Annotated in this window: 40 protein-coding genes and 1 tRNA gene; 20 read left to right on the forward strand and 21 right to left on the reverse strand. The window is 61.3% G+C overall.

Annotated features, from left to right (window positions below; genetic code table 11):
* From MOV76_RS21115 to MOV76_RS21125, 3 genes are all read right to left on the reverse strand, one after another.
* The coding region (locus MOV76_RS21115) for a DUF993 family protein (protein WP_247265211.1) at positions 1-265 on the reverse strand (265 nt) is incomplete at its 3' end.
* Between the two features lie 3 nt (positions 266-268).
* Positions 269-1,417 (reverse strand): Gfo/Idh/MocA family protein, encoded by a 1,149-nt coding sequence (locus MOV76_RS21120; RefSeq protein ID WP_018244226.1) that lies wholly within the window; start codon positions 1,415-1,417, stop codon positions 269-271.
* Between the two features lie 142 nt (positions 1,418-1,559).
* Complete coding sequence (locus MOV76_RS21125) at positions 1,560-2,237, reverse strand: TetR/AcrR family transcriptional regulator (protein ID WP_247265212.1); 678 nt, start codon at positions 2,235-2,237, stop codon at positions 1,560-1,562.
* A 197-nt stretch (positions 2,238-2,434) separates the two neighbouring features.
* Between MOV76_RS21125 and MOV76_RS21130 the strand changes: the two genes are divergently transcribed.
* The 7 genes from MOV76_RS21130 to MOV76_RS21160 all read left to right on the forward strand — a co-directional run bounded on the left by MOV76_RS21130 (position 2,435) and on the right by MOV76_RS21160 (position 11,282).
* Positions 2,435-3,721 carry an ABC transporter substrate-binding protein gene (locus MOV76_RS21130; protein ID WP_247265213.1) on the forward strand — a complete coding sequence of 429 codons (1,287 nt, stop codon included), beginning with the start codon at positions 2,435-2,437 and terminating at the stop codon, positions 3,719-3,721.
* Between the two features lie 6 nt (positions 3,722-3,727).
* A complete protein-coding gene (locus MOV76_RS21135; protein WP_018244229.1) occupies positions 3,728-4,687 on the forward strand; it encodes a carbohydrate ABC transporter permease in 960 nt (319 codons plus the stop codon).
* A complete protein-coding gene (locus tag MOV76_RS21140; RefSeq protein ID WP_027682265.1) occupies positions 4,680-5,567 on the forward strand; it encodes a carbohydrate ABC transporter permease in 888 nt (295 codons plus the stop codon). Before MOV76_RS21135 ends, MOV76_RS21140 begins: the two co-directional genes overlap by 8 nt.
* The gene (locus MOV76_RS21145) at positions 5,567-6,664 is read left to right on the forward strand and encodes a Gfo/Idh/MocA family protein (RefSeq protein WP_247265214.1); all 1,098 of its coding nucleotides are present in this window, start codon (positions 5,567-5,569) and stop codon (positions 6,662-6,664) included. Before MOV76_RS21140 ends, MOV76_RS21145 begins: the two co-directional genes overlap by 1 nt.
* Positions 6,665-6,696: 32 nt before the next feature.
* Positions 6,697-7,773, forward strand: a complete 1,077-nt coding sequence (locus MOV76_RS21150; protein WP_018448050.1) for an ABC transporter ATP-binding protein — start codon at positions 6,697-6,699, stop codon at positions 7,771-7,773.
* A 182-nt stretch (positions 7,774-7,955) separates the two neighbouring features.
* Complete coding sequence (locus MOV76_RS21155; protein WP_026230928.1) at positions 7,956-8,831, forward strand: phosphotransferase; 876 nt, start codon at positions 7,956-7,958, stop codon at positions 8,829-8,831.
* The gene (locus MOV76_RS21160; RefSeq protein WP_247265215.1) at positions 8,832-11,282 is read left to right on the forward strand and encodes an FAD-dependent oxidoreductase; all 2,451 of its coding nucleotides are present in this window, start codon (positions 8,832-8,834) and stop codon (positions 11,280-11,282) included.
* A gap of 6 nt (positions 11,283-11,288) precedes the next feature.
* On the opposite strand, the gene MOV76_RS21165 is transcribed toward MOV76_RS21160, so the two are convergent.
* Positions 11,289-12,743: a mannitol dehydrogenase family protein gene (locus MOV76_RS21165; RefSeq protein ID WP_247265216.1), complete on the reverse strand. Its 1,455-nt coding sequence runs from the start codon at positions 12,741-12,743 to the stop codon at positions 11,289-11,291.
* A complete protein-coding gene (gene uxaC / locus MOV76_RS21170; protein WP_247265217.1) occupies positions 12,740-14,155 on the reverse strand; it encodes a glucuronate isomerase in 1,416 nt (471 codons plus the stop codon). The genes MOV76_RS21165 and uxaC overlap by 4 nt, the downstream gene beginning before the upstream one ends.
* A 532-nt stretch (positions 14,156-14,687) precedes the next feature.
* Here uxaC and MOV76_RS21175 point away from each other — a divergent pair.
* Complete coding sequence (locus MOV76_RS21175) at positions 14,688-14,897, forward strand: SlyX family protein (protein WP_012759624.1); 210 nt, start codon at positions 14,688-14,690, stop codon at positions 14,895-14,897.
* Positions 14,898-14,943: 46 nt separating this feature from the next.
* Here the strand turns inward: MOV76_RS21175 and MOV76_RS21180 are convergent, their stop codons facing one another.
* A complete protein-coding gene (locus MOV76_RS21180) occupies positions 14,944-16,425 on the reverse strand; it encodes an NAD-dependent succinate-semialdehyde dehydrogenase (protein WP_130718482.1) in 1,482 nt (493 codons plus the stop codon).
* Between the two features lie 67 nt (positions 16,426-16,492).
* A complete protein-coding gene (locus MOV76_RS21185; RefSeq protein ID WP_018448044.1) occupies positions 16,493-17,773 on the reverse strand; it encodes a 4-aminobutyrate--2-oxoglutarate transaminase in 1,281 nt (426 codons plus the stop codon).
* Positions 17,774-17,944: 171 nt separating this feature from the next.
* Between MOV76_RS21185 and MOV76_RS21190 the strand changes: the two genes are divergently transcribed.
* The 3 genes from MOV76_RS21190 (at position 17,945) to MOV76_RS21200 (ending at position 21,415) form a co-directional block, all read left to right on the forward strand.
* Positions 17,945-18,754, forward strand: a complete 810-nt coding sequence (locus MOV76_RS21190) for a MerR family transcriptional regulator (RefSeq protein ID WP_247265218.1) — start codon at positions 17,945-17,947, stop codon at positions 18,752-18,754.
* Positions 18,755-19,008: 254 nt separating this feature from the next.
* Positions 19,009-19,635 carry a ribonuclease D gene (locus tag MOV76_RS21195; protein WP_018448042.1) on the forward strand — a complete coding sequence of 209 codons (627 nt, stop codon included), beginning with the start codon at positions 19,009-19,011 and terminating at the stop codon, positions 19,633-19,635.
* Positions 19,636-19,873: 238 nt separating this feature from the next.
* Positions 19,874-21,415 carry a hypothetical protein gene (locus MOV76_RS21200; protein ID WP_247265219.1) on the forward strand — a complete coding sequence of 514 codons (1,542 nt, stop codon included), beginning with the start codon at positions 19,874-19,876 and terminating at the stop codon, positions 21,413-21,415.
* A 76-nt stretch (positions 21,416-21,491) separates the two neighbouring features.
* On the opposite strand, the gene rpsA is transcribed toward MOV76_RS21200, so the two are convergent.
* The 3 genes from rpsA to aroA form a co-directional block, all read right to left on the reverse strand.
* Complete coding sequence (rpsA, locus tag MOV76_RS21205) at positions 21,492-23,195, reverse strand: 30S ribosomal protein S1 (RefSeq protein ID WP_003544285.1); 1,704 nt, start codon at positions 23,193-23,195, stop codon at positions 21,492-21,494.
* A 174-nt stretch (positions 23,196-23,369) separates the two neighbouring features.
* The gene (cmk, locus tag MOV76_RS21210) at positions 23,370-24,017 is read right to left on the reverse strand and encodes a (d)CMP kinase (protein ID WP_247265220.1); all 648 of its coding nucleotides are present in this window, start codon (positions 24,015-24,017) and stop codon (positions 23,370-23,372) included.
* 72 nt (positions 24,018-24,089) lie between these two features.
* Positions 24,090-25,448 carry a 3-phosphoshikimate 1-carboxyvinyltransferase gene (aroA, locus tag MOV76_RS21215; protein ID WP_018448039.1) on the reverse strand — a complete coding sequence of 453 codons (1,359 nt, stop codon included), beginning with the start codon at positions 25,446-25,448 and terminating at the stop codon, positions 24,090-24,092.
* Between the two features lie 275 nt (positions 25,449-25,723).
* Here aroA and MOV76_RS21220 point away from each other — a divergent pair, with 275 nt between their 5' ends.
* From MOV76_RS21220 to MOV76_RS21230, 3 genes are all read left to right on the forward strand, one after another.
* Complete coding sequence (locus MOV76_RS21220; RefSeq protein WP_003544290.1) at positions 25,724-26,107, forward strand: TIGR02300 family protein; 384 nt, start codon at positions 25,724-25,726, stop codon at positions 26,105-26,107.
* 151 nt (positions 26,108-26,258) lie between these two features.
* Positions 26,259-26,334 (forward strand) — tRNA-Ala (locus MOV76_RS21225).
* Positions 26,335-26,454: 120 nt separating this feature from the next.
* The gene (locus MOV76_RS21230; protein WP_247265221.1) at positions 26,455-26,694 is read left to right on the forward strand and encodes a GIY-YIG nuclease family protein; all 240 of its coding nucleotides are present in this window, start codon (positions 26,455-26,457) and stop codon (positions 26,692-26,694) included.
* Positions 26,695-26,749: 55 nt separating this feature from the next.
* On the opposite strand, the gene MOV76_RS21235 is transcribed toward MOV76_RS21230, so the two are convergent.
* Positions 26,750-26,986: a DUF2798 domain-containing protein gene (locus MOV76_RS21235; RefSeq protein WP_018448038.1), complete on the reverse strand. Its 237-nt coding sequence runs from the start codon at positions 26,984-26,986 to the stop codon at positions 26,750-26,752.
* Positions 26,987-27,224: 238 nt separating this feature from the next.
* On the opposite strand from MOV76_RS21235, the gene MOV76_RS21240 reads away from it, so the two are divergent.
* Complete coding sequence (locus MOV76_RS21240) at positions 27,225-27,947, forward strand: YoaK family protein (RefSeq protein ID WP_026230927.1); 723 nt, start codon at positions 27,225-27,227, stop codon at positions 27,945-27,947.
* Between the two features lie 68 nt (positions 27,948-28,015).
* On the forward strand, positions 28,016-28,804 hold the full coding sequence (locus tag MOV76_RS21245; protein WP_247265222.1) for a YdcF family protein: 789 nt from the start codon (positions 28,016-28,018) through the stop codon (positions 28,802-28,804).
* 97 nt (positions 28,805-28,901) lie between these two features.
* Here MOV76_RS21245 and MOV76_RS21250 read toward each other — a convergent pair whose 3' ends face one another.
* Both MOV76_RS21250 and MOV76_RS21255 read right to left on the reverse strand, forming a co-directional pair.
* The gene (locus tag MOV76_RS21250; protein ID WP_018448035.1) at positions 28,902-29,375 is read right to left on the reverse strand and encodes a hypothetical protein; all 474 of its coding nucleotides are present in this window, start codon (positions 29,373-29,375) and stop codon (positions 28,902-28,904) included.
* Between the two features lie 83 nt (positions 29,376-29,458).
* Positions 29,459-29,614, reverse strand: a complete 156-nt coding sequence (locus MOV76_RS21255) for a hypothetical protein (protein ID WP_018448034.1) — start codon at positions 29,612-29,614, stop codon at positions 29,459-29,461.
* On the opposite strand from MOV76_RS21255, the gene MOV76_RS21260 reads away from it, so the two are divergent.
* Positions 29,613-30,248, forward strand: coding sequence for a trimeric intracellular cation channel family protein (locus tag MOV76_RS21260; protein WP_247265223.1), 636 nt, complete (start codon positions 29,613-29,615; stop codon positions 30,246-30,248). The genes MOV76_RS21255 and MOV76_RS21260 overlap by 2 nt on opposite strands.
* A gap of 115 nt (positions 30,249-30,363) precedes the next feature.
* Here MOV76_RS21260 and irrA read toward each other — a convergent pair whose 3' ends face one another.
* Complete coding sequence (irrA, locus tag MOV76_RS21265; RefSeq protein WP_003555773.1) at positions 30,364-30,783, reverse strand: iron response transcriptional regulator IrrA; 420 nt, start codon at positions 30,781-30,783, stop codon at positions 30,364-30,366.
* A 300-nt stretch (positions 30,784-31,083) separates the two neighbouring features.
* Between irrA and fabA the strand changes: the two genes are divergently transcribed.
* The 3 genes from fabA to fabI are packed head-to-tail and all read left to right on the forward strand — an operon-like array spanning position 31,084 to position 33,688.
* Positions 31,084-31,599: a 3-hydroxyacyl-[acyl-carrier-protein] dehydratase FabA gene (fabA, locus tag MOV76_RS21270; protein WP_018448031.1), complete on the forward strand. Its 516-nt coding sequence runs from the start codon at positions 31,084-31,086 to the stop codon at positions 31,597-31,599.
* A 45-nt stretch (positions 31,600-31,644) separates the two neighbouring features.
* The gene (fabB, locus tag MOV76_RS21275) at positions 31,645-32,877 is read left to right on the forward strand and encodes a beta-ketoacyl-ACP synthase I (RefSeq protein ID WP_028731865.1); all 1,233 of its coding nucleotides are present in this window, start codon (positions 31,645-31,647) and stop codon (positions 32,875-32,877) included.
* Positions 32,878-32,881: 4 nt separating this feature from the next.
* Entirely contained in the window at positions 32,882-33,688 is an 807-nt protein-coding gene (gene fabI / locus MOV76_RS21280; protein ID WP_018244255.1) for an enoyl-ACP reductase FabI, read from the forward strand.
* 93 nt (positions 33,689-33,781) lie between these two features.
* Here fabI and MOV76_RS21285 read toward each other — a convergent pair whose 3' ends face one another.
* The 7 genes from MOV76_RS21285 to infB all read right to left on the reverse strand — a co-directional run.
* Positions 33,782-34,798, reverse strand: a complete 1,017-nt coding sequence (locus MOV76_RS21285; RefSeq protein ID WP_128408457.1) for a class I SAM-dependent methyltransferase — start codon at positions 34,796-34,798, stop codon at positions 33,782-33,784.
* A gap of 180 nt (positions 34,799-34,978) precedes the next feature.
* On the reverse strand, positions 34,979-37,117 hold the full coding sequence (pnp, locus tag MOV76_RS21290; protein WP_026188572.1) for a polyribonucleotide nucleotidyltransferase: 2,139 nt from the start codon (positions 37,115-37,117) through the stop codon (positions 34,979-34,981).
* A gap of 347 nt (positions 37,118-37,464) precedes the next feature.
* Complete coding sequence (rpsO, locus tag MOV76_RS21295) at positions 37,465-37,734, reverse strand: 30S ribosomal protein S15 (protein ID WP_003544317.1); 270 nt, start codon at positions 37,732-37,734, stop codon at positions 37,465-37,467.
* Between the two features lie 151 nt (positions 37,735-37,885).
* A complete protein-coding gene (locus MOV76_RS21300; RefSeq protein ID WP_247265224.1) occupies positions 37,886-38,737 on the reverse strand; it encodes an alpha/beta fold hydrolase in 852 nt (283 codons plus the stop codon).
* Between the two features lie 103 nt (positions 38,738-38,840).
* Positions 38,841-39,773 (reverse strand): tRNA pseudouridine(55) synthase TruB, encoded by a 933-nt coding sequence (gene truB, locus MOV76_RS21305; RefSeq protein ID WP_018244259.1) that lies wholly within the window; start codon positions 39,771-39,773, stop codon positions 38,841-38,843.
* 13 nt (positions 39,774-39,786) lie between these two features.
* Positions 39,787-40,191 (reverse strand): 30S ribosome-binding factor RbfA, encoded by a 405-nt coding sequence (gene rbfA / locus MOV76_RS21310; RefSeq protein ID WP_017966457.1) that lies wholly within the window; start codon positions 40,189-40,191, stop codon positions 39,787-39,789.
* Positions 40,192-40,339: 148 nt separating this feature from the next.
* Positions 40,340-42,387, reverse strand: a 2,048-nt coding sequence (gene infB / locus MOV76_RS21315) for a translation initiation factor IF-2 (RefSeq protein ID WP_247265225.1), incomplete at its 5' end; no start/stop codon positions are given.

Raw genomic sequence — 42,387 nt, forward strand, 5'->3', positions numbered from 1 at the left:
CCATGCCGCGCTGCGCCGTATCCATCGCTTCGGCAACGCCGAGGCCGAGATCCCAGAGCCGATGGCGGAAGGCGAGCGTCCGCTCCCAATCGATCGCCGGTGTCAGCCACGGATCGTTGTCGGCGAGCGGATCGGCGACGACATGGGCCGCGGCAAAGGCGATGCGTGGAAAGGCCTTGGCGTCGCGCTTGGCGAGCGCGATCGGCGTGCCTGTCAGCGTGTAGGGAACGATCTTGCCGTCAAGAGGGAGATTGATCGTCGTCACGGCTCAGAACTCCAGTGCGGGAACATCGAGCCAGCGGCGCTCGGCCCATGATTTCAGGCCGAGTTCGGCAAGCTGTACGCCCTTGGCGCCGGCTTCCAGGCCATAGGGCCACGGCGCATCTTCGACGACATGGCGGATGAACATTTCCCACTGGGCCTTGAAGCCGTTGTCGAATGGCTGCGTGTCAGGAACCTCGTCCCAGGTCTTGTAGAAGTCGATCGTTTGCGGCTGGTCCGGGTTCCAGACTGGCTTCGGCGTGTTGACGCGGTGCTGGCTCCAGCATTTCGTCAGGCCGGCGACGGCCGAACCATGTGTGCCGTCGACCTGGAAGGTGACGAGGTCGTCGCGGCGGACGCGAACGGCCCAGGAGGAATTGATCTGCGCGATCGCGCCGCCTTCGAGCTCGAAGGTCGCATAGGCCGCATCGTCCGTGTCGCAATCATAGGGCTTGCCCTGCTCGTCGATGCGCTGGCCGATATGAGTGGCGCCGAGGCAGGAGACAGCCTTGACCTCCCCGAACAGATTGTCGAGCACGTAGCGCCAGTGGCAGAGCATGTCGAGAATGATGCCGCCGCCGTCGCCTTTACGGTAGTTCCAGGACGGGCGCTGAGCCGGCACGCCCCAATCGCCTTCGAAAACCCAGTAGCCGAATTCGCCGCGCACCGAGAGGATCTTGCCGAAGAAGCCGGAATCCCTGAGCAGCGCCAGCTTGCGCAGGCCGGGCAGGAAGAGCTTGTCCTGCACGACGCCGTGCTTGAGGCCGGAGCCGCGCGCCTTGCGCGCAAGGTCGAGTGCCACCTGCAGATCGTCGGAGATCGGCTTTTCGCAATAGACATGCTTGCCGGCATCGAGCGCCTTGGACAGCAGCTCGGCTCGCATCAGCGTCGTGCCTGCGTCGAAGAAGATCGTGTCGTCGGGATTGGCAAGAGCCGCATCGAGATCGGTCGACCAGCGCTTGATGCCGTGCTTCTTCGCCAGCTCGTCCATCTTGGCGCCGTTGCGGCCGACGATGATCGGGTCGATCTCGAGTTTCTCGCCCGATTTGAGCGTGATGCCGCCCTGGTCGCGGAAAGCGAGAATCGAACGCACCAGGTGCTGATTGTACCCCATGCGGCCGGTGACGCCGTGCAAGATGATCCCCAAGCGTGCCATTTTTTCCTCCCAGCAATCTTTTGCGGCGGGAGCGGGCATCCTGGCCCGGCCCTCCCAAGCCGGTAACTAAACAGTTACTTGATGGCAGAAGATCGGAGCGGCTGTCAAGAGTCAAATCCGATTTTCGAGATCAGGAAAGGCTCTAGCGCTTGATCGAGGCGAGCGTGACGTGGACGATATGCCTCTCCCAGGCATTGATATGGGTCGGCTCGATCAGGTCGCGGCCGAAGATCGTCGACAGCGTGTACTGGTTGGAAAGGTAGAAATAACCGAGCGAGGCGATCGTCAGGTAGACATGCAGGGGATCGGCGGTCTGGATGAAGACGCCCTGCTTCTTTCCCTGCTCGAGCACTTGAGAAAGCTCGCCGATCAAATGCGAATGCAGTTCCTTGAGCCGGACGGACTGACGCAGCCAGCGGGCGCGATGCAGATTTTCCGTGCCGAGCAGGCTGAGAAATTCCGGATGCTGGAGAAAATAACGCCAGGTGAAGAGTGCCAGTTCGCCGATGCCTTCCTCGGGGCTGCGGTCGCCGATATGAAGCGCGCGCTCGGCGGTGCGGATGCCGACATAGGCTTCTTCGAGCACCTTGAGGTAGAGCTGCTCCTTGTCGCCGAAATAATGATAGAGCATCCGCTTGTTGGTGCCGGCGCGCTCGGCGATCGCATCGACGCGAGCCCCACCCATGCCGTTTTCAGCGAATTCCCGGGTTGCCGCTTCGAGGATCGCAGCGCGTGTCCGCTCCGGATCGCGGTGGGCCGTCCGTTCCGCGACCGGGCGTCGAGACCGTTTCTTTGCCCCCTTCTCCCCGCTGTCGTTCATCTCTCCACCTCCGTCTTCACATGTTGCGCTCATAAGCCTTCGGTGCGAAATTGTAAAAACCGAATTTGAACGGCCCGCGAGCGACACCGCTTGACACGCTCGCCGCTTTGCCCGTAGCTTGTAACCAATTAGTTATTTATGCAAGGGTAACTAGGTTCGGAAGCGTGTGGAGGCGCTTCCCTTTGGAGGAGGAAAAAATGAGCCTACGTGTAAGCAGACGTAATTTCGTTGCGGGAGGAGCGACGCTTCTTTCGCTCTCGGCGCTGGGAACCAGCGCTTTGGCACAGGAAACGCGCCTGCGTCTCCTGTGGTGGGGCTCGCAGCCGCGCGCCGATCGCACCAACAAGGTATCGCAGCTCTATCAGACGAAGAAGCCGGGCACGTCGATCACCGGCGAATTCCTCGGCTGGGGCGACTACTGGCCGCGCCTTGCGACCCAGGTCGCCGGCCGCAACGCGCCCGATGTCGTCCAGATGGACTATCGCTATATCGTCCAGTATGCGCGGCGCGGCGCGCTCGCCCCGCTCGAATCCTATATGCCGGCCAAGCTCAACCTCGACGATTTCGACAAGGCGCAGATCGAAGGCGGCAGTGTCGACGGCCACCTCTACGGCGTCAGCCTCGGGGCGAATTCGGCGGCCACGGTCCTGAACACCACTGCCTTCAAGGAGGCCGGCGTCGATCTGCCGACCCAGGCAACCACCTGGGAAGAATTCGGCCGCATCGGTGCGGAGATCACCAAGGCGGGCAAACGCAAGGGCATGTTCGGCATGGCCGACGGCAGCGGCGGTGAGCCGCTGTTCGAAAATTGGCTGCGTCAGCGCGGCAAGGCGCTTTATACCGCCGACGGCAAGATCGCCTTCGGCGTGGACGATGCCTCGGAATGGTACGACATGTGGGCCAAGTTCCGGGCTGCCGGCGCCTGCGTTCCTGCCGATGTCCAGGCCCTCGATAAGAACGATATCGAAACCAACACGGTATCGCTCGGCAAGTCGGCCGCTGGTTTCGCCCATTCCAACCAGTTCGTCGCCTATCAGGCAATGAACAAGGACAAGCTGGCGCTGACCAACTACATGCGCGTCAAGGCGGATTCGAAGGGCGGCCACTATCGCAAGCCGTCGATGTTCTTCTCGGTCTCCGCCCAGTCGAAAGCTGTGGACCTGGCCGTGGACTACGTCAATTTCTTCGTCAAGGACCCCGAGGCAGCGCTGCTTCTGGATGTCGAACGCGGCATTCCCGAATCGAGCGCCATGCGTGAGGTCGTCGCGGCGAAGCTCGACGAGAACGGCAAGATTGCGCTGGCCTATGTCAGCGGCCTTGGCGAACTCGCCGGCAAATTGCCGCCGCCACCGCCCGCCGGCGCCGGTGAAGGCGAGCTGACCCTACGCAACATCGCCGAACAAGTGGCCTTCGGACAGGTATCTCCTTCCGATGGCGGCAAACAGCTTGTCGATGAAATCACGCAGATTCTCGCACGAGGCTGATCCCGTATGAGCAATGCGATGCGCACGCCCGCAGGGGCCATAAATGTGGAAAGATATCAGGGGGCCGTGGCCGAAGGACGCTTCAGGCGTCTCTGGAATGCCAATGCTCCCGGCTATCTCTTCCTTCTTCCGTGGCTCATCGGCTTTTTCGGGCTGACGCTCGGGCCGGCCCTGATTTCGCTCTACCTCTCCTTCACCGACTTCGACATGCTGCAGTCGCCGAGGTGGGTGGGAATGGCGAATTACGTGCGCATCGCCACGGCCGATCCGAAATTCTCGGCCGCCATGCACGTCACCCTGACTTATGTCGTCTTCTCGGTGCCGTTCAAACTGACCTTCGCCTTGCTGGTCGCCATGGCGCTGAACCGTGGCCTGCGTGGGCTGTCGATCTACCGGGCCATCTTCTATCTCCCCTCATTGCTGGGCGGCAGCGTGGCGATCGCCGTGCTCTGGCGTCAGCTTTTCGCCAGCGATGGCCTCGTCAATGCCGCACTCTCGCATTTCGGCATCGAAGGCCCAAGCTGGATCTCGCATCCGAACTATTCGATCTACACGCTGGTGGCTCTGTCCGTCTGGCAGTTCGGCTCGCCGATGATTATTTTCCTGGCCGGCCTGCGCCAGATCCCGCAGGATATGTATGAGGCCGCCAGCCTCGACGGCGCCTCGAAGTTCCGGCAATTCTACAAGATCACGCTGCCACTTCTGACCCCGGTGATCTTCTTCAACGCCGTCGTCCAGACGATTGAAGCCTTCAAGGCATTCACACCAGCCTTCATCATCTCCGGCGGCACGGGCGGTCCGATCAATTCGACGCTCTTCTACACGCTCTACCTCTATCAGGAAGCCTTCGGCAATTTCCGCATGGGCTACGCCTCGGCACTCGCCTGGATCCTGGTGGTGATCATCGCGATCTTCACCGCCTTCTCCTTCCTGACCTCACGTTATTGGGTGCACTACGATGACTGAGATGACCGCTTCCGTCACTGCGGCCAGGCCGCCATCCGACATCACCAAACGCAGCCTGCCGGCGTCGCTCATCATCCACGCCCTGCTGATCGCCGCTTCACTTCTCATGCTCTATCCGCTGTTGTGGATGGTTTCGGCATCGGTAAGGCCGGAAAACGAGATCTTCTCGTCGACCTCGCTCATCCCGTCGTCGATCGATCTCTCCTCCTATGCGCGCGGTTGGGTCGGTCTCGATGTCAGCTTCGGCCGGTTCTTCTGGAATTCGCTCGTCATCTCGCTGCTGGTGGTGACGGGTAATGTCATCGCCTGTTCGCTGACGGCCTTCGCCTTCGCGCGGCTGCGTTTTGCCGGCCGGAACTTCTGGTTCGCGATCATGCTCGGCACGTTGATGATCCCCTACCATGTGACGCTGATCCCGCAATATGTGCTCTTCCTCAACCTCGGCTGGGTGAACACCATCCTGCCGCTTGTTGTGCCGAAGTTCCTGGCAAGCGATGCCTTCTTCATCTTCCTCATGGTGCAGTTCTTCCGCGGCATCCCGCGCGAACTCGATGAGGCGGCGATGATGGATGGCTGCAGCGCTTGGCGCATCTATTGGAAGATCATGCTGCCGCTATCGCTGCCGGTTTTGGCAACGGCCGCCATCTTCTCCTTCATCTGGACCTGGGACGATTTCTTCGGTCCGCTGATCTACCTGAACGACATGAACACCTACACGATCCAGCTCGGCCTGCGCACTTTCGTGGATTCTACCAGTGCATCGGATTGGGGCGGTTTGTTCGCCATGTCGACACTGACGCTCGTGCCGGTCTTCTTCTTCTTCCTGTTCTTCCAGCGCCTGCTGATCGAGGGCATCGCCACAACGGGCATGAAGCGTTGATGGCGATAACGGGAAAGAGCGACATGAGCATCAGGACGGTCGCGATCGTTGGTTGCGGTATCGGCCGCTCCCACATCGTCGAAGGTTATCTGCCGCATTCCGATAAGTTCAAGGTCGTGGCGATCTGCGACCTGAACGAGCAGCGCATGGCGGCGGTCGGCGACGAGTTCGGCATCGAAGGGCGCACGACTTCCTTCGCGGAGCTGTTGGCCGACGACACGATCGACATCATCGATATCTGCACCCCTCCCGGCATCCATCTGGAACAGGTGGTCGCAGCCCTGGCTGCCGGTAAACATGTCGTATGCGAAAAGCCGCTGACGGGCTCGCTTGCTGCCGTCGATACCATCATGGAAGCGGAAAAGACCGCCAAGGGCGTGCTGATGCCGATCTTCCAATATCGCTACGGCGACGGCATCCAGAAGGCCAAGCGGATCATCGACGCCGGTATTGCTGGCAAGCCCTATACCGCTTCGGTCGAAACCTTCTGGCTGCGCAAGCCGGAATATTACGCCGTGCCTTGGCGCGGCAAATGGGCGACGGAGCTCGGCGGCGTTCTCGTCACCCATGCGCTGCATCTGCACGACATGCTGATGCATCTGATGGGGCCTGCGGCAAGGGTCTTCGGCCGCGTCGCCACCCGTGTCAATGATATCGAGGTCGAGGATTGTGCCTCCGCCAGCCTGCTGATGGAAAACGGCGCCTTTGTCTCGCTTTCCTGCACCCTTGGTTCGCAGGAGCAGATTAGCCGGCTCAGGCTGCATTTCGAGAATGTCACTTTCGAAAGCAGCCACGAGCCCTATACGCCAGGTAAGGATCCCTGGAAGATCATCGCCGCGAATGACGACGTCCGGGAACAGATCGACAAGGTGGTTGGCGACTGGCAGCCGGTTGCGCCGCGTTTCACCACCCAGATGGGCCAGTTCCACGCCTTCCTCAGCGGCCATGCGCCGCTGCCGGTGACGACGGTGGATGCCCGCCGTGCGCTGGAACTCGTCACCGCCATCTACCAGTCTTCCGACAGCGGCGCTGACGTGCCGCTGCCGGTCGGCCCCGACAGTCCGAAATACGCCGATTGGCGCGCAAGAACGAAGTAACCGACAAAATAAAAAGAGAGGGTTTTGAGAAGATGGCAACCAGTGTCGTTCTTCAGAAGGTCGAGAAGCGCTACGGCGCGATGGATGTGATCCATGGCATCGACCTGACGATCGATCCCGGCGAATTCGTCGTTTTTGTCGGCCCCTCCGGCTGCGGAAAATCGACCCTTCTGCGCATGATCGCCGGTCTCGAGGAGATATCGGGCGGCGCGCTTTTGCTCGACAGCGAGCGCATGAACGAGGTGGCGCCCGCCAAGCGCGGCATCGCCATGGTCTTCCAGTCCTATGCTCTCTATCCCCATATGTCGGTTTACAAGAACCTCGCCTTCGGCCTGGAGACGGCGGGTTACAAGAAGGCCGAGATCCAGCCGAAGGTGAAGCGCGCCGCCGAGATCCTGCAGATCGAGAAGCTGTTGGAGCGCAAGCCGAAGGCGCTCTCCGGCGGCCAGCGCCAGCGTGTCGCGATCGGCCGCGCCATCGTGCGCGAGCCGCGGATATTCCTGTTCGACGAGCCGCTGTCGAACCTCGATGCCGAGCTGCGCGTGCAGATGCGCGTCGAGATCTCCCGCCTGCACCGCAGCCTCGGCAATACGATGATCTATGTCACCCATGACCAGGTCGAAGCCATGACGATGGCGGACAAGATCGTGGTGTTGAATTCCGGCCGTATCGAGCAGGTCGGCGCGCCGCTCGATCTCTATAACAATCCGGCCAACCGCTTCGTCGCCGGTTTCATCGGCAGCCCGAAGATGAATTTCCTGAAGGCCCGCATCGAGCAGGTCGGCGAGGCCGAAACCAGCATCCATGTCTGCGGCAATTCCGTCCGCCTGCCGCGCCGCCTGAACGGCGGGGCGGGAGAGGACGTCACCTTCGGCATCCGTCCCGAGCATCTTTCGCTGGCCGAAGGTACAATCGCGCTCTCGACCGTCAACGTCGATCTCGTTGAAAATCTCGGCGGTGCCACGATGCTCTACACGACGACGCCGGATAACCAACTCCTGACCGTCGCGCTTGACGGCCAGCAGAAGGTGGAGCGCGGCGCCAATGTGAAGGCCTCCTTCGATCCGGCCCGCTGCCACGTCTTCGATGCCGCCGGCAAGACGATCTAAGCGTACCGCTGCTTGACATCAGATCCTCCTCTGCCCCATCATTTCGGAAGGGGTCGCTAGAACAGGATGATTTTAGGCCGGGTCGGCCTAAAATCTGAATCCTGTTCTAAGTTAAATAGTTAGAGCATGATGTCGTCCGAAAACCGCTCACACTTTTCGGCATCATGCTCTGGGGGATGAGCATGACGCCTGAAGATAGGATTCATGCGCTTGGCATCTGGCAGGGCCCGATTGAAATCTCGCCGATAGCAGGCGGCATCACCAACAGGAACTATCTGGTCAGCGATGCCGTCGCGCGCTGCGTGGTCAGGCTCGGTACCGATATTCCGATCCATCACATCAACAGGCAGAACGAGCTTGCCGCAAGCCGTGCCGCCCATGCAGCCGGCATTTCGCCGGCGGTCATCCACCATTCGCCGGGCGTCCTGGTGCTCGAATATATCGAGGCAAGAGCGCTTTCGCCGGAGGATATCAGGAGGCCGCAAATGCTCGCCCGGGTCGTCCCCTTGGTCCGCGCTTGCCATCGCGACATTGCCCGGCATTTCCGCGGCCAGGCGATGATCTTCTGGGTCTTCCACGTCATCCGCGATTATGCCGCCAATCTGAAGGCGTCGGAAAGCGCCTATCTTCCCCTGCTGCCGGGGCTCGTTGGCAATGCCGAGACGTTGGAAGAAGCGGCAGGGCCTTTCGAGATCGCCTTCGGCCACAACGATCTGCTGGCCGCCAACTTTCTCGATGACGGCAAGCGGCTCTGGCTGATCGACTGGGACTATGCCGGTTTCAACACGCCGCTTTTCGATCTTGGCGGATTGGCCTCCAACAACGAACTCCCGGAAGCGGCCGAGCGCGCGATGCTGGAGATCTATTTCGACCGGCCGCTGACCGATGATCTCAGCCGGCGCTATGCCGCGATGAAATGCGCTTCGCTCCTGCGCGAGACGCTCTGGAGCATGATTTCGGAAATTCATTCCACCATCGATTTCGATTACGCCGGCTACACGGCCGAAAATCTCGCGCGCTTCGAGCGCGCCTATCAAGCCTTTGAACGGGATCAATAAATGACGAAGGAATTACCGAAGACGGCGAAGGCCGTGGTCATCGGCGGCGGCATCATCGGCTGCTCGACGGCCTATCATCTCGGCAAGCTTGGCTGGACCGATACCGTGTTGCTGGAGCGCAAGAAGCTTACGTCGGGCACCACCTTCCACGCCGCCGGCCTCGTCGGCCAGCTGCGCACCAGCGCCAACATCACCCAGCTTCTTGGCTATTCGGTCGATCTCTACAAGCGGCTGGAGGCGGAAACGGGTCTCGGCACCGGCTGGAAGATGAATGGCGGCCTGCGCCTTGCCTGCAACGAGGAACGCTGGACCGAGGTCAGGCGCCAGGCGACTACCGCCCAGTCCTTCGGCCTCGAAATGCAGTTGCTGACCCCGCAGGAAGCCTTCGATCTCTGGCCGCTAATGACAACAGACGATCTCGTCGGCGCCGCCTTCCTCCCAACCGACGGCCAGGCCAATCCCTCCGACATTACCCAGGCGCTGGCAAAGGGCGCCCGCATGTCAGGCGTTTCGATCTTCGAGGATATTGAAGTCCTCGACCTTGAAATCGACAAGGGAAAGATCCGCGCCGTCGTCACGGCGCAAGGGCGCATCGAATGCGAGCGCGTCGTCGTCTGCGCCGGCCAATGGACGCGCGCCTTCGCCGCCCGCTTCGGCGTCAACGTGCCGCTGGTCTCCGTCGAGCATCAATACATCATCACCGAATCCTTCGGCGTGCCCTCCAACCTGCCGACGCTGCGCGATCCCGATCGCCTGACCTACTATAAGGAGGAGGTCGGGGGCATCGTCATGGGCGGCTACGAGCCGAACCCCATTCCCTGGGCAAAGAGCGGCATCCCCGAGGGTTTCCACTACACGCTGCTCGACAGCAGTTTCGACCATTTCGAACAGATCATGGAACAGGCACTCGGCCGCGTCCCGGCGCTGGAAAATGTCGGCGTCAAGCAGCTGCTGAACGGCCCGGAAAGCTTCACGCCGGATGGTAACTTCATTCTCGGCGAGGCCCCGGAGCTGAAGAATTTCTTCGTCGGCGCTGGTTTCAACGCCTTCGGCATCGCCTCGGCTGGCGGCGCCGGCATGGCGCTTGCCGAATGGGTGACAAAGGGCGAACCGCCTTATGATCTCTGGCCGGTCGATATCCGCCGTTTCGGCCGGCCGCATTTCGATACCGACTGGGTGCGGACACGCACGCTCGAAGCCTATGGCAAGCATTACACCATGGCCTGGCCGTTCGAGGAACATTCGAGCGGCCGCCCCTGCCGCAAGTCGCCGCTCTATGACCGGCTGAAGGCGCAGGGCGCCTGTTTCGGCGAAAAGCTTGGCTGGGAAAGGCCGAACTGGTTTGCCGATCTCTTCGCCAACGAGGAGCCGAAGGATATCTACAGCTACACCAGGCAGAACTGGTTCGACGCCGTCGGCCGCGAGCATAAGGCCGTGCGCGAAGCGGCCGTCATCTTCGACCAGACCTCCTTTGCCAAATTCGTGCTGAAGGGCAGGGATGCCGAGGCAGCGCTGTCCTGGATCGCCGCCAACGATGTCGCAAGGCCTGTGGGATCGCTTGTCTACACGCAGATGCTGAACGACAAGGGCGGCATCGAATGCGACGTGACGGTCGCCCGCATCGCCGAGAACGAATATTACATCGTCACCGGTACCGGCTTCGCCACCCATGACTTCGACTGGATCGCACGCAATATCCCGGCGGCGATGCATGCCGAGCTGGTCGACGTCACGTCTGCCTATTCCGTGCTGTCGCTGATGGGACCGAATTCCCGCGCCGTGCTGGAAAAGGTGACGGGCAGCGACGTCTCGAATGCAGCCTTCCCCTTCGGCAAGGTCAGGACCATCGGCATTGCAGGCTGCCCGGTGCGGGCGTTGCGCATCACCTATGTCGGGGAGCTCGGCTACGAACTGCATGTTCCCATCGAGTATGCGACCACGGTCTATGACGTGCTGATGGCATCAGGTGGTGAGCTCGGCCTCGTCAATGCCGGTTACCGCGCCATTGAGAGCTGCCGTCTGGAAAAGGGTTATCGCGCCTGGGGATCGGATATCGGTCCCGACCATACGCCTGTTGAAGCCGGTCTCGGCTGGGCGGTGAAGATACGGAAGAATATTCCGTTCCGCGGCCGTGAGGCGATCGAACGGCAGCTTGCGGGCGGGGTGAAGAAGCGCCTCGCCTGCTTCATTCCGGAGGATGCCAATGCCGTGCTGCTCGGCCGTGAAACGATCTATCGCGACGGCAAGCGCGTCGGCTGGCTGTCGAGCGGCGGCTTCGGCTATACGCTGGGCAAGCCGATCGGCTACGGCTATGTCCGCAGCCCCGACGGCGTGACCGAGGATTTTGTCCTCTCCGGCACTTATGAGCTTGATGTCGCGCGGGAACGCATCCCTTGCAAGGTGTCGCTGTCGCCGCTCTACGATCCGGATATGGCGCGCATCAAGGCGTAGCCGGGTCTAGAACAGCGGCAGCCGGTCGTCCTGAATTAGGATCTCCAGCTTGTCGGAGACGTCCTGCGTCCACGCGCGGTGTCCTGTCAAAGCTGCCGGGAAGAGTCCGGGAAGGGTGAAAAGAGCCGCCGAGATCGCCAGGCCGGTGCGCGGGACATCGGCGATGAGAGCGGCGATTTCGCCTGCACGGGGATCGCGCAGTTCATAGCGCTCGCCGTTGCCGTGCTCGCCGATCGCATAGCGCATCCATGCCGCAACGGCGATCGCATAGGTCTCCGCCTTGTCGCCATGCGCCAGTGCCTCGGTTGCCGGTTCCAGCAGCCGCTGCGGCAGTTTCTGCGTGCCGTCCATGGCGATCTGATAGGTGCGATGCGCGATCGCCTTGTTTGCAAAGCGCGCTATCAATTCGCTGGCATAGTCATCGAGGTCGATGCCGGGAACCGCATCGAGCGTTCTTGCGGCCGCATGCATGTGGCGGTAGGCAAGGGCCGCCAGGCCGGCATCATCCATCACGTCGCGGATGAATTCATAGCCGCCGATATAACCGAGATAGGCGAGCAGCGAATGCGCGCCGTTCAGCATCCGGAGCTTCATCTTCTCATAGGCCGAAACATCCGTGACCATCAGCGCGCCGGCCTTCTCCCAGGCCGGCCGGCCATTGGCGAAATGATCTTCGATCACCCATTGAGTGAAGGGTTCGGTCTCGATCGCCGCCAGATCCTGCCGTCCGGTCAGCCGTTCGGCATCCTGGTAGGTCGCCTCGGTGCTGGCCGGCGTGATGCGGTCGACCATGGTCGAGGGGAAGGGCACATTTGCCTCGATCCATTGACGAAGTGAGGGGTCGACGCGTTCGGCGAAATCGAGAACCAGTCGTTTCAGAACGGCGCCGTTGCTCGGAAGATTGTCGCAGCTGAGCGGTGTGAAGGGGGCGATGCCCTTCGCCCGGCGCCGGGAAAGTCCCTCGACCAGATAGCCGATGACGCCGCGCGGCGCATGGCGGTTGGCAAGGTCGGCCGCCACATCGGCATGGTTGAGGTCGAGCCCTCCCGTCGCGGTATCCATGCCATAGGCCTTTTCCGTCACCGTCAGGCTGACGATGCGGATCGCCGGATCTTCCAGCCGATCGAGCAGTCCTGCCGGATCACGTGTCGCCACATGCGCCCGCAGAATGGGGCCGATCACCTGCGCTACCGTGCCCGACGTATCGCGGATCAGCATCGTATAGAGGCCGTTCTGCTCGTTCAGGTGATCGGCGACATCGGCAGTGCGCAGGCTCGCCACCTCGATGCCCCAGTCTCCGCCGCTTGTCGCAAGTGCGGCATCTGTAAACGGCGCGAAATGCGCGCGGAAGAAAGCGCCCGGCCCGAGATGCAGGATGCCGCTTTTCAGCTGGTTACGGTCATAGGCGGGAAGCTTCGCCGTCGGGGCGAGGCCGGAAAGGGTCTGCAGTCGTTCGGTCACAGCTTGTAGGCCTTCTTCGCATTGCCATAGGAAAGCTCACCTGCAACGATCTCGGCTTCCCGCTTGGAAATCCGGTGCTCGGCGGCGAGCTGGGCGAGGAAACGGCAGACTTCGCGGCGCCAGACGTCATGCCGGGCCGGAATCGAAAGCAGCGCACGCGTATCGTCGTTGAAACCCGCCATATTGGCAAAGCCGGCCGTCTCGACGACCTGGTCGAGGTAGCGTCGGATGCCGTTCGGGCTGTCGTGGAACCACCAGGGCGGGCCGATCATCAGGCAGGGCCAATGGCCGACCATTGGCGCCATCTCGCGCGCATAGGTCGTCTCGTCGAGCGTGAAGAGCAGCACGCGCAGCCCCGGCGCATGGCCGTATCTTGAAAGCAGCGCATTCAGGCCGCCGACCCAGTCGGTGGGTGTCGGGATATCGGCGCCCATATTGGGGCCTCGGGTCGAGAAAAGTCCGCGGTCGGTGTTGCGTCTGGAGCCGGCATGGATCTGCATCACCATGCCGTCCTCAGCCGAAAGCCCGGCCATCTCGGTCATCATCTGGCCACGGAAGAGCTCGGCCTCCCCGGCCGAAAGCGGTCCCTTCAGCGCCTTCTCGAGCAACGCCTGCTTTTCCGCAAGCGGCAGATCTGATGTAAAGGCTGTGGGCACGCCGTGATCGGTCGCGGTGGCGCCGAACTGGCGGAAATAGGCGCGTCGGCGCCGATGCGCCTCGATCAGACCGTCCCAGCGCGTCACGTCGGTGCCGGTGATCTCTCCGAACTTGACAAGATTGTCGCGGAAGCCGACGGCGTCGGGATCGGTGACACTGTCCGGCCTGTAGGTGGTGCGCACCTTGCCGATCCATCCGTCGGCCGCCATCTTCTGGTGATGCGCCAGAGGATCGAGCGCCCCATCTGTCGTCGCGATCGTTTCGATGCCGAATCGCTGATGCAGCGCCCGCGGGCGGAATTCGGGAAGGGCAAGCTGGGCATTGATATGATCGTAGAGCGCATCGGCATTGTCAGCCGTCAGCGGCTCCGTGCAGCCGAGTACGGCCGACATGGCGTGGTCGACCCAGAGGCTCGAAGGCGTTCCGCGGAAGAGATGATAATGCGCGGCAAAGCTCCGCCAGATCGCCCGCCCCTCAGCCACCGGCTTGCCGTCGAGCCGCGGCACGCCGAGTTCGTCCAACGTGACGCCGACGCTGTGCAGCATGCGGAAGAGATAGTGATCGGGAATGACCAGCAGCGAAGCCGCGTCTTCAAAGGGCTTGTCGTCGGCGAACCAGGAAGGTTCAGTATGCCCGTGCGGACTGACGATCGGAAGATTGCGCACTGTCTCGTAGAGGTCTCGCGCGATGGTCCGTGTTGCCGGATCAGCCGGAAAAAGCCGGTCCGGATGAAGAAAGCCGTTTCCTGCATCCATCAGTATTCCTCCCTGATGGATAAGGGCCTACCCCACAACACCAGGCGCGGCAAGGTCTTTTAGTAACCAAACGGTACAGTTTTGCGCATGGCTGCACTGGGCATGGAAAGCATTGACGCGGCGACCTATTTCCGGTTTGCAGAACCATCTGTTCTGCCGGTTTCGGCAAAGGAGGGTCTAGAGCCTTTCCGGGTTAGATTGTAGCATTCTGTTGGCTCAAACGGAGTCGGATGGTCGACCCGCCGGCGCGCGTCGCAGCCAAGCTCTACGGCCAAGCCGGCCGGTCGATCAGCCGGCCCGTTTCAGCCAACCTTCCCGCAGATTTGCCTGGCAAATCTGCAAGACTTAGAAGCGCCGGACGCACCTATTGCTTCGCATAGCGAAGCAGTGCGGCCGGTGGGCCGGGCATCTTTCCGTCAGGGCAAAGGCGATCGGCTCGGACGTACCAAGGGGTATGCCCTTCGCCAATCGCCTTTGCCCTGACGAAAATCTGCTCCGGCGGAATCCTGCAATCTAACCCGGAAAGGCTCTAATGTCCGACGAGACGAACCGCATCACCCAGCTGGAAGAAATGCTGGCCCACCAGGCAAAGACGATCGAAGAGCTTTCCGATCAGCTCGCCGAGCAATGGAAAACGGTCGAACAGATGCGCACCAAGCTCGACCGGCTGACCGAACGCTTCCTGTCGCTCGAGGAGCAGTCACTGGAGGCGCCTGGCATCACCCGCCCGCCGCATTATTGACGGCACGCGGCGCAATGCCGCGTGCCTGTCTCATTAGGATGGTGAATCAGACGCCGCCGATGCAGAGATATTTCATTTCCAGATAGTCGTCGGCGCCGTGCCGCGAGCCTTCGCGGCCGAGGCCGGATTGCTTGATGCCGCCGAAGGGCGCCGTCTCGGAGGACATCAGGCCGGTATTGATGCCGATCATGCCGTATTCCAGCGCTTCCGCCACCCGCCAGACCTTTTTCAGATCGCCGGCGTAGAAATAGGCGGCGAGGCCGAACTCCGTGTCGTTGGCCTGTTGAATGACATCCTCGACCGTGTCGAAGCGAAAGAGCGGCGCCACCGGCCCGAAGGTCTCCTCGCGCGCCACCTTCATGCCGCGCGCAACGCCGGTCAGCACCGTCGGCGTGAAGAAAGTGCCGGCGCCGTCGATGCGCTTGCCGCCGATCAGCACCTTGGCGCCCTTGGCAAGCGCATCGCTGACATGATCTTCCACCTTGGCAAGGCCTTGCTCGTCGATCAGCGGCCCGATCACGACACCCGGCTTGAAGCCGTCGCCGACCGACATCTCGGCGACCTTGGCGGCAAGCTTGGCTGCGAAGGCGTCATAGACGTTCGACTGGACATAGAGACGGTTGGCACAGACGCAGGTCTGGCCGGCATTGCGGTATTTGGAGGCGATCGCGCCTTCGACGGCAGCGTCGAGATCGGCATCGTCAAAGACGATGAAGGGCGCGTTGCCGCCGAGCTCCAGGCTCACCTTTTTGATCTGGTCGGCGCACTGCCGCATCAGGATGCGGCCGACCTCCGTCGAACCGGTGAAGCTGATCTTGCGTACCTTTTCGTTGCCGCAGAGCTCGCGGCCGATTGCCGGGCCGTCGACCCCGACGATGACGTTGAAGACGCCTGCCGGAATGCCGGCCTGCTCGGCGAGTACGGCAAGCGCGATCGCCGTCAGCGGCGTCTGTTCTGCGGGCTTCGAGACCACGGTGCAGCCGACGGCAAGCGCCGGAGCGATCTTGCGGGTGATCATCGCCGCCGGGAAATTCCACGGCGTGATCGTGCCGACGACGCCGACCGGCTGCCGGATGACGATCATCCGTTTATCGTCGGAAGGCGCGGGGATCGTCTCGCCATAGATGCGTTTGGCTTCTTCCGCATACCATTCGATATAGGCCGCGGCATAGAGGATCTCGCCGCGCGCTTCCGGGAACGGCTTGCCCATTTCGGCGGTCAGGATTGCGGCGAGTTCGTCGGCATTGGCGACCATCAGGTCGAACCATTTGCGCAGGATCGCGCTGCGCTCCTTGGCCGGACGGGCTGCCCAGGCCGGCTGGGCGGCATGAGCCGCATCGATCGCCGCCCGCGTCTCGGCCGCACCCATATCGGGCAGCGAGGCGAGCAACTCACCGGTTGCCGGGTTCAGAACGTCGAATGTCCGAGTGGCATCGCCTGATGTCCAGACCCCGCCGATATAGCCGGCATCGCGCAGCAGGGGCGAGGAGAAGGGAACGTGCTTGGTCAGTGCGGTGGTGAAAGCCATGTCATATCCTCCTTGGGAGTGCGGCTGCCGGTTGCCGGCAGCCCGCTGAAATCCGGGTTCGGTGCGGTCACTTGCCCGCGCTCGCCTCCAGCATTGAGGCTTCGAGAATATCGAGCGCCTCGCCGAGGACCTCGTCCTGGATGGTGATCGGTGCGAGGAAGCGGATGACGTTTCCGTGGGTGCCGCAGGTGAGCAGGATCAGACCCTTGTCGAGCGCGATCAGCCGCACCCGGTTGGCGAATTCCGCGCTCGGCAGTCCCGTCGTCCGGTCGTTGAATTCGACCGCGTTCATGAAACCCGGCCCGCGGATGTCGACGATCTCCGGCACCGTCTCGCGCAACGATTCCAGCCGCTGCTTCAGCCGCCCGCCGAGCTGGTTGGCCCGGTTGCAGAGATCCTCGTCGACAATGACGTCGAGCACGGCATGGGCGGCCGCGATACCGAGCGGATTGCCGCCATAGGTGCCGCCGAGCCCGCCCGGTCCCGGCGCATCCATGATTTCGGCGCGGCCGGTGACGGCGGCGAGCGGAAAGCCGCCGGCCAGGCTCTTTGCCATCGTTGTCAGGTCAGGCGCCACCTCGTGGTGATCCATTGCGAACATCCTGCCGGTGCGGGCAAAACCGGTCTGCACCTCGTCGGCGATCAGCAGGATGCCGTGCTGGTCGCAGAGCTCGCGCAGCGCCTTCATGAAGGCGGCGGGGGCCGCATAGAAGCCGCCTTCGCCCTGCACCGGCTCGATGATGATGGCGGCGACGCGCTGCGGATCGACATCGGCGGCGAAGAGCTTCTTCAACGCCGCCAGCGACTGATCGGCGGTGACGCCGTGCAGCTCGATCGGGAAGGGAACGTGGAACACATCGCCCGGCATCGCGCCGAAACCGACCTTGTAGGGCACGACCTTGCCGGTCAGCGCCATGCCCATGAAGGTGCGGCCATGGAAGCCGCCGCCAAAGGCGATGACGGCCGAACGGCCGGTTGCGGCGCGCGCGATCTTGACGGCGTTCTCGACCGCTTCGGCGCCTGTCGTCACGAAGATCGTCTTCTTCTCGAAGTCGCCGGGCACCAGAGCGTTCAGCCGTTCGGCCAGATGGACGTAGCTTTCATAGGGCACCACCTGATGGCAGGTATGGGTGAAGCGGTCGAGCTGATCCTTGACCGCTGCGATGACCCGGGGATGGCGGTGGCCGGTGTTGAGAACGGCGATGCCGGCGGCGAAATCGATGTAGCGGCGGCCCTCCTTGTCCCAGATCTCCGCATTCTCTGCGCGATCCGCATAAATCTGTGTCGTCATGCCGACGCCGCGTGAAATAGCAGCGTTCTTCCGGTCCGTAAGGTTGATCGCGTTCATCGATGCGCTCCTGCGCTGAAAAGGGGCTTCAGAACTATCTTGCATAAGTTCTGCAAGATGTGTAGAAAGTTCCTACATTTTTCCTGCAAGAAATCAAGCGACATTTTTTGCTTCAAACATCGCGCTTTTTGATGAAGGCTCTGGGGCGATTGGAATCGGGGATACTTTCGGATGAACGATAATAGACCTGTACGCTACAAGGTGGCGGAAGCCGCGCGGCTGGCAGGCGTTTCGGCCTCGACGCTGCGCCTCTGGGAAAGCCAGGGTCTGGTGGTTCCCGGCCGTTCGGAAACCGGTCATCGGCAATACAGCGCCGACGACGTGGCGCGGTTGAAGCGCATCTCCTGGTATCGTGTCGAGCGTGGCCTCAATCCCGCGGCAATCCGCGAGGCGCTGGAGAGCGAGGAGCCCTCCGCTGATAGCGCCGAGGCAAGCCAGGACAACGGTCTCGGCCGCAAGCTGCGCAGCCTGCGCCATGCGAGCGGCAAGACGCTCGATCAGGTGGCCGGCGACATCGGCGTCACCTCGTCGACGCTCTCGACGCTGGAGCGCACCTCGCAGGGCGTCAGTTTCAAGACGCTGCATGATCTTGCCGAATATTACGGCACCACCGTCTCCCGCCTTTCCGGCGAAGAAAGCGGGGACGTGCCGGTGCTGGTGCGCGCCGGCGAATGGCGCAAGTGGCCGGAAACAACGCCGGGTGTCACGGTGCAGCTCCTTGCCGAAGGCCGCAGGATGATGGATTGCCATCGTTTCGTGCTGGCGCCGGGTGCTGCCAGCGAAGGCGCCTATCGCCACGAGGGCGAGGAATTCATGCATGTTCTGTCCGGCCGGCTCGAACTGGTGCTCGACAGCGATCAATTCTTCGATCTCGGGCCTGGCGATTCACTTTATTTCGAAAGCCGCCGCGACCATTCCTGGCGCAATCGCCACGATGGCGAAACCGTGCTTCTCTGGATTAACACGCCGCCGACTTTCTGAACCGCCAGCACGATGCGAAGATTAAGAGAGGTAGAGCGTCCTAAATCCGTCCGAGAGGACGCACGGCACTCTAGTGGCAGGAAAGCGGTTTCGCATTCTGCGCCTTTGCGCTATAGCGCTGCTGCATAATTCCTTAAATCGGAATCGATTTGAGGATAAAATTATGCAGCCATTCAAAGTGCTACAGCGTCCTTTGCGGCTCTCGAAAAGACGCGCGGCGCTGTAGGGGATGCATTCGAACGAAAGACAGTCTCATGGCGGCGACCATACGTTTTCACGAAGGCGATATTTCCGCGGCCGATGCCGCCCGCTACACCGGCGCGATAGCAATCGACACCGAAACGCTCGGCCTGGTGCCGCGCCGCGATCGGCTCTGCGTCGTCCAGCTTTCGCCGGGTGACGGCACCGCCGATATCATCCGCATCGCCGCCGGCCAGAAGCAGGCGCCCAATCTTGCCGCCCTGCTCGAAGACCCCACCCATCAGAAGATCTTTCATTACGGCCGCTTCGATATTGCCGTGCTCTTCCATACTTTCGGCGTCACGACGACCCCGGTTTTCTGCACCAAGATCGCCTCGCGCCTGATCCGGACCTATACGGATCGCCACGGCCTCAAGGATAATCTCAAGGAGATGCTCGACGTCGATGTCTCCAAGGCGCAGCAATCTTCCGATTGGGCGGCCGAGACGCTGTCTCCGGCCCAGCTCGAATATGCCGCGTCCGACGTGCTTTATCTGCATGCGTTGCGCGATAAGCTGACGGAACGCCTGATCCGCGACGGCCGCTACGATCATGCGACGGCCTGCTTCGAATTCCTGCCGACCCGCGCCAAGCTCGACCTGCTCGGCTGGGAAGAGGCCGATATCTTCGCCCACAGCTGAGCGAATGGCCTTCATTCTGCGACATGCATGAAAAACACGGACCGTGGACAGGCTTGTCCGCGGCCGTTAGCGATTCATTAACGCCTGTTTATTAACATTCCTGTTAATTTTTATGCATTCGATGACGCCGAAACTGCGTCATGCGGACAGGAGGATCTGCTGGGATGCAAGGGGGCCGGATGAGCGCGGTCCTTTTCTAGAGCCTGCTTTCATCGTCACTTTACGAAAGGAGCATGCCATGTTGACTCCCGTTCGTGCAGCGTCCAATGCAAGCTTTTCGTCCCAGGGTCAGACAGCGGCGATCGTCGCCAGCGGTCTCGGCCACTCCGTGATTGCCCCCCCGCCCGTCAACGCCGTCGAAGCCGCAGACCTCAATTCCGCCATTGCCGGCAAGCTCAATATTCTGCTCCTTGCGGCGCGCGAGCGCATGGTCGAAGCCCTTTTCGATGTCATCGATGCGGCAGGCCGCTCGATCTCGCTGGATCGTGGCGACGACGAGAGCAATCTTGCCTTCGCCTCTCGGCTGGCCGATGCCATCCGGCAGCTGCCAACCGCTGGGATCGACGAGGTTGAGCGCCAGCTCACCGAGCAGGGGCATAGCGTGCCGCTCCGGACAATCGCCGAGGCCCTGAAGAACCCGACCGGCCCTGAAGCCGCCCGCATCGTCGCCTATCTGGAAATCGTCCGCTACAAGGATCGCGACCTCGCCGCCCGCGCCGTCGTCCGCTCCTATGGCCAGAATGACGCTTCGCCGATGCGCGCCGAAGCTCGCCCAGAGATCCGGCTGCATGAGGACAGCCTGCCTGCCGCCATGCGCCAGCCGGCAGACAAGGTGCCCGCGCCGGCCGATTCGCTGATCGAGGCCGCAGCTCTGACGACCACCGAAGAAGCGCTTATCGCCGAATCCGTGGAAGCTGCCGATCCGGAAACGTCGCAGGCTGAAAACCGGGCTCAGCCCACCCCTGCGACGGCAAGGGAGGTCGCCCCGGAAAAGTCTGCGTCGCAGGAGATCGAAACCCGGCAAGCCTCATCGACGGAAGCCGCAGCGGCCGACGATACGCAGGAAACGCCGGAGCCGCCTGCCATCCAGCCCCACGCGATGTCGGAAAAGGTCGATCCTGTCATTCCCAGGAACTGGGCAGGAATCGTTGCCTCCATGACCGAAGAAGTCTCCGAGCTGATCGCCACGATCATCCGCGAGCAAGACGTCGAAACCGTGCTGGAGGATGTTGCCGTCGAGGCGGCCGTGGAGATTGATGCGATCCTCGACGACGCCGTCATCAGCGATGCGACCGAGACCTTGAGGCAGCCGGCCGAATTCACAGCACCCGATCCCCGCCAATCGACAGCACTTCGCCCACCGCAGATGGATATTGAGGCGGCGGCGGCAGCCCGTCAGCCGAAAGAAATCTCCGCGCAACCGCAGATGATGCCGATCCCCGAGACGGCCGAGGCTTCCTATGTGCCGCTGGCGGCAAAGATGCCGGAGGGCCTTGCCTATAGCCAGCTGCCCTACCAATTCGCCAAGGATACGCCATCAAACGAGAAGGCGGGCGAAACGCACCACCAGCATCAGCACCACCGCGACGACGGGTCCGAGGATCAGCAACAGGCACAGTCCGGTGGCGAGGATGCCGAGCCCGATGCCGAAACGACCGACGCGGCATCCGGGCGGAGGACGCCGAGGATGATTGATGCCGAACCGTCGGCTTATCAGCCAAGCCGCCCGGCCGACGACCCGGTCTATGCGCTCTATCAGCGCATGGTCGGCTGGGAATAACACTTTGATCGCCTGAAAATGAAGAACCCGCCGGATCGCTCCGGCGGGTTCTTCAATTCAAAGGCGGATGCGAGGCTTATTCGCCGCCGCGGTTCTTCAGGGCTGCGCCCAGGATGTCGCCGAGCGAAGCGCCGCTGTCGGACGAACCGAACTGGGCAACGGCTTCCTTCTCTTCCGCAATCTCCAGAGCCTTGATGGACAGCATGATCTTGCGGTCCTTCTTGGAGAAGTTGGTGACGCGGGCGTCGAAGACCTGGCCGACCGAGAAGCGCTCAGGGCGCTGTTCGTCGCGGTCGCGGGCGAGATCGGCGCGACGGATGAAGGAAGTGATGTCTTCGTGGTTGACGAGCTTCACTTCGACACCGCCGTCGTTGACCGCGATGACTTCGCAGGAAACGACTGCATTCTTGCGCAGGTCGCCAGAAGCAGCGGCGTCGCCGACTGCATCCTTGCCGAGCTGCTTGATGCCGAGCGAGATGCGTTCCTTCTCGACATCGACGTCGAGAACGACGGCCTTGACGACGTCACCCTTGTTGAACTCCTCGATGACCTGTTCGCCCGGACGGTTCCAGTCGAGGTCGGAGAGGTGCACCATGCCGTCGACATCGCCGTCGAGGCCGATGAACAGGCCGAATTCGGTCTTGTTCTTGACTTCGCCTTCGACTTCAGTGCCGGCCGGATGGCTGCGGGCGAATGCTGCCCACGGATTTTCCAGCGTCTGCTTGAGGCCGAGCGAAATACGGCGCTTGGACGGGTCGACTTCGAGAACGACGACTTCGACTTCCTGGCTCGTGGACAGGATCTTGCCGGGGTGAACGTTCTTCTTGGTCCAGGACATTTCCGAGATGTGGATCAGGCCTTCGATGCCTGGCTCCAGCTCGACGAATGCACCATAGTCGGTGATATTCGTAACGGTACCGGAAATCTTCTTGCCTTCCGGATACTTGGCCTGGATGCCATCCCACGGATCGCTCTCGAGCTGCTTCATGCCGAGCGAGATACGGTGGGTTTCCTGGTTGATGCGGATGATCTGAACCTTGACCTGCTGGCCGATGTTCAGGATTTCCGACGGATGGTTCACACGGCGCCATGCCATGTCGGTGACGTGCAGCAGGCCGTCGATGCCGCCGAGGTCAACGAACGCACCGTAATCGGTGATGTTCTTGACGACGCCGTCAACAACCTGGCCTTCTTCGAGGTTCTGGACGATTTCAGAACGCTGCTCGGCACGGGATTCTTCCAGAACCGTACGGCGCGAAACCACGATGTTGCCGCGGCGCTTGTCCATCTTGAGGATTTCGAAGGGCTGCGGATTGTGCATCAGCGGGGTCACGTCGCGGATCGGGCGAATATCGACCTGAGAACGCGGCAGGAAGGCGATCGCACCGTCGAGGTCGACCGTGAAGCCGCCCTTGACCTGGTTGAAGATCACGCCTTCGACGCGCTCGCCAGCTTCGAACTTGGCTTCGAGCTTGACCCAGCTTTCTTCGCGGCGAGCCTTCTCGCGCGACAGAACGGCTTCGCCAAGCGCGTTTTCGATGCGCTCGACATAAACTTCGACTTCGTCGCCGACCTTCAACAGGCCGTCCTTGGCGCGCGCGCCGAATTCCTTGAGCGCGATGCGGCCTTCAACCTTCAGGCCGACGTCGACAACGGCGACGTCCTTCTCGATGCCCGTGACGATGCCCTTGGTGACATAGCCTTCGGCCAGGTCGTTCTTGGCAAAGGACTCTTCGAGAAGAGCCGCGAAATCCTCGCGGGAGGGGGTAGCTACTGACATAAAATCTCCTGCGTGTCCTGAAACGGAAGCGGACACGTATGCGCCGGTTGGTTTGCGTTGAACGGGCCTGAACCCAGTCCGCCCTCTCACGAAGGCAATCCGGCGCTTGGACGGAATTTCAGGCTTGCTATATTAGAAGCGATCCATGCTCAGAGCACGCAAAATCGCTTGAATTTAGGCATTTCGGCTCAAGACCGCATCGATGATCGATTGAGCAGCTTGAAACGCGGCCTCTATACTCATTTCCGACGTATCAAGCAAGTGCGCATCGACCGCTGGTTTCAAAGGGCTGTCGGCCCGTCCCATGTCGCGTTCGTCGCGCCGCTTGACGTCCTCGAAGATCGCATCGAAATCTGCCGCAGCGCCCTTGCCGAGGATCTCGTCATAACGGCGTCTTGCGCGAACTTCCGGCGACGCCGTTACATAGAGTTTCACCGGCGCATCCGGGCAGACGACGGTGCCGATATCGCGCCCATCGAGCACGGTTCCCGGGGCTTTTGCCGAAAACCGCCGTTGCGCCTCGACCAGAGCCCGGCGCACCGCCGGCATGACAGCAATCTTCGAGGCAGCTTCGCCGATCTCATGTTTGGAAAGTATATCGCGATCCAATCCAGCGAGTTCAACCTCTCTTGCGATCTTTTCCGCTACCGCCTCGTCGTCGAGCGGCAGGCCGGCATCGAGCAGCGCCTTGGCCGTGGCGCGATAGGTCAGGCCGGTATCCAGATGATGGAAGCCATATTGGTCGGCGATGCGGCGTGAAAGCGTGCCCTTGCCGGCTGCCGCCGGGCCATCGATGGTGATAATGAAGGTCTTGTTTGTCATCAAATCAATCCTGCGGCACCGCGCCGAAACGGCGAATGAGTTTGTCGTCGCGGAATTGCCGCGGCTCGTAGATCATTCCGGCACCTCGTCGATCTTTGCTCCAAGACCGGTCATCAGCTGCATGAATTCGGGAAAGCTGGTCGCGATCATCGCCGTGTCGTCGATCGTGACAGGATGCTCCGAGGCAAGCCCCATGACAAGGAAGCTCATGGCGATGCGATGGTCGAGATGTGTGCTGACCTTGCCGTCGGTAGCGTTGCCGAGGCCCTTGCCGTCAGGCCGGCCGCGCACGATGAGAAAATCCTCGCCTTCGTCGCAATCCACCCCATTGAGTTTCAGTCCGTCGGCCACAGCGGAAAGACGGTCGGACTCCTTGACGCGCAGTTCCTCAAGCCCCTTCATGACGGTGACGCCCTCGGCGAAACAGGCGGCGACGGCGAGAATAGGATATTCGTCGATCATCGACGGCGCGCGATCTTCGGGAATGGTCACGCCCTTGAGTTCGGAATGGCGCACGCGCAGATCCGCCACGTCCTCGCCGCCGGCAAGACGCGCATTCAGCACCTCGATATCAGCCCCCATCTCCTGCAGCGTCAGGATCAGCCCGGTACGGGTCGGGTTCATCAGCACGTTGACGATGGTGATGTCGGAGCCGGGGACAAGCAGCGCTGCAACCAGCGGGAAGGCGGTGGAGGAGGGATCACTGGGAATGTCGATCACCTGGCCCTTCAGCTTGCCGCGGCCTTCGAGCCGGATCGTGCGGACGCCGTCCTCGTCCGTCTCTACGGAAAGGGCGGCGCCGAAACCCTGCAGCATCTTTTCGGTATGGTCGCGCGTCATCACCGGCTCGATGACCGTGGTGACACCTGGCGTATTGAGGCCGGCAAGCAGCACGGCCGATTTCACCTGGGCGGATGCCATCGGCACCCGATAGCGGATCGGGCTCGGCGTTCCCGGGCCTCTGAGCGTCACCGGCAGCCTGTCGCCCTCGGAGGCGCTGACCTGCACGCCCATTTCGCGCAGCGGATTGAGCACGCGGCCCATCGGCCGTTTCGAAAGCGAGGCGTCGCCGATGAAGGTGGAGCGAAAGTCGTAGGTGCCGACGAGGCCCATGGTCAGCCGCACGCCGGTGCCGGCATTGCCGAAGTCGAGCGGCGCGTCAGGTGCAAGCAGCGCACCGTTGCCGGTGCCCTCGATCACCCATTGTTCGCCCACCTTGCGGATTCTGGCGCCCATTGCCTGCATTGCGCGGCCGGTATTGATCACGTCCTCGCCTTCGAGCAGGCCGGTGATCCGGGTTTCGCCGGAAGCAAGCCCGCCGAACATAAAGGAACGATGCGAGATCGACTTGTCGCCCGGAATACGCACGCTGCCCGTAAGACCGGCGGATTTGCGGGCGGTGGCGGGCCTGGGCGCAGAGCCGTGCAACATGCGTAATCCTTTGCAAATGCAGTCTATTTTTGCCACAAGACAGGCTTGGCCGGTCGCAATTCCCGTCCGCTTCTGCAGCTGTTGCGGCTCGTTAACACAAACGCGCCGGGCGGTCATCCGTCGGCTTGCCAAAAACCCCGGGCTTCGATCGCAAAGTTTGGCTTTGACATGGGAAGCCACAGCGATTAAGGGGACCGGCTTATAAATTCCGATGGAACGCCGGCTTGATCGGCATTTGCCGAATCTCTTATTCGGTCATTCACACGAGGCTTATAGTGGCGAAAGCGGAACTTGGAACCAAGCGTACCGATCCGGAAACCGGCAAGAAGTTTTATGATCTGAACCGGGATCCGATCGTTTCTCCTTATACCGGCAAGTCCTATCCTCTGTCCTTCTTCGAAGAAACCTCGGCGATCGCCGAAGTTGCCGAAGAAGACGAGGTCGCGGAAGTCGATACTGAAAACACCGAAGTCGAACTGGTTTCGCTGGAAGATGCCGATGAAGCCGCCGGCGGCGACGACATTCCCGATATCGGCGATGACGATGTTGAAATCGAAGGCGACGACGACGACGATACCTTCCTCACACCGGACGAAGACGACGACGATGACGACATGAGCGACATCATCGGCGTGACCGGCGACGACGACGAAGTCTGACGACTGCATTTCGGCCCGGCGAGGAAAAAATTCTCCGGGCCGCATTTTTTTAGGCTTGCTATCTCTGAAAACCGGAAGTAATAAGCCGCCACTCCGCAGGGCACGCCTTGAGGAGTATCCCAGGACCGGCCTCGAGCCGGACCACCTTGATGGGGCTATAGCTCAGCTGGGAGAGCGCTTGCATGGCATGCAAGAGGTCAGCGGTTCGATCCCGCTTAGCTCCACCAGCCTACGCTCTTCGAGCTTCGGCTCGGCAAGCCGAAAGGCTCGACCGGACGAGGGCGAGAAGGAAGCGGAGGCTGCCGCGCCGAAGTTGCGAAGCAACATAGGCGGGCTATGATCCTTCCATGAAGTATGTCTACATTCTCAAGAGTGTCGAATTTCCGGATCGTTATTACGTTGGCGTGACGAGTGACCTGAAGTCGCGCCTGGCGAAGCACAACGCCGGGGAGGTCTCTCATACCTCGAAATACGTCCCTTGGTCTCTCAAGACCTATGTCGCTTTTTCCGATGAAGCGCAGGCCTTTGCTTTCGAGAAATATCTGAAGTCGGCGTCGGGCAGGGCATTCGCAAAGAAAAGACTCTAACTGCCCCGACCGCAACTCCGGCAGGCCGCCTGCGCAGCCCGCCGGCGCCTTGCGTTCACATCTCGACGATAACAGCCGTCACCCGCTTGACCACCGGCAGCATCAATAGCAGGACGGGAAAGGCGATCGCCCAGGAGAGCGCCCATGCGGAGGGCCACATGGCAAGGGCAGGCGCGGTCAGGCCTTGTGCTCTCACGATGCTGATCGCCGAGACGACTGAGGTCATCAACAGCGAGAGGATGAGCGGCATGACCACCGTATTGTAACGTTTGGGGAGTTTGCCTTTGGGCATTTTGATCTCCGTAAGGTGCCGATCAGACAATTGCGCAGCGCCGATCGGCGGGTTGCGCGTTGATTGACGTAAACGCTTACGGAGCTTCGATCTGAAGCAACGCCGTTTCTATGGCCGAAAATGTGTTGCCATTCAAGTCCGCCCCCATCCGCTTCCGATCGCCTTTGCCAATTCCTCAATGAGAGGATGTATGTTCGTTGCTGGAATCTCAGCGATTCGGCTCCAGGACCCTCAGCCAATGACCAGATCAAGACGCCGTCGCATCATCCGGACCCGACGAACCCTGACCGGGCTCGCCCTCGTCGGCTCGATCTCGTTTCTGGCTGGCATGACCGATGCGACCGGTCTTCTGCTGACCGGCGATTTCGTCTCCTTCATGACAGGCAACACGACGCGGGCGGCACTGGCCTTGAGTGAGGGCAATCTTTATCACGCGGCGGTCCTGATCTCCGCCATCGTCGTTTTCGTGCTCGGCAACGCGGCTGGGGTCGTCATCGCTCATGTCTCCGAGCGCCGCATCTTCGTGGTGCTCGGCTGCGTCGGTCTCGTCCTGGCGCTCGCCTCGATGATGACGGTGCAGAACATGCTGTTCGCTCGGTTCTACATGATCGTTTTTTCCATGGGCATGGTGAACGCTGCCGTCGAACACATCGAAGGCCTGCCGATCGGCCTAACCTATGTGACCGGCGCCCTGTCGCGCTTCGGCCGCGGCATCGGCCGCTGGATCATCGGCGACCGCCATATCGAATGGACGATCCAGATTGTGCCCTGGGGGGGCATGATGCTTGGCGCGATCGTCGGCGCCGTCCTGACGCGGCTGACGGGCGCGCATGCACTGTGGCTGGTCTCCCTCTTCGCCATGGTGCTTGCACTTGCTGCCATGTTCATCCCGCGGCCGCTTCAGCGGCGCTTCAACCAGAAGATCGCGCCATATCGATCGGCCGCTGCGCGCGTGAAATAGAACCGTCGCATTCCTGTTACCGTCGAATCGGATAGAAAGGACCGCCGCCAATCCCCAAGGAGTGGGTCTTGTTCCTGATTTCGAAGCTTGTCTGGATTTTCGCTCAACCGCTGTCGCTGGCATTCTTCCTCGTCTTTTTTGCCCTGCTTGCCGGTCTTCTGCGCTGGCGTACCTTAAGTATCCTCGGCGCAACGGGTGCGGCCCTCATCCTTTTCGTCACGCTCTACACCACGGCCGGCAACCTTCTGATGCAGGGTCTCGAGCAGCGCTTCACAAAGCCCGCCGCTGATCCGGGTAGCCTGCAATGCATGATCGTGCTCGGCGGCGCCTTCGAAAATGAGGTGAACACGGCGCGCCACGGCATAGAATTAAACGGCGGGGCCGACCGCTTCATCGAAGCCTTGCGGCTTGCGCAGAAATTTCCGCAGTCGCGCATTCTGGTATCGGGCGGCGACGGCTCCATTTCGGGCATCTACGAAGGCGATGCGGCGGCATCCGAGCGCTTCTTCCCGCTCTTCGGCGTTGGCAGGGATCGCCTGATCGAAGAGAGGCAATCGCGCACGACCTTTGAAAACGCCGTTAACACCAAGGAATTCCTGGCAAGCCAGGGGCTTTCCAATTGCCTGCTGATCACGTCGGGTTTCCACATGCCGCGGTCCGTCGGCATCTTCCGCAAGCTCGGCATCGATATCGTGCCCTGGCCGACCGATTATCGCACCGATGGCCAGGTGAGGCTCGGGCTCGATTTCACCCAGCCGAACCTCAACGCGCAGAACCTGGCGACGGCGATCCGCGAATGGTACGGCTTGGTGGGATATTATCTCGCCGGTCGCACGTCGGAACTTTATCCGCAATAGAGCGCCGCGCGTCCAACAGGACGCGCCAAGGACGCTCTATCACTTTGAATTTGCGAATGACTCGAAAATCGATTCCGATTTCGGGTCTTGCGCTGAGCTATTTCTTCGAGATGGTGACGAATTTCGTGCCGCGGACGCGGGCCGTCACGATGCAGGGATCACCTTCGGTGCGGTCGCAGAAACGCGGATGCATCTTCATCGCCAGCACCATGTTGCCGAAGCGCTGGACGAAATCGTAGCCATAGATCTGCGCCGTCGCGATCATGAAATAACCGCCCTCGGCAACCTGCAGGTAGAAATTATAGGTGCAGCCGTCGTCATTGCATTGCGGCCCCTTCTGCCCGTCGCAGGTCAGCTGGCCCTCGTTGACCACCGCATCGATCAGGCCATCATTGTTGATGTCCTGCCGGATGATGAAGCCGTCGGCAAATTCGGCCGTCTTGCACTGCTCCTGGAAGTGTTTCTTCTCGTAGATCTCAGGATCCGAGATCAACGATTGCTGGCCGAAGGCGACAGCCGGCATGACAAGCAGCAGGACGATATTCAGAACGGCGAGCACCAGCGTTTTCACGGCTTTCCTCTTTTGGATAAAGGCTCTGTAGCCCAATGCATGTCGTCCAAAAGTGTGCAGCGGTTTTGGGACAAAGACATGCATCAAATAAAGACCTTCGCTTTATGACGCCGCCGCCTTGCGCCGCCCTTGCCGCCGTGGTTCTTTCCCGAGAATAGGTAGAGCATGATGTCGTCCGAAAACTGCTGACATTTTTCGCCATCATGCTCTGAAACTTCTGCCGGTTCCGAGGTTCGCATGTCCTTGCTCGTCTATCTCGATTATGCCGGCATTGCGCTGTTTGCCGCGACGGGCGCGCTCGCCGCCTCGCGCAAGCAGCTGGACCTGATCGGTTTTCTGTTTTTCGCCATGGTGACGGGAACGGGCGGCGGCACGGTCCGCGATATCGTGCTCGGCCGCGTGCCGGTCTTCTGGGTTCTGAACCCGGCCTATATCCTCGTCTGCTGCGTCATGGGCGTCATCGTTTTCTTCACCGCCCACCTGCTGGAATCGCGCTATCGCCTGCTGATCTGGCTGGATGCGATCGGCCTTGCCGCCTATTGCGTGATCGGCGCCGCCAAGGGCCTCGCCGCCACCGGCTCGCCGACCATCTCGATCGTCACCGGCACGCTGACGGCGACCTTCGGTGGCATCCTGCGCGATCTGATGGCAAACGAGCCTTCGGTGCTGTTGAGGCCGGAAATCTACGTGACCGCAGCCCTCATCGGCTCCGGCGTCTTCACGCTCGCCAATGCGCTCGGAGTGCAGCTCTATCTTGCGTCTGCCTGCGGCGTCGTGGCGGCCTTTGCGGTGCGCGGTGGAGCCCTGTGGTTCGGCTGGACCTTCCCCACCTACAGGCACAAGCCTGGCCGGCATCCGGACGATGTCATGTGAAGCCTAATGCATGTCGCCCAAAAAGTGCGCAGCGGTTTTGGGACACCGACATGCATAAAAAAAGGATCTAAAGGGCGTCGCATGAGGCCGATCCGGCGCGGCTCTAGAGGCGTCGTCAGCCCTGCTTCGCGCGCAGGCGGATCACCACGTCGACATGGGCGATCTCCATGCCTTCAGGCGGTTCCGGCAGATTGGCGATCGTCAGGTTGCTGACGGGAATGTCGAGCACCTCGTTTTCGCCTTCGACGAAGAAATGGTGATGGTCGGAAACATTGGTGTCGAAATAGGTCTTGGCGCTCTCGACGGCGAGAACCCGGATGAGACCGGCTTCCGTGAATTGATGCAGCGTGTTGTAGACGGTTGCCAACGACACTGGCACGCCGGCGGCAACCGCCTCCTCATGCAGTTCCTCGACGGTCAAATGCCGGTCGCCCTTGGCAAACAGGAGGTCGCCGAGCGCGACACGCTGGCGAGTAGGGCGCAGGCCCGCACCGCGCAGCCTTACCTCTATTGCGATCGGGAGTGCACCCGTCATCAAAACCAACTCCAGTTATTCTGGCATAAAGCAATCATGTTTCTTTAAGGGGTATAACTTTTGCATCGGAGCCTTTCAATAGTTCAATGGGGACAGGAGCCTCATAAACGCGGCAAAAACGGGCTTTTGACGCAAATAGGTCTGGTCCCGGCCCTAGCCTTCCTGTATGCGACCACCAAATAATGGCGCAAGCCTGGTCCGGGGCGATGAATGAAGCTGCCTTGCTTGTGCTTCATTTTCTGAAGAACTTGGACTACACGTTCACATCCATCGGCTTGATGCGGGGGGAAAAGAAACTTTATGACGACCAGACAGTCCAGCTTCTCGTATGAAGAACTCATCGCTTGCGCCCATGGCGAGCTGTTCGGCCCCGGCAATGCGCAGCTGCCCCTGCCGCCTATGCTGATGGTTCACCGCATCACGGATATTTCCGAAACGGGCGGCACCTTCGATAAGGGCTACCTCCGGGCCGAATATGACGTTCGCCCGGATGACTGGTATTTTCCCTGCCATTTCGAAGGCAATCCGATCATGCCAGGCTGCCTCGGTCTCGACGGCATGTGGCAGTTGACCGGTTTCTTTCTGGGTTGGCTCGGCGAGGCAGGCCGTGGCATGGCGCTTTCAACAGGCGAAGTGAAATTCAAGGGCATGGTCCGGCCAGAGACGAAGCTGATCGAATATGGAATCGACTTCAAGCGTGTCATGCGCGGCCGTCTGGTCCTCGGCACCGCCGACGGCTGGCTAAAGGCGGACGGCGAGACCATATATCAGGCGGCCGACCTTCGCGTCGGTCTATCGAAAGACAAGACGGCCTGAAACCGCATTTCGAGCGGCTGACGAAAACAACAAAGGTTTGATCAGATGAGACGGGTAGTTGTCACGGGTCTGGGTGTCGTGTCCTCGATCGGAAACGACGCGGCCGAAGTCACCGAATCCTTGCGGCAGGCAAAGTCGGGTATCTCCTTTTCGAGCGATTTCGCCGAACATGGATTCAAGTGCCAGGTCTGGGGTAGTCCCAAGCTCGGTTCGGCGGAACTTGCCGAACTGGTCGACCGCCGCGCCATGCGCTTCCTGTCGCAGGGCGGTGCCTGGAACCATGTCGCCATGAAGCAGGCGATTGCCGATTCCGGTCTTGAGGACAAGGACATCGGCAACAACGAACGCACCGGTATCATCATGGGCTCCGGCGGCCCGTCCACCCGCACCCTCATCGAGGCTGCCGAAATCACTGTGAAGAACAACAGCCCGAAGCGTATCGGCCCCTTCGCCGTGCCGAAGGCGATGTCCTCGACCGCATCGGCCACACTCGCCACCTGGTTCAAGATCCACGGCGTCAATTATTCGATCTCGTCGGCCTGCTCGACGTCGGCGCATTGCATCGGCAACGCCGCCGAGATGATCCAGTGGGGCAAGCAGGACGTGATGTTCGCTGGCGGCCACGAGGACCTCGACTGGACGATGTCCAATCTCTTCGACGCCATGGGCGCCATGTCCTCCAAATATAACGACACGCCGGACAGCGCTTCGCGCGCCTATGACGTCAACCGCGACGGTTTCGTCATCGCCGGCGGCGCCGGCGTGCTGGTGCTCGAGGAGCTGGAGCGTGCCAAGGCCCGCGGTGCAAAGATCTATGCCGAAATCGTCGGCTACGGCGCAACCTCGGACGGCTACGACATGGTTGCCCCCTCGGGCGAGGGCGCTATCCGCTGCATGCGCCAGGCGCTCGCCACCGTCAAAGGTGATGTCGACTATATCAACACCCACGGCACGTCGACGCCGGTCGGCGACAGCAAGGAAATCGGCGCCATCCGCGAGGTATTCGGCTCGAAGATTCCGCATGTCCAGTCGACCAAGTCGCTGACCGGCCATTCGCTTGGCGCTGCCGGCGTGCAGGAATCGATCTATTCCCTGCTGATGATGCAGCAAGGCTTCATTGGCGAAAGCGCTCATATCACCGAGCTTGATCCCGAATTCGAAGGCGTGCCGATCGTGCGCAAGCGCATCGACGACGCCAAGATCGATATTGCCCTCTCCAATTCCTTCGGCTTCGGCGGCACCAACGCCACGCTCGTCTTCCAGCGCTATAACGGATAATAATATGACGGGAATTATGCAGGGTAAGCGCGGGCTCATCATGGGCGTCGCCAACAACCACTCGATCGCCTGGGGGATTTCAAAAGCTCTCGCCGCACAAGGTGCGGAACTCGCCTTCACCTATCAGGGCGATGCGCTCGGCAAGCGCGTCAAGCCGCTTGCTGCCGAGGTCAGCTCGGATTTCGTGCTGCCCTGCGACGTCGAGGACACCGCCTCGGTCGATGCCGTGGTCGACGCGATCAAGGAGCGCTGGGGCAAACTCGATTTCATCGTCCATGCCATCGGATTTTCCGACAAGAATGAGCTCAAGGGTCTCTACGCCGATACGACGCGTGAGAATTTCAGCCGCACAATGGTCATTTCCTGTTTCTCCTTCACCGAGATCGCCAAGCGCTGCGCGCCGTTGATGGAAGATGGCGGTGCGATGCTGACGCTGACCTACAATGGCTCGACGCGCGTCATCCCGAATTACAACGTCATGGGGGTTGCCAAGGCAGCGCTTGAGGCTTCGGTGCGCTATCTCGCCGCCGACTACGGCCCGCGCGGCATCCGCGTCAATGCCATTTCCGCCGGCCCGATCCGCACGCTTGCCGGCGCCGGCATCTCGGATGCGCGCGCGATCCTCTCCTGGAACCAGCGCAATGCACCGCTGCGCAAGACTGTGACCATCGATCAGGTCGGCAACTCGGCTCTCTACCTGCTCTCCGACCTTTCCTCCGGCGTCACCGGCGAAATCCACTTCGTCGACGCCGGCTTCAACGTCACCTCCATGCCGACGCTGGAAACGCTGCGCAAAGCGGACGTCGAATAAACATTATTCGATCGAAACTCAAAGGCCGTGCGCAGATGATGCGCACGGCCTTTTTCTATCGATAAGAATGATCGGATCGAGGCTGCTTGAGCCCTATTTCTTCGCCCACAGCACCTTGAAGCGGGCGTTGCGGCAGGTTTCCCCGCTTTCCCTGAAATTCGCCGCCAGAACCGGTTCGTAAGGCAGGCCGCGATTGGCGACGAGCATCAGGCGGCCGCCGCCGCGAAGGGCGGATGCGGCAGTCTTGATCATTGCCTGGCCGAGTGCCGGCTCGGCTGCGTGCCCCTCATGGAAGGGTGGGTTCATGATGACGAGATCGTATTTGTCCTTGACCGGCTCACCCGCCAGATCGTGCCAGTAGAAGCGCGCAGGCGCGTTCGGGCAGTTCTCCGCCAGATTATCCCTGGCAGCCTCCAGAGCCGCGTGATCGGCCTCGTAGAGGTCGAGGCGCGTCAGTCCACGCGACTTCTGGGCCAGCTCGACGGAGAGATAGCCCCATCCGGCGCCAAAATCCGCAACGTCGCCGGTGAAATCCTGCGGTAGGCGCGAGGCCAGCAGTTCCGATCCGGCATCGATGCGGTCATGCGAGAACATGCCGGCGGTTGCATTGAAACGGCCGTCGACACGCACCGGCGCCTTTGCCAGCTTGGAGACAATCTCATCGGCATCCGCCGGCCGGCCGAACCAGAAGGCGACGCCGTGATATTTCGGCATATGGTCGACTGCGAGATTGAAACCTTCCATCCGCTTGCGCAGCGGCTGGATGCCGTCTTCCTTCGCGCCGGCAACGACGATCAGGCCGCCGACCCGTGTGCGGGCAATAGCGGCAGCAAGATTGGCCTCGTTCTCACCCTTGTGCTTGGTGCAGAGCACCAGAGCCGCATCGTAGTCCTCGCCGTCGATCTCTGGCTTCGCTTCGATGCGCTGCGCCAGCAGCTGCCGATAGAGTGGCCGGAAGCCCTGGACGGCGCTGAGCGAGGCGGCAAAGCCCTCCGGCAGCGCAAAGCCTGCCTCGGCGCCGAGGAAGAGTACGCGCTCGCCCTCGCCGGGCGCCTCGACTGTGCCGCTGGCAAAGGGATGGAACAGGGTCTTCAGCGTCTCGCTGCTCATGGGCCTCGTCTCGTCTTAAAGCATGTCGCGCAAAAGTGTTCAGCGGTTTTGCGATCACGACATGCGCAAAACCAAGGACCTAAAGTGTGGCAAGCGAATCTGAAAGATCGCGCCACGCTTTAGGATACAAAAAAGGGCGCGGAAGCATTCCCGCGCCCGATATTAAATTTGGAAGGCGGCTTATTCGGCCGCTTCTTCCTTCTTCTTCTCGTTCGGGATTTCCTGGCCGGTGGCCTGGTCGACGACCTTCATCGACAGGCGAACCTTGCCGCGTTCGTCGAAGCCGAGCAGCTTGACCCAGACCTTGTCGCCTTCCTTGACGACGTCCTGCGTCTTGGCAACACGCTCGGAAGCGAGCTGCGAGATGTGGACGAGACCGTCGCGGGCGCCGAAGAAGTTGACGAAGGCGCCGAAGTCGGCGGTCTTGACGACCGTGCCTTCGTAGACCTGGCCAATCTCAGGCTCGGCGACGATCGAGTGGATCCACTTGCGGGCCGCTTCGATCTCCTTGCCAGAGGACGAAGCGATCTTGACGGTGCCGTCGTCCTCGATGTTGATCTTCGCGCCGGTCTTTTCGACGATTTCGCGAATGACCTTGCCGCCGGAGCCGATGACTTCGCGGATCTTGTCGACCGGGATGTTCATGACTTCGATGCGCGGAGCGAATTCACCGAGCTGGCCGCGGCTTTCGGTAATGGCCTTGGACATTTCGCCGAGGATGTGGGCACGACCGCCTTGGGCCTGGCCAAGGGCGACCTTCATGATCTCTTCGGTGATACCGGCGATCTTGATGTCCATCTGCAGCGAGGTGATGCCGTCGGCGGTACCGGCGACCTTGAAGTCCATGTCGCCGAGGTGGTCTTCGTCACCGAGAATGTCGGAGAGGACAGCGAAGCGATCGCCTTCCAGGATCAGACCCATGGCGATACCGGCCACCGGCTTTGCCAGCGGAACGCCGGCGTCCATCAGAGCGAGCGATGTACCGCAGACAGTCGCCATCGAGGACGAGCCATTCGACTCGGTGATCTCGGAGACGACGCGCAGCGTGTAGGGGAACTGCTCGACGGTCGGCAGCATCGGACGGATCGCGCGCCATGCGAGCTTGCCGTGGCCGATTTCGCGGCGACCCGGGGAGCCCATGCGGCCGGTCTCGCCAACCGAGTAGGGAGGGAAGTTGTAATGGAGCAGGAAGCGCTCCTTGTACATGCCGGTCAGGCTGTCGACATACTGCTCATCTTCGCCGGTGCCGAGGGTGGCAACGACGATCGCCTGCGTTTCACCGCGGGTGAACAGCGCCGAACCGTGCGTACGCGGCAGAAGACCGACTTCCGAAACGATCGGACGAACGGTTTCGAGGTCGCGGCCGTCGATGCGGCTCTTGGTGTCGAGAATGTTCCAGCGGACGATCTTTGCCTGCAGGTGCTTGAAGATCGCGCCGACTTCTTCGGCCGTGTACCTGGCGTCGCCTTCCTCGGGGAGGAAGTGTGCCTTCACCTTCGCCTTGACGGCGTCGACGGCGGCGTAGCGGTCGGCCTTCTGGGTGATCTTGTAGGCTTCGCGAAGTTCACCTTCGGCAAGGCCGAGCATCTCGCTTTCGAGAGCGGAGTAGTCTTCCGGCTGGAAGTCGCGCGGCTCCTTGGCGGCAACTTCGGCGAGCTTGATGATCGCGTCGAGAACCGGCTGGAAGCCCTTGTGGCCGAACATGACGGCACCGAGCATGACGTCTTCGTTGAGTTCCTTGGCTTCGGATTCCACCATCAGCACGGCGTCGTAGGTGCCGGCGACGACGAGGTCGAGGCTCGATTCGTCCATCTCGTCGAGATGCGGGTTGAGAACGTATTCACCGTTGATGTAGCCGACGCGCGCACCGCCGACCGGGCCCATGAAGGGAACGCCGGACAGCGTCAGCGCTGCCGAGGTGGCAACCATCGACAGCACGTCGGGATTGTTTTCAAGGTCGTGCTGGATGACGGTGACGACGACCTGCGTGTCGTTCTTGTAGCCTTCCGGGAAGAGCGGGCGGATCGGGCGGTCGATCAGGCGGGAAACGAGGGTCTCGTTCTCGCTCGGGCGGCCTTCGCGCTTGAAATAGCCGCCGGGGATCTTGCCGGCAGCGTAGGTCTTTTCCTGGTAGTTGACGGTGAGCGGAAAGAAGTCCTGGCCTGGCTTCGGCGACTTGGCCGAGACGACGGTGGCGAGAACGACGGTTTCGCCGTAGGTGGCGAGAACCGCGCCGTCGGCCTGACGGGCGATCTTGCCGGTTTCGAGCTTCAGCGGGCGGCCGGCCCACTCGATTTCCACTGTGTGTGTATCAAACATCTCTTGTCCTTCAATGCGGGAGCACGCGCCATCGCCGATATCAAGGCGCAGCGCACAGTCGACCGCAATCAATGTGACGTATCACGGGCAAGACAACGGGAGGCTTTTCATCCTCGGCTTCCTCAGGAGTTCTTGAGAAACCGGGCCAAAGCTCATTGATAAGCCTTGGCCGAAAGCATCCGGCAATCCTGCCCCATGACAGGTCAACGGTTGGTTTGGCAGATCCGGCCCATCCGGGTCTACCGGTCTTTCCACCGCGTAAAATAGGGCGCGGCTGGAACATTTCATCGGGAGCCGTGTCCCGAAACACATCCGGCGGACGCTTGGAAAGCGCCCGCCGGATAATCTTAGCGGCGGATACCCAGGCTGGTGATCAGCTTGGAATAGCGGCCTTCATCCTTCTTCTTGAGATAATCAAGAAGCGAGCGGCGGCTCGAAACCATCGTCAGCAGGCCACGGCGGGAATGGTTATCCTTCTTGTGGTCCTTGAAGTGTTCGGTCAGGTTATTGATGCGTTCGGTCAGGATCGCGACCTGGACTTCCGGAGAACCGGTATCGCCTTCAACGGTCGCATATTCCTTGATCAGCGCAGACTTGCGCTCAGCAGTGATCGACATCGGGTGATCCTTTCTAAGAGGAGGAGATAGAGTCGCCAAAAGCCGGGATGTCGTCCAGCTTTGGCCGTGAATGCAAACGGGCGTACCCGATGCTGGCGCTGCCTATAAACCAAATATGGATCGATGGAAAGAGGGGTCGTCCTTGGCGGCTTCAACGGCCCGCCATGGCGCCCCGGATCATCCCGTCATAGGCTGAAGGATCCTGCAGCATGGCGAAATGGCTCACATCTTTCAGGATGACGAGTTTAGCGCCCGGAATCTGTTTTGCCATCATTTCCGTATGGTCGAGCTTTACGGCTTCATCATGATCGCCGATGGCAAGTGTGACCGGCACCGAGATCTTGCCAAGATCGGCGGCCGTCCAGGCCGGCTGGGTTGCCCACATTTCGGATATCTGCTTGACGAAGGCGTCGTATTCGTTCGGCGTCGGCGACAGCTTCCTGTAATATTCGCCGGCGACGTTGATGTAGTCGTTGAAGACCTTGTCGTTCAACACGTCTGGCTTGACGCCCTCTGTCGTGACATTGGCTGCCTGGGCAATGACCCGCGTCAGCTTCTCCGGATGTTTCATCGCCATGTCGATGCCGATGATGCCACCGTCCGACCATCCGACAAGCGTCACCTTGTCGATCTTCAGATAGTCGAGAAGTGCCACATAATCCGATGTCATCAGGTCGTAACCGAAGGGCTGCTGGCTGCGCGTCGAGCGTCCATGGCCGCGGCTGTCGGCAACGATGACCAAGTGGTCCTTGGCAAAATCGGCGACCTGATGACCCCAGACCTCGGCATTTCCAAGTCCGCCGTGAATGAACAGGATCGGGTCGCCTTCGCCGTATTCGGCGTAATACATCTTGATGTCGTTCACTTCGGCCATACCGCTCGTCCTTGCCGCCGGCATCGAAGGAAAGGCCGGGAGCTCGGCCCAGCGCTCGGCGGATCGAGCGTTGGCCACGGTCAGGAACATCGAAAAGAACGTCAGTATTCCGATAGCAGTTACGCGCATATTCTTTCTCCTGTCGGGCCACCATGGCCCCTCGGGCCGCTATGGCGGCCCGACAGGGAAGATATCGCATCGTTACCGGCTGACAATCGCTATCGTTGTGGCCTCAGGCGAAAACACGCTTCGGGCGAAACTCGCCCTGGCCGATCTCGCCGATCGCGATCAGCCTGCCGCGGGCGGTCGCATAGGCTTCGCTTTCGGCAACCGGCGCATCGCGGCCACGCACCAGGATCGGGTTGCCCATCTTCAGCCTGTGCGCCTGGTCGTCGTTGATGACGAGATGGGGCAGGGCCGATAGCGCTTCGCAGGTGTCGATCAGCAGCGCGTCGAGGGCCGCCAGCCGCTCGTCCATATCCTCGATCGCCTCCAGTGCCACGAGATCTGCGAGCGGCACCATGGCCTCTTCCGCGAAGGGCGCGACGAAGGTGCGCCGCAGCCCGGACACATGGCCGTAGCAGCCGAGTTCGCGGCCGAAATCGCGCGCCAGCGCCCTGACATAGGTGCCCTTGCCGCATTCCACTTCGAAATGCGCGCTATTGGCGTCCGGGCAGGCAAGCAAGGTCAGCCGGAAGATATCGACCTCACGTGAGGGGATTTCGACGGTTTCGCCTTCGCGCGCCAGATCGTAGGCGCGTTCACCCGATATCTTGATAGCGGAAAACTGTGGCGGCACCTGGCTGATGGTGCCGATATATCGAGGCAGGATATCGCGGATCTGCTGTTCGCTCGGGCGTTTGTCCGAACTCTCAGTTACCTCGCCCTCGAGATCGTCGGTCGCGCGCTCCTCGCCCCAGCTCACCGTGAATTCATAGATCTTGCGGCCATCCATCACGTAGGGAACGGTCTTGGTCGCATCGCCGAGCGCGATCGGCAGCATGCCGGAGGCCAGCGGATCGAGCGTGCCGGCATGACCGGCCTTCTGCGCCTTGTAGAGCCACTTGATCTTGGAAACGGCTTCCGTCGAGCCGAAATCCACCGGCTTGTCGAGGATCAGCCAGCCGGAAATCGGCCGGCCCTTGGGTTTGCGTGGTTTGGACATGCGTCTCTTCTGTTTATTGTTCGTCATTATCGCCGTCGAGGTCGCGGCTCACCTCGGGCGAACGCAGCAGCTCGTCGATCTTCTTGTAGTTGTCGAAGCTGGTATCGTCGCGGAAGCGCACCTCCGGCATGTATTTCATCTGCCGGAGCTGCTGCCCGAGCCGGCCGCGGATGAACCTTGCATTACGGTTCAAAGCCTCGATGACGATGCTGTGGTCTGAAACGCCGAGCGGCGTCACATAGGCGGTAGCGATCTTGAGGTCCGGCGACATGCGCACTTCCGAGATCGAGATCACGGTCGCTTCGATGACGTCATCACGCACTTCGCCGCGCTGCAGCACCTGGGTGATAGCGGCGCGAACCTGTTCGCCAACGCGCAGCATGCGCTGCGAAGGCGCGGAAGAAGTTGCTCTGGTCATTGTTATCTCTATTTGCCGATGCGGCTGGGAATCGAACCCGTCAAAGGAGAGCGTCCATGACTCTTTTGGTCGAAAAGGTCAAGGCGGCAGATGCCCGAAAGCCATCCGCCGGTGGCGGATGGCTTTCGGAAAGCTCAGGCGCAGCAGTTTAGAGCGTGCGCGTGATATGCTCGACGCGGAAGCACTCGATGACGTCGCCGGCGCGCATGTCTTCGTAGTTTTCGAAGGCCATGCCGCATTCCTGACCCATCGGCACTTCGGACACTTCGTCCTTGAAGCGCTTGAGCGTCTTGAGCTTGCCTTCGTGAACGACAACGTCGTTGCGGATGAGGCGGACGCCCGCACCACGTTCGACCTTGCCTTCGACGACACGGCAGCCTGCGACCTTGCCGACCTTCGTGATGTTGAACACCTCGAGGATCTCGGCGTTGCCGATGAAGGTTTCGCGCCGCTCTGGAGACAAGAGGCCCGACATCGCTGCCTTCACGTCATCCACGAGGTCGTAGATGATGTTGTAGTAGCGGATTTCGATGCCTTCGCGTTCGGCGAACTGGCGTGCCTGCGTATTCGCACGAACGTTGAAGCCGATGATGGCCGCGTTCGAGGCTTCGGCGAGCGAGATATCCGACTCGGTGATGCCGCCGGCACCCGAATGGACGATGCGGGCGCGGACCTCGTCGGTGCCGAGCTTCTCCAGCGCGCCGGCAATCGCTTCGATCGAGCCCTGCACGTCGCCCTTGATGACCAGCGGGAACTCCTTGATGCCGACGCTTTGGCGCTGCATCATCATCTGTTCCAGCGAACCGCGCTGTCCCGACTGGCGGGCAGCCGCCTTGTCGCGGGCCAGACGCTGACGATATTCCGAGATTTCGCGGGCGCGGCTTTCGCTTTCGACGACGGCGAACTTGTCGCCCGCCTGCGGCGTACCGGACAGACCGAGAACCTCGACCGGCGTTGCCGGACCGGCTTCCTTCACATGGTCGCCCTTGTCGGTGACGAGAGCGCGCACGCGGCCCCAGACGTCGCCGGCGACGATGATCTGGCCCGGACGCAGCGTGCCCTTCTGGACGAGCACGGTCGCGACCGAACCACGGCCACGATCGAGCTGGGCTTCGATAACCGTTCCTTCCGCGGTCCGGTTCGCATTGGCCTTGAGATCGAGAATTTCCGCCTGCAGCAGGATCGCCTCGAGCAGCTTGTCGAGGTTCTTGCCGGTCTTGGCCGAAACCTCGACGTCAAGCACTTCACCACCCATGGATTCCACGAAGACTTCGTGCTGCAGCAGCTGGTTGCGGACCTTCTGCGGATCAGCCTCGTGCTTGTCGACCTTGTTGATCGCAACGATGATCGGAACACCGGCCGCCTTGGCGTGGTTGATCGATTCGATCGTCTGCGGCATCACGCTGTCGTCGGCTGCGACGACCAGGATCGCGATATCGGTCGCCTGCGCACCGCGGGCACGCATTGCCGTGAAGGCAGCGTGGCCGGGCGTATCGATGAAGGTAATCTTCTGACCGTTCTGCTCCACCTGATAGGCGCCGATATGCTGCGTGATGCCACCGGCTTCGCCGGAGACCACGTTGGCATGGCGGATGGCGTCGAGCAGCGAGGTCTTGCCGTGGTCGACGTGGCCCATGATGGTAACGACCGGCGGGCGCGAAACCAGTTCGCCATCCTCGTCGGACACGTTGAAGATGCCGAGTTCGACGTCGGATTCCGACACGCGCCTGACCGTATGGCCGAATTCGCCGGCGATGAGTTCGGCAAGGTCGGCGTCGATGACGTCGCCCGGCTTCATCATCTGGCCTTCCTTCATCAGGTACTTGATGACGTCGACGGCGCGTTCGGACATGCGCTGCGACAGTTCCTGAATGGTGATGGTCTCGGGCAGAACCACCTCGCGGGAGATCTTCTCGCGGGTTTCCTGCATCTGACCGCGGCGGAACTTCTCCTGCCGGCGACGCATCGCCGAGAGCGAACGACCGCGGGCATTGTCCTCGCCGTCCACGTTGGCAGTGGTGATCGTCAACTTGCCGCGACGGCGCTCTTCATCCGTCTTTGGACGCGTGGTGACCGGCTTTGCGGGTTCCGGGCGAACGACACGGCCACGGACCGGACCGCCGCGCGCTGCGCCACGATCGTCGTCTTCCTTTTCCTCGCGACGGCCGCGAACGGCGCCGGGGACGGCAGCACCGG

It is taken from the genome of Rhizobium sp. PRIMUS64, assembly GCF_023006465.1.
GTDB lineage: Bacteria > Pseudomonadota > Alphaproteobacteria > Rhizobiales > Rhizobiaceae > Rhizobium > Rhizobium leguminosarum.

What these genes read in the sequence shown, in the direction of transcription:
- MOV76_RS21120 (WP_018244226.1), bottom strand. Translation starts at nt 1,417, where the DNA reads ATGGCACGCTTGGGGATCATCTTGCACGGCGTCACCGGCCGCATGGGG.
- MOV76_RS21125 (WP_247265212.1), bottom strand. Translation starts at nt 2,237, where the DNA reads ATGAACGACAGCGGGGAGAAGGGGGCAAAGAAACGGTCTCGACGCCCG.
- MOV76_RS21130 (WP_247265213.1), top strand. Translation starts at nt 2,435, where the DNA reads ATGAGCCTACGTGTAAGCAGACGTAATTTCGTTGCGGGAGGAGCGACG.
- MOV76_RS21135 (WP_018244229.1), top strand. Translation starts at nt 3,728, where the DNA reads ATGAGCAATGCGATGCGCACGCCCGCAGGGGCCATAAATGTGGAAAGA.
- MOV76_RS21140 (WP_027682265.1), top strand. Translation starts at nt 4,680, where the DNA reads ATGACTGAGATGACCGCTTCCGTCACTGCGGCCAGGCCGCCATCCGAC.
- MOV76_RS21145 (WP_247265214.1), top strand. Translation starts at nt 5,567, where the DNA reads ATGGCGATAACGGGAAAGAGCGACATGAGCATCAGGACGGTCGCGATC.
- MOV76_RS21150 (WP_018448050.1), top strand. Translation starts at nt 6,697, where the DNA reads ATGGCAACCAGTGTCGTTCTTCAGAAGGTCGAGAAGCGCTACGGCGCG.
- MOV76_RS21155 (WP_026230928.1), top strand. Translation starts at nt 7,956, where the DNA reads ATGACGCCTGAAGATAGGATTCATGCGCTTGGCATCTGGCAGGGCCCG.
- MOV76_RS21160 (WP_247265215.1), top strand. Translation starts at nt 8,832, where the DNA reads ATGACGAAGGAATTACCGAAGACGGCGAAGGCCGTGGTCATCGGCGGC.
- uxaC (WP_247265217.1), bottom strand. Translation starts at nt 14,155, where the DNA reads ATGGATGCAGGAAACGGCTTTCTTCATCCGGACCGGCTTTTTCCGGCT.
- MOV76_RS21175 (WP_012759624.1), top strand. Translation starts at nt 14,688, where the DNA reads ATGTCCGACGAGACGAACCGCATCACCCAGCTGGAAGAAATGCTGGCC.
- MOV76_RS21180 (WP_130718482.1), bottom strand. Translation starts at nt 16,425, where the DNA reads ATGGCTTTCACCACCGCACTGACCAAGCACGTTCCCTTCTCCTCGCCC.
- MOV76_RS21185 (WP_018448044.1), bottom strand. Translation starts at nt 17,773, where the DNA reads ATGAACGCGATCAACCTTACGGACCGGAAGAACGCTGCTATTTCACGC.
- MOV76_RS21190 (WP_247265218.1), top strand. Translation starts at nt 17,945, where the DNA reads ATGAACGATAATAGACCTGTACGCTACAAGGTGGCGGAAGCCGCGCGG.
- MOV76_RS21195 (WP_018448042.1), top strand. Translation starts at nt 19,009, where the DNA reads ATGGCGGCGACCATACGTTTTCACGAAGGCGATATTTCCGCGGCCGAT.
- MOV76_RS21200 (WP_247265219.1), top strand. Translation starts at nt 19,874, where the DNA reads ATGTTGACTCCCGTTCGTGCAGCGTCCAATGCAAGCTTTTCGTCCCAG.
- rpsA (WP_003544285.1), bottom strand. Translation starts at nt 23,195, where the DNA reads ATGTCAGTAGCTACCCCCTCCCGCGAGGATTTCGCGGCTCTTCTCGAA.
- cmk (WP_247265220.1), bottom strand. Translation starts at nt 24,017, where the DNA reads ATGACAAACAAGACCTTCATTATCACCATCGATGGCCCGGCGGCAGCC.
- aroA (WP_018448039.1), bottom strand. Translation starts at nt 25,448, where the DNA reads ATGTTGCACGGCTCTGCGCCCAGGCCCGCCACCGCCCGCAAATCCGCC.
- MOV76_RS21230 (WP_247265221.1), top strand. Translation starts at nt 26,455, where the DNA reads ATGAAGTATGTCTACATTCTCAAGAGTGTCGAATTTCCGGATCGTTAT.
- MOV76_RS21235 (WP_018448038.1), bottom strand. Translation starts at nt 26,986, where the DNA reads ATGCCCAAAGGCAAACTCCCCAAACGTTACAATACGGTGGTCATGCCG.
- MOV76_RS21240 (WP_026230927.1), top strand. Translation starts at nt 27,225, where the DNA reads ATGACCAGATCAAGACGCCGTCGCATCATCCGGACCCGACGAACCCTG.
- MOV76_RS21260 (WP_247265223.1), top strand. Translation starts at nt 29,613, where the DNA reads ATGTCCTTGCTCGTCTATCTCGATTATGCCGGCATTGCGCTGTTTGCC.
- MOV76_RS21255 (WP_018448034.1), bottom strand. Translation starts at nt 29,614, where the DNA reads ATGCGAACCTCGGAACCGGCAGAAGTTTCAGAGCATGATGGCGAAAAA.
- irrA (WP_003555773.1), bottom strand. Translation starts at nt 30,783, where the DNA reads ATGACGGGTGCACTCCCGATCGCAATAGAGGTAAGGCTGCGCGGTGCG.
- fabA (WP_018448031.1), top strand. Translation starts at nt 31,084, where the DNA reads ATGACGACCAGACAGTCCAGCTTCTCGTATGAAGAACTCATCGCTTGC.
- fabB (WP_028731865.1), top strand. Translation starts at nt 31,645, where the DNA reads ATGAGACGGGTAGTTGTCACGGGTCTGGGTGTCGTGTCCTCGATCGGA.
- fabI (WP_018244255.1), top strand. Translation starts at nt 32,882, where the DNA reads ATGACGGGAATTATGCAGGGTAAGCGCGGGCTCATCATGGGCGTCGCC.
- MOV76_RS21285 (WP_128408457.1), bottom strand. Translation starts at nt 34,798, where the DNA reads ATGAGCAGCGAGACGCTGAAGACCCTGTTCCATCCCTTTGCCAGCGGC.
- pnp (WP_026188572.1), bottom strand. Translation starts at nt 37,117, where the DNA reads ATGTTTGATACACACACAGTGGAAATCGAGTGGGCCGGCCGCCCGCTG.
- rpsO (WP_003544317.1), bottom strand. Translation starts at nt 37,734, where the DNA reads ATGTCGATCACTGCTGAGCGCAAGTCTGCGCTGATCAAGGAATATGCG.
- MOV76_RS21300 (WP_247265224.1), bottom strand. Translation starts at nt 38,737, where the DNA reads ATGCGCGTAACTGCTATCGGAATACTGACGTTCTTTTCGATGTTCCTG.
- truB (WP_018244259.1), bottom strand. Translation starts at nt 39,773, where the DNA reads ATGTCCAAACCACGCAAACCCAAGGGCCGGCCGATTTCCGGCTGGCTG.
- rbfA (WP_017966457.1), bottom strand. Translation starts at nt 40,191, where the DNA reads ATGACCAGAGCAACTTCTTCCGCGCCTTCGCAGCGCATGCTGCGCGTT.